Origin of the sequence: Bradyrhizobium sediminis (genome assembly GCF_018736085.1) — a bacterium.
GTDB lineage: Bacteria > Pseudomonadota > Alphaproteobacteria > Rhizobiales > Xanthobacteraceae > Bradyrhizobium > Bradyrhizobium sediminis.
On the sequence record NZ_CP076134.1, the window covers coordinates 3,478,181 to 3,533,567 of the forward strand.

Consider the following 55,387-nt stretch of genomic DNA (forward strand, 5'->3'; position numbering starts at 1 on the left):
AATTCGAACCGCCGCCGGCATTTACGAGTTGATCGACTCGCTGGGTATACACCTCGAGCACCTCGCGCGGATGGGTAGCTTCGGATTTTCCGGCGAGTTCTTCCTTCAAGCCCGCGGACGCACCGTGCTTGCCCACCGCCGCCCAGGCGGCATCGAACTTCTCCTCGTCTATCCAGATGCGAGCGAGTAGGTCGATCGGACTATTCCAGCCTAACCGCGCTCCGCTCGCTTGCTTGCCTTCCAGGAAAGACAAAGCGCGCTCCCGGGCGGCCTTGCCGCCGATGCCGCAAAGCCGTTTGTAGAGATCGAATGTGGGCGACTTCTCGAACAGCCGCCACAGATGCGCCTCCGCGTCAGCCTTTCGGCCAGCCTTCGACAACAGTTCCGCGGCGAACATCGTGAGCCCCACGTCCGGACGCCCGTCCTCGTACTTCCACAGGCCCTCCTCTGCCCACCGCAATGCCTCGTCCGCGCGGCCGTGCGACAGACAGAATTCGGCGAGTTGAAGATAATCCCACGAGGAGGACAGGTCCCTGACCCGCAGCGCGATGCGGGCATCGACGTCGCCGTCGCGCTCGGCGAAGAAATCGAGGATGCGCATCAGCTGATGGCGATCGACGCTGTCATCGTCCTGCTGCCCCTTGCGGCCCGCAGACGGCGCCGGTTTCTCCCATGCCTTCCTGGCGAGGCGACGATATTCGGCGAGCCCGGCCTCCCCGAGCACGTCGGCGTAGCGCCTCACCGCCCCATCGAAGGTTCCGTAGTCCTCCGCCATTTCCCGAGCGAACAGATCGCGGGCGAGTTCGACCGGTTCGGGCCTGATCTCCGAGACTGCGGCGAGATGGATGTCGCGCGCGCGCTCCAACAGCGCCATGCAATAGCCGTCGGAGTCATCGATCTCCTCGATCGCCTGCCCGATCCGGTCGACCGCGTGATCTGCAAGCTCGCATGCGAGGCCGGCGCGGGCGCCCGAGGCGAGACCGGCAACGGTGTCGAGCGCGGAATCGACATTGGCCGCCCAACGCGGAACCTCGTGATAATCCATAAAATCGCGAGTTTGCGTCGCCTGATCAATCGCCTTGCACAGGCGCTTGCCGAGAGTCTTGTCATCCTCATGCAGCGCTGCTGTGGCGGCATCGAGCTTGCGGAACAGGGCCAGATCCTGCTCGGCGAGGCCGACGATGATGTCGACGAGGGCATCGACGCCCTTTTCCTTCAGGTGATTGCGGATACGGACAAGCGCGCCGCTGCCGTCGGCCTCGTCCGCACCCAAATCGTTTGCCGCAAGCGCTGTGGCGACCATATGCTTGCAGAAGCCGTGATCCTCGAACGCGGGACAGGAGCATTCGCCGCCGATGGCCCGGCCGCGCCCTAAGAGTTCGGTCCGGTAATCCTCGCTGCCGGCGACTTGCGCCAGCACCCGTTCCGGATTGATGACGAGGATCTGAACCTGGCCGTCACGATGATAGGCCTCGCCGCGCGCGAATACCTTACCGCCGGCGAGTTCGCGCAAGGCGTCGGTGTCGAAACGGATTTTGCCCTTGGCTTTCATGGGGCCGACTGCAGCAATGGCTCGATGTCAATCAGGTCAGAGAATACCAGCTTGGGTTTATCTCCGACGAATGTCTAGCCGGCCTTCCCGTCGTCGAGACTGACAATGACAGCCGCATTGGCAATGATGATGCTATCACCGCCGCTCTCCGCCGGAACCTCGAGCCCGCCTTTGACCGCTGACACCGTCACCGTTCCATATGGCAGCTCTTTCGCGACAGCTGCGGTGTCGACCGTGCTCGGGTCCGGCACGCCGATGGTGACGTCGACGAACATATCGTTGGCGGTCTTGCCGAGCATCCGGAAGAACCCGAGGCTGGAGTGGCGTATGGCGTCGGAGACCGCGCGCTTGGCGGCCTTGGTAGCGTCTTTGCCGTGGACGTCAACGCCCATGCCCATTTCGGTGATACAGCGCACGCGTGCCATCGGTTTCCTGCTTTCGTTAGCGGACGGAGAAGCCAGCGATCTTCCCTGATTCTCGTGGTGCCGGCCACGGCTGGCGTTACCCCCGCTCGGTCACGCCATCAACCCGAAAAGGCAGCGCTGCGCAGGATGCGGCCTTGCCAATCCGCTCCTGCAGTTACAGCGGCGAGGTACTTGCAAATTGCAAGTACCTCGCCTAACCTTGCTTCATGCAGCCGCGGAAGAAGCCCCGTTCTGAATGTCCGGCCGCCCGGACCCTCGAGTCCGTTGGCGAATGGTGGAGCATTCTGATCCTGCGCGATGCGTTCCAGGGCTGTACCCGCTTCGACGAATTCCAGCGAAGTCTGGGAATCGCTCCGAATATCCTGGCTCGCCGCTTGAAGCATCTGACCGAGCGAGGCCTGTTCGAGCGCCGCCTCTATCACAGGAAGCCCAACTGGTACGAATACATACTCACCCAGAAAGGCCGCGACTTCTTTCCCGTCGTCGTGACGATGTTTGCCTGGGGCAACAAATACCTTTCGCCTCACGGAGAGGCTCTGCTGATGGCGGACCGGGCGTCTTCGCTCAGGGTTGATCCGGTCGTGGTCGCGGCCGGCACACTTGCGCCAATCACGCCGGACAATGTGGCTCTCGTTCCCGGCCCGAAGGCCAGCCGGGACATGCATCGGCGGCTAGCCGCGATGCGCGCGATGCGGCCAGACGTTTCTCCAGCATAGGTAATGACATGCGCCGAATTGTTGTGACTGGCATGGGGGCGGTGTCGCCGCTGGGCTGCGGTGTGGAATTGATCTGGTCGCGCCTGCTCTCCGGCCGATCGGGGCTGCGTTCCCTCCCCGCCACCATCGGCGCAGGTCTTGCCGCGCGGGTGGCTGGCCTCGTGCCTGACAAGGCCGACGACGCCGAGGGCGGGTTCGATCCCGATACCGTCGTGGCGCGCAAGGACCAGCGCAAGATGGACCGCTTCATCCTGTTCGCGATGGTGGCGGCGGCCGAGGCGATCGCGCAGGCCGGCTGGGCGCCTGCGGATGCGCAGTCGCTCGAACGGACCGCGACGGTCATCGCGTCCGGGATCGGCGGCTTCCCGGCCATCGTCGAGGCCGTGCGCACCACCGATCAGCGCGGCATCCGGCGCCTCTCCCCGTTCACCGTGCCGTCATTCCTGGCCAATCTGGCAGCCGGTCAGATCTCCATCCGCTACGGATACAAGGGTCCGATCGGCGCTCCGGTCACCGCCTGCGCCGCAAGCGTCCAGGCCATCGGCGATGCCGCGCGGCTGATCCGGGCCGGCGAAGCGGACATCGCGATTTGCGGTGGCGCGGAAGCCTGTATCGACCTGGTCAGTCTCGGCGGCTTTGCCGCTGCCCGCGCGCTCTCGACCGGCTTCAACGACATGCCGACGCAGGCGTCCCGTCCATTCGATCGCGACCGCGACGGCTTCGTCATGGGCGAAGGCGCGGGAATTCTCGTCATCGAGGAATTGCAGCACGCGCTGGCGCGAGGGGCCAATCCGATCGCCGAACTCATCGGCTATGGCACGAGCGCCGATGCCTACCACCTGACATCGGGACCCGAGGACGGCGAAGGCGCCCGCCGCGCGATGCAACTGGCGCTGCGACAGGCCGGGCTGGCGCCGGGCGACGTACAACATCTGAACGCGCATTCCACCTCCACGCCGGTCGGAGACAGCGGCGAATTGGCGGCCATCAAGGCCGTGTTCGGCGACGATCAAGGCATTGCGGTCAGCGCGACGAAATCAGCCACGGGTCATCTGCTCGGAGCCGCCGGCGGCCTGGAGGCGATTTTCACCATCCTTGCCCTTCGCGACCAGGTCGCTCCGCCCACGCTCAACCTTGAAAACCCGGACGTTCTCGCCGACGGCATTGATCTGGTCCGGGGCAACGCGAGAGGCATGCCGATCACGCATGCGATCTCGAACGGTTTCGGTTTCGGCGGCGTCAATGCCAGCATCGTACTGCGCCGTTGGTCGTGACAGACTGACGAGAGTCCGCAACGAACGCCACTCCCACTGGATCGTCCCCGTCCGTCTTGACGTCACGTCATAGACCCGGTCGACGCCCTTCGCCGGCTGGAGATCAGCCTCAGCCAGGGCGCCGAATGGAAGGCGCTCATCAGCAAGTACATCGGGACCATTCCGCTCAGCGGCGATGCACTCACGATCGAACACAGCGCATCCTGCGATCCGCCACCAAGGACGCCCGTCAGCAGCGCCATGATCGCGAAGGTTGGCGCGGCCGCGAGGTATAGAAAATCGGCTGCCCCAATCGCTGCTGCGTTGCCGTTTTCACCATCGGGCGCGCCGGAGCTGCATCTGCCGGTAAGCACCTCGCTCATGTTCTCTCTCCTGCAAAGAGCGCAATTGCGCCGCTGGCACCCATGTCACGGTGCGGAACGCTGAGGTTCTCCCAACGTCACCAAGGCGCTGTCCACCACCTCGCTCCACCTCGAGTCGCGCGAGGCGTCGGCGGCGTAACTGTCGTGCCAGTTCCACCACTTGTACGGTGGGGTCTGCGGATAGCCCTCCGGGGAGTCCTCCCACTCCTCCTGGCGCCCGAGCGGCGTCACGTCGAGGTAGCTCCAGGTGCTCCCCATCGCCTCGTCGCCGCGGTTGTTGATGAAGTAGGTACGGAAAAGTTTGTCGCCGTCGCGGAAAAACACGTTGGTGCCGTGCCACTCGTCCACGCCGAAGTCTGCGTCGAAGCCGTCCGTGATGGTGTACCAGGGTATCTCCCATCCCATTCGCGCCTTCAGGCTTGCGATGTCCGTCTGAGGCGCGCGCGAGACAAACGCGAGAGTGGTATCACGGGCGTACAGATGGGCGACGTGGGCGACCTGGTCGGCCACCATGGAGCAGCCGCGGCAGGCATGCTCGGGCCACCCGAACACCCCGGGCTCGAAGAAGGCGCGGTAGACGATCAGCTGACGGTGGCCGTCGAACAGGTCGAGCAAGCTCGCCTTGCCCGCAGGCCCGTCGAACGCATACTCTTTCTCCACGGCCAGCCACGGCATCCGCCGACGCTCGGCGGCCAGCGCGTCACGGGCGCGGGTCAAGGCCTTCTCCTTCACTAGCAGCTGCTCGCGCGCAGCCGCCCACTCCTGCGGCGACACGATCGGTGGGGTGTTCATTGCGGTCCGCCCTTTCCGGCCATTCTCGGGTGATGTCTGCATTGTTGATCTCCTCTCCACCATGTCCGGTTCCTTCTGCTGCAGTGTCCAGATGCAGCTAGAACGATTGAGGCAGGGAAAAGGAGTCACACACCGCTACCGGGGACCCGCGATCCTCCAGCCGCCGTTGGTCGATCCGGGGCGAGTTGACGCGAGGGATCGCTCCGCTCCGGGACGCGATGGCGGCATTTTCCCATTTAATTCCAGACAGCGTGAGGATATGGGTTCGCATTCTCGCGGCATGAGATGCCCGAGTCTTGCGTAGCTCCCGCGATTCCGATCGCGCTGCACTTACATCGGCGGCATCTTGTCGAATTTCGGCAGCGCTGGATCGATCTGGTCCCAGGCGTAACCGCTCACGCGATACGTCACAGCCTGCGGCTTGTATCGGCTGGGATCGTCGAGGCTAGCGGCGTGCACGGTGAACAGATCGGGCATCGCCGCAAACGTCATGTAGACCGGTGATCCGCAGGTAGGGCAGAAGGCACGCGTCTTCACATTGCCGCTATCGCCAACGATGTCCCAATGCGTCGCTTCGCCTTCGAGCTTCACGCCGCTCTTGCCCGGGAAAGTCAGGTAGGACCCGTGGCCGGTGCCGCTCTTGCGCTGACAGTCGCGACACTGGCAGTCATTCATGAAGACAGGTTCGCAAGAGATGCCATAACGGACCGCGCCGCAGGCGCATCCGCCGGTATAAGCCTCGCTCATGTGTTTTCCTCCCTAGTGCGGCTTTTTCGGGCGATCCTGTTCCGCAGCGATGACGCCGATGCTTGGCACGACCTTCTTCCAGCCCTCGCCCATATTCTTGAACGCCAGTTCATTCCTGGGCAGCACGAAGCCGGAGTGGACGAGGCGAAGGCGCGTACCGTTCTCCACTCTTGAAAGGGTAAAGGTGGCGACAGTGTCCAGCGGCGCGCCGTAGCCGACGTTGCCCTCGTGTCCGCCTTTCCAGGCAAAGGCGAGGCGCTGGTTCGGGATCGCCTCCAGCACCTCGCAATGAATGACGCCGTCCCAGGCGCCGGCGGGTGTGGTCTTCATCGTGAAGTGTTTGCCCTTGACCGGCTCGAACCCTGTCGGCGACATCTTCAGCCAGCGGCCGATCAGTTCGTTCGTCGTCAGCGCTTTCCAGATCGTCTCGGGCGCATGCGGAAGGACCTCGTCGACCACGATGGCCTGCGTGTCGGATTTCAATGCGGTGTCGTTCATGGATCGATCTCCTTCAGCAGGGTTTTCAGGTTGGCGAAGCGCTCGCGCCAGAACACGCCGTAATGGCTCATCCAATCGACGAGCGGCGCGAGGCCCTCGGGTTCGGCGCGATAGAAGACGTTGCGGCCCTCGGGCCGCTCGGCGACCAGGCCGGCGAGCTTCAACGATTTGAGATGCTGGGAGATGGCGCCCTGCGTCACCCCACTGCCCCGCGTCAGCTCGACCACCGTAATTTCGTCGGAGCCGACGATCCGTTCGAACACGGCGCGCCGGGTGGGGTCGGCAAGCGTGCGCAGCACGGTGTTGATGGCGGCGGCTTCGATCATGCCAATCAATTAGTACACACTAATGCATTAGTCAATACTAATTTCTTTTCCAACGCCGGGAACCAAGAGCCCGGTCGATGTCCGTGGGTGGCCGTCGCCGCACCCAGCGCGGGGATTCCAACACGGAACAGAGTTGAGCGCCGCGTTGCCCGCCGCCGTTCACCGGCCTACGAGAGGGATCATGACCATCCGCCCGATCATCCGATATCCCGACCCCCGGCTTGCGCTACCGGCGCAGCCCGTGACCGTGTTTGACGGCGCGCTGCGGGAGCTGGCGAGGGACCTGCTGGAGACGATGCACGCAGCACCCGGGATCGGGATCACCGCGCCGCATATCGGCATCTCCCTGCGGGTGGTGGTGCTCGACCTCGACCCGGTCGATGGCGCGCGGACCTATGTCAATCCCGAGATTATCTGGGCATCGCCCGAGATGATCCTGCATCAGGAAGGCAGCGTCTCGATGCCCGGCGTCAATGACGACATCCGGCGCCATGCCCGCGTCCGGCTCGGCTATCGCGACATCAACGGCAATGCGCAGACCGAGGAATCCGAGGGGCTGCGCGCCGTCTGCCACCAGCATGAGATCGATCAGCTGAACGGCGTGTTCTGGATCCAGCGGCTGTCCCGCCTCAAGCGCGAGCGGCTGGTCAAGCGCTTCGAGAAGATGTCGCGGGGCTGAGCTGAATGCTTCGGACGGCGCGCCGCAGGGGATGAAACTGGGAACCGCTATGATTGTCACACATATCAATTTGCGGTAGGCACCCACGCGGATCCCTAACGGAAATTTTCAGCCTGGCGCGGATCGGGACGTCAGATCATCGGTGGAAGAGAGAGTATGGCGCGCAACATTCTGATCCTTGGAGCCTCGTATGGCTCATTGCTGGCGACAAAGCTGCTGATGGCGGGTCACAACGTGACCCTGGTCTGCCGGGCAAAGACTGCGGAACTGATCAACCGCGACGGTACCGAAGTTCGCATCAAGCTGCGTGACGAGGCGGTGCACCGCGCGATCTTCTCGCGCGACCTGCCCGGGAAGCTGGACGCGACCACGCCCGCCGACGTCGACCTCTCCCGTTATGATCTGGTCGGTCTTGCGATGCAGGAACCGCAATACACCAACCATACGATCAGGGTTCTGATGATCAAGATCGCCGAGGCGAAGCTGCCTTGTCTTTCGATCATGAACATGCCGCCGTTACCCTATCTCAAGCGAATCCCGGCACTGGCGGAAATGCAGCTCGAGGAGGCCTATACCAATGCGCAAGTCTGGGAACGGTTCAAACCGGGACTGGTGACGCTGTGCTCGCCCGATCCGCAGGCCTTCCGTCCGCCGGAAGAGGCGGCGAACGTCCTTCATGTCGGCCTGCCGACAAACTTCAAGGCAGCGGCATTTGCGGACGAGAAACATAACCTGCTGCTTCGGGAGCTCGAAGCGGACATCGACGCGGTGAAGCTGGATGGCCACGACGTTCCGGTGAAGCTCAAGGTGTTCGATTCGCTGTTCGTCCCCCTGGCGAAATGGTCGATGCTGCTGACCGGGAATTACCGCTGCATCACGCTGCACGAGCCGCGGCCGATCCGCGACGCCGTGCACGGCGATTTGAAGCTCTCGCAGTCGATCTACGACCACGTCGACGCCATCGCCCGGCGTCTCGGAGCCGACCCTGCCGATCAGGTGCCGTTCGCAAAATACGCCAAAGCGGCGGAAAGCCTTCTCAAGCCCTCATCGGCGGCCCGGGCCGTCGCCGCCGGAGCGCCCTTCATTGAGCGGGTCGACCTCTTGGTGAAGTTGATCTCGCATCAGCTCGGCATGCCCAACGCCGAGATCGATCGCACGGTCGAGATCGTCGACCAGAAACTGAACGAGAAGATCGTGGCGGGCGGTTCCGGGTTGGCGTGAGGCGTTTCCATCCAGCGTGCGGATCGGCCATCGCGACGTCGACGGCAACATACAGACAGAGGAATCCGAGTGAAGGGCCCCGGTTGTTCCCACTGCTTGCACAGTGGGTGGTGCTCACATCGGCAGACCCAGGAACTTGAACGGTTCAGCCTCCTGAAAATTCACCGTCGCATCGCCGGAAAAGGTGCGCGACTGTTGAGGTCCCAGATCGAGCTTCTTCACCTTTCCCTTCTCAGGTGAGAAGTCGATCGCCTTGAGATCAACCCAGAATGTGTTCGGGGTCAGGACGGATTCAAAGAAGTAGAGCTTGCGCTGATGGTCGGCGACGGTGCGCCACCGCGTCGAGGAAATATTCGGCTGGTCCGGCGTCGAAATGCCGAATGGCACAGACACGTTGCGGATCACGCTGAAGACGCTGGCCAAGGCGCGGTCGGGATTTTCATCTTTCGGGATTGCGTTGACGTAGAAGGATGCCCGCGCGAACCGGTCCGCGGCGCGGTTCGTGCCCGGCAGCATCACCGTGCCGCCGATCTCCTTCCAGTATTCGTTCAGCGCCAATTGCTGTTCAAAGATGGGGGAATTGGTCATCACCTGGTACTTCCGGTCGTGATGGATGACCGGTTTGCCGTTGATGTATTCGACGATCGCGCTGTCACCCGTGGCATCCGAGATCGACAGGTGAAGCGTGGCGAGCAACTTCTGCCCGGGTACGTTGTCCGTGACGATCGTGAAAGGATTCTTCTCAAGTATCTCGACCGCCTCCCGAACGGTCGCGAAATTGTCGAGCACATATTGCGCCCAGGCGGCGATGGACAGGCCCGGCTTGCTGGAGTCGAACTTTGGATACTCGGATTCCGCGAGCCAGAGGACGTTGGCGACAAGTCCCGCCTCGTTCATGCCGTCCGACGTCGAAACCTCATAAGAGGAAGCAACTACGCTGCCATATCTGGATTTCCACTGCAGCGAGTTCGGCCCGACCTCTCCGCTGCGCGCCATGCCTCTCGGGAAAACCCAGAGACTGGTGGGCATCTCAAATCGCCAATCCATCGAGCGCGCAGTGATGACCTGACTCTTGGCGCCGAGATATACCAGCCGCGTACAGGCAAGCGAGAGCGAAGGTGCGGTGGCGATCACTGCCGCCAGACTGGTTGCGAAAACGCACGACAGAGCGGAACTTTTCATTCTCATCGACACCTACTGCAGCTACAAAAATTAGCTCATCAGGTTTCGATGATCATCATCATGACGTAGCTCAAACCGGACAAGTTTACGTAAAACTTCGTCGTGTTTTCTCGAACCGGTGCTGGCAGGACGCCAACGGCTGGCGGGCACCTTCTCCGTCGCCGACATCCTGTTGGCGGATGTGCTGCGCCTTGTCGACCGGTTCAAGCAGGAACGTACGTCAACCTGATCACCTCCTCGCCAATTCGATCGCTGGCCACCAGGCGGAGCGGCGGCCGGGGGCCGGCGAAGAACGGCTTGCCGCGACCCAACACGATCGGGTGGAGGTAGAGGCGATACTCGTCGATCAGGCCAAGATCGCTCAGGCTTCGCGCCAGCTCCGGTCCGGCGACGTCGATCTCGCCTGCGCGCTCGGCCTTCAGCTTCCGTATCACCGCCTCGAGGTCATCCCCGACCAGCGTGGCGTTGGGGCCGACTGACTTAAGGGAGCGCGACACCACCCACTTCGGCTGGCTCCGCCAGGCCGTCGCAAAATCGCGTTCATCGGAGTCCCACTCGGGCTGGTCGTCGTCCCAATAGCGCATCACCTCGTAGATGCGGCGACCGTACACGCTGCCCGCGAGGGCGCGCACTTGCCCGACGAAGTGACGAAACAGGGCGGGGTCCGGCCTGAATTCGGCGTGGTCGTGGTCGACATAGCCGTCCAGCGACTGGTTCATTCCAAATACGATTTTTGCCATGGCGATTTTTCCCGGTATGCTGCTCGAACCATCTGCGTAATGCGCCTGGCCTGGGCGTTGTTTTGCAGGACACCATAACCGCATCGTCTGTCTCTTGCTTGAGCCGGCCTCTTTGGCGTTCTCATCGGGATGACGAACGGAGTTTCCGGAAACCGACATCGTCCTGCAATTTTTTTTACGGTTGAGGCACAGAAGGCCAACCGCCGCGCAGGCCAGGGAGCACGATGGGCCGCCGTCAGCGCGGTAGGATGGGTGGAGCGAAGCGATACCCATCAATCAACATTTGTAAATGGGTGATGGGTTTCGCGAACGCTCAACCCATCCTACGTGCTACGTGCTGCGCCGACCGACTTGGACTTGCCGGAATACGCTTCGCTATTCCGCCCTACCGCCCTTAGTACCGTCGGGCGGTGTCAGCTTATCGAACAAATCAGGCGTCTCGTTGTCACGCCGCCGACCAAGCCCTTCACCCCGATGAAAGCAAGGGTGCTTGACGCGTCCAAGACCCTTGGCTCCCTCGAAGTGCGCCCAACCACCACGTGAACCTCCTCCGAATGAGTGGACACCTGTAGTAGGCTCGTTGAGCCCGGAGGTGTCGAATGGAACGTCAACGTCGGTCATTTACCGAAGAGTACAAGCGCCAAGCGGTCGAGCTGGTGGCGTCGAGCCGTCGCTCGGTCACGTCGGTGGCCAAGGAACTCGGTCTGCGCGACTCGGTGCTGCGGCGCTGGGTGGACAAGTTCCGGCAGGGGCCGACATCGGCGGCGTGGCGCCCCACCACGCAGGCGACGCCGATGTCGGCGGACCAGGCCTCGGAGATCGCCCGGTTGCGCCAGGAGAACGAACGGCTGCGTATGGAGCGCGACATTTTAAAAAAGTCGATCGCGATCTTTGCCGGAACCCGGACATGAGCTTCCGTTTCATCGAGGACCACCGCGACACCTATCCGGTGCGGTTGATGTGTGCCGTGCTCGAGGTCTCGCCAGCCGGCTATTACGCCTGGCGTGATCGCCCGGTGAGTGAGCGAACAAAATCCAATGCCACGCTCCTGGCTGCAATCCGGCAAGTCCATCAAGACAGCAGCGGGCGCTACGGCAGTCCCCGCGTCCATACCGTCCTGCGGAGGCAGGGCCGTGGCGCCAGCCGCGGCCGGATCGAGCGGATGATGCGTCGGCACGGTATCCGCGCCATCATGGCACCGCCGCGCCGTGTGCGCACCACCGACAGCCGTCACGACCTGCCGATCGCACCGAACCTGATCGCGCGCGACTTCACGGCCCCAGCCCCGAACCGGGTCTGGCTCGCCGATATCACCTATATCCCGACCGCGGAGGGGTGGCTGTACCTGGCGGCCGTCATGGATCTCTTCAGCCGAAAGATCGTCGGCTGGGCCATGCGGGATCATATGCAGGTCGAACTCGCTTCCGCGGCGCTGACGATGGCCATCCAGCAGCAACGCCCGCAGGCCGGATTGATCCACCACTCCGATCGCGGCGTGCAGTATGCCTCACACGCCTATCGCAACACTCTCACGGCCGCCGGCATCACCGCATCGATGAGCCGCAAGGCCGATTGCTACGACAATGCCCCGATGGAGAGCTTCTTCCATACCCTGAAGACCGAGCTCGTTCATCATCGCAACTACAAGACTCGCGCCGAGGCCCAGCGCGATATCTTCACCTTCATCGAGGGCTTCTACAACCGAACCCGGCTCCATTCCGCCATCGGGTATATCGCCCCGATCGAGATGGAGCTAAAAGCCGCTTAAACCCGTCCACTTTTTCGGGGGAAGATCAACGTTTCATATGCACGCTGATAACAACTGCGCCACAGTGAGGACAGGGATGACGATAGGTCTGAGCTCGTCGCTTGCTTCGTTCGGGACGTAGCTCCCAAGTCTCGCGAACGAAGGTCGTACCACCCGACTCTAAACGCCGCGGGTGCGACTGACGGTGAATCCAATGACTCCTCATTTAGATCGCTCCATCAAGGGTCAGGTGAGGCCGCGTGGCGGCGCTGGCAATGAAGCGCGGAAGTCTCTGGACTTCACCGGCTACTGGCAGCGCCACCTCGCCGACTAGGCCTTTCTGATCGGCTGCACGTCATCCTTGCGGAGCCTCACCAAGAAGCGGGCATACTGTTCGGTCGCATGTTCGTCCGCGCGCTGGCGATCAACACCGGACTTGTAGCCCTTAAACACCTCATAATCATTGACGGCGATCAGCTCATCCAGTTTCTTGCTAAGATCAACCATTGTCATAAGCTTATTGCGGACTGCTTTCGACTGGACGTAAAGCAAGAACTGCTCGGCCAAGATGTGAAGGGCAAAGAGTTCGCTTTCTTCGAGATAATTCTTTCCGACCTTGGCCTCCTGCACGGTCGGCAAATTCCCATCAAATGTCTGAAGACCCATATTGGAGTGTTTGTGATTGGCGCGATCAAGGATGATCTCTGCCGCCGTCATGGCGCTGACTGCATAGTGAAACTTATCCTTGAGCTGCTGCCGGTTTGATGGACACCAAGATTGGGTGTTTCATACAGCCGGAGGTGGGTCATGCAGAGACGAAGATTCAGTCGAGAGTTCAAGGTCGAGGCGGTCAAGCTTGTCAGGGAGCGCGGAGTATCGGTAGCGCAAGCCGGCCGAGACCTGGGCATTCATGAGAACGTGCTGCGCAAATGGGTCAAGGAGTTCGGCTCCGATCCCGTGCAGGCCTTCCCCGGCCACGGCCAGATGAAACCCGAGCAGCTGGAGATCGAGCGGCTGCGGCGCGAGGTCAACAAGCTGAAGGCGGAGCGGGATATCCTAAAAAAGGCCGCTGCCTACTTCGCGAAGGAAGCGACATGAAGTTCGGCTTCATCGTGAAGCACCGGAACATCTGGCCGGTGGCATGGCTATGCGAAGCAATGGGCGTGTCGCGGTCGGGCTTCCATGCCTGGCTGAATCGATCTCCCAGCGCCAGATCCCGAAGCGACGAAGCGGTCGGCCAGCAGGTGAAGGCCAGCTTCCTTGCCAGCGACCGGACCTACGGTGCACGGCGCGTCTGGCGAGACCTGCTGGCAGACGGCGTCGAATGCGGTCTTCACCGGATCGAGCGGCTGATGCGCCTGCAGGCCTTGCGGGCGCGGCCACGGCGCCGGCGTCTGCCGAAGGACGAAGGCGATCGCCAGGTTGCGAACGTGCCGGCGAACCTTCTCGATCGTCAGTTTGCGGCCGAGCGGCCGAACCAGAAGTGGATCGCCGACTTCACCTACATCTGGACCGCCGAGGGCTGGCTCTACGTGTCGGCTGTGATCGACCTGTTCTCGCGACGGGTGGTCGGCTGGTCGATGAGCGCCGGCATGACAGCCCAGCTGGTTGCGGACGCCCTGTTGATGGCCGTCTGGCGCCGGGGCAAGCCGGATGCCCTGATGCATCACTCGGATCGGGGCAGCCAATACGCCAGCGAACAGTTCCAGCGCCTGATGGCTGACAGCGGCATCGTCTGCAGCATGAGCCGATCCGGCAACGTCTGGGACAACGCGGCGATGGAGAGCTTCTTCTCGTCGCTAAAGACCGAACGCATCGAGCGCAAAACCTACCGTACCAGGAACGAGGCCAGAGCAGATGTGTTCGACTACATCGAGCGGTTCTACAATGCGACCCGACGTCATTCGACGATCGGATACCTCAGCCCTGTTGAGTTCGAGCGCAAGGTGGGATTAGCTTAACCGGGTGTCCATCAAACCGGCAGCAGCTCACCTGCACCACGGCATAGAATGATTTGCAGGTTGGGCTTAATGGATCGTAGTCAACCGATGCCTCCTTGAAGAAATCCCGGATGCTGGCGAACAGGTGCTTTTCTTCTGCCCTGATGGCGCGCAGCCTCTTGGCAAGGCTATCAGCAGCGGCAGGATCAGATCGAAGGCGCTTCTCGTTGAGCGCGTAACCATCTTGAAGGTAACCCTGCAGGATCTCGTTAGCCCAACGGCGAAATTCGACAGCTTCCGGAGATTTTATTCTAAACCCAACCGCTAAGATCAGAGGCAGGCTGTAATGGGCCACCTCGTAGGTTTTGCCGTCTGCCGCAGTTGAGAGGAATTTCCTCTCAACTGAAGAAGACACCAATTCTCCCTCCGAATAGAGGTTTTTGATGTGCTCTCGGATGGTAGCCTTGTCGCGACCATAGAGGTCCGCGATTTGGTTCTGCGTTGCCCACACCGTGGCTACCGTCAGGTCGATGTTGAACGGTATATCTCGGTTGCCGGTCTTGTAATGGACCGACTTCATTTCCATCAAGCGTGCCGTGGCATTGGTGAGGCGAACGGTCTGCTTGGTTTCTTGGACGAGTTTCGTAATCTTCGGCGATTTCATGGTCGCAATTCCTGTGCGGTCTGACCACGAATCGCTGGACATTCTGTCCTGCGGTTGTACAACGACTCTTGTTAAGGGAGGCCGCTGTCGCGAGGTTCGTGGCTTAGGTTTCAAATTTGAAGGACGGTGACCCGCTTGCCAGAGTGGGGCCGTCCTTCGGCTTGTTGGAGCCGATTCGAGACTCCACTGCTAATCTACCCCAATTCGGACCTATCCGGAACTTGTTCCCCTTCCGTTTTCCACTTTATCCTCACCGAAATTCAGGTAGCAGAAACCGCCGTTTGGCCGGTCGCGCCTCGCCGACGATCTGGACCACTTTCCCATCGGGCTATCGTCCCCAAGCAAAAACGGCTGATCAAGCGGTTCGGGAATCCGTCGCGGGGGGCGATAAACGCGGGTCGAAGCGATCGGTCTTCGGGTAGGATGGGCGGAGCGAAGCGATACCCATCAATCGCCATTCATGAATGCCTGATGGGTTTCGCGAAGGGCTCAACCCATCCTACATTTCATCGGTCCCCGACAATATCTTTCGGGGAGCCACCGCTTTAGGGCTCGCGCAGGCTCCTGCAAGGGGTACCCCTCACTCCCACTCAATCGTCCCCGGCGGCTTCGACGTCACGTCGTACACCACCCGGTTGACGCCCTTCACCTCATTGATGATGCGGGTCGCGGTCTCGCCCAAAAATTTCATGTCGAAGGGATAGAAGTCGGCGGTCATGCCGTCGGTGGAGGTCACCGCGCGCAGGCCGACGACGAAATCGTAGGTCCGGCCGTCGCCCATCACGCCGACGGTCTTGACCGGCAGCAGCACCGCGAAGGCCTGCCAGATCTGGTCGTAGAGGCCGGCCTTGCGGATCTGGTCGATATAGACGGCATCGGCATTGCGCAGGATGTCGAGCTTTTCCTTGGTGATGTCGCCGGGGCAGCGGATCGCGAGGCCCGGACCGGGGAACGGATGGCGGCCGACGAAGATCTCGGGCAGGCCGAGTTCGCGCCCCAACACGCGCACCTCGTCCTTGAACAGTTCGCGCAAGGGCTCGACCAGCTTCATCTTCATGCGATCCGGCAGGCCGCCGACATTGTGGTGCGACTTGATGGTGACCGAGGGGCCGCCGGTGAACGACACGCTCTCGATCACATCGGGATAGAGCGTGCCCTGCGCGAGAAAGTCCGCGCCGCCGATCTTCTTCGCTTCGGCGTCGAACACATCGATGAACAGGCGCCCGATGGTCTTGCGCTTCGCTTCGGGGTCGCTGACGCCGTGGAGCTCGCCGAGGAAAAGCTTCGACGCATCAACGTGTACCAGCGGGATGTTGTAGTGGTGGCGGAACAGGTCGACCACCGTCTCTGCCTCGTTGAGCCGCAGCAGGCCGTGATCGACGAACACGCAGGTGAGCTGGTCCCCGATCGCCTCGTGGATCAGCACCGCGGCCACCGCGGAATCGACGCCGCCGGAGAGGCCGCAGATCACCCTGCCCTTGCCGACCTGTGCCCTGATCTTCTCGATCGCCTCCTCGCGGAAGGCGCGCATGGTCCAGTCGCCGGTGAGGCCGGCGACCTTGCGGACGAAATTGCGGAGCAGCTTGGCGCCGTCGGGCGTGTGCACCACTTCGGGGTGGAACATCAGGCCGTAATATTTGCGCTTCTCGTCCTGGATCACCGCGAACGGCGCGTTCGGCGACACGCCGGCGACGACGAAGCCCGGCGGCATTTTGGTGATGCGGTCGCCGTGGCTCATCCAGACCGGATGCTTCTCGCCCATGGCCCAGGTGGAATCAAACAATTGGCTCGCGGCCTTGACCTCGACGTCGGCGCGGCCGAACTCGCGGTGGTGGCCGCCCTGAACCTCGCCGCCGAGTTGGGCGGCCATGGCCATCTGGCCGTAGCAGATGCCGAGCACGGGAACGCCGGAATCGAAGATCGCCTGCGGCGCCCGCGGCGAGCCCTCCTCGTGCACCGATTCCGGGCCGCCGGAGAGGATCACCGCCTTCGGCCTCATTTCCTTGAACGCCGCTTCGGCGTTCTGGAACGGCACGATCTCGGAATAGACGCCCTCCTCGCGCACCCGCCGCGCGATCAGTTGCGTCACCTGACTGCCGAAATCGACGATCAGAATCTTGTCATGCGCCGAGGCCACGGAGGGCGCCGACTCGCGGGCTTCTTGTGCTGCTGTCATGGATAGCAATTACGCGACGGGGGCGGCGCTCGCAACTGTGCAAAACGATGGCCCATATTCTTTAGGAGGCATGGACAGGGTCCATATAGGTCAGTATTGTTGACGTATTCTACCTTTGCATGGGCTCGTTTTCGCGTTTTTGCAGAATCGCAGGGGTCGTGGGGCCGGCAAGTTCGCGCAGGCCTCGGCCAATCATCTGGCGCACTAACAGGTAGCCGTCATTCCGGGGCGCGTCGCAGACGCGAACCCGGAATCTCGAGATTCCGGGTTCGATGCTGCGCATCGCCCCGGAATGACGACGCCACTTCACGCCTTCCTCAGCACCGACACGAAGAACCCGTCCGTGCCGGTCCGGCGCGGCGTCATCAGCCATCCCTCCGGCGACTGCAGCGCGGCTTTTGAAAATTCCTCCGCCTTGTCCCACAGCACCGTCACGGTCTGCTCGGGCGGCACCACCGCAAACTCCGGATGCCGCGCGACAAAGGCGCGGATCTGCTCGTTGTTCTCCTGCGGCAATACCGAGCAGGTGATGTAGGCGATCCGCCCGCCCGGCTTGACCAGCGCGGCGGCGCGGTCGAGCACGGCGACCTGGTCCTTCAGCCGCACCTCGAGCGCGCCGGGGCGCATCCGCCATTTGGCGTCGGGGTTGCGCCGCCAGGTGCCGGTGCCGGTGCAGGGCGCGTCGATCAGCACCAGGTCGGCGGAGGCGTGGATGTCGAGCAGCGTGTCGTTCGGCCCCTTCGGCGTGCGGACGTCGCAATTATGCACCCCTGCCCGCGACAGCCGCTCGTAGATCGGCGCCAGCTGCCGCTTGTCATGGTCGGTCGCGATCAGCCGGCCCTTGCCCTGCATCATCGCCGCCAGCACCAGGGTCTTGCCGCCGGCGCCGGCGCAGAGGTCGATCACCTGCTCGCCGGGTTTCGCCGCCGACAGCAGCGCCGCGAGCTGCGAGCCCTCATCCTGAACCTCGATCGCGCCCTTGATAAAATCCTCCTCGGCATGGATGCCGGGACTGCGCGCGTCGGCGGAAAGCTCGATGCGCAGCCCGATCGGCGACCACGGCGTCGGCTGCACCCCGAGATGGGCCAGCGAGGACAGCAGCTTCTCGCGCTTGGCCTTCAGCGTGTTGACGCGCAAATCGAGCGGCGCCCGGCTCGCCATCGCGGTCGCCTCCGCGACCCGGTCGTCGCCGAACACCTGCGCCAGATGGCCGTCGAGCCATTCCGGGTAGTCGCCGGCGATATGCGCCGGCGCGTCTTGCAGGGATCGCGAGGTCAGCGCCGCGCGCTCGCCCTCGGTCAGGGGCTCCGGCGCAAACCGGCCACCGTCGCAAAGGGCTGCGATGGCATCGGCGTCCATGCCGCGCTCCAGCCTGAGCATGCCGAGCACCCGCGCCCGCGGCGTGTCGGCGTCCATGATCCAGGCGCTGGAAGCGCGCCGGCGCAGCGCGTCCCAGACCAGGCCGGAGATCGCGGCGCGATCGCCGGAACCGGCATAGCGATGTGCTGTGCCCCACTCCTTCAGCGCCTTCGCCGCCGGAACGCGCTGCGCGTCGATGGTGCCGATCAGTTCGATGGCGGCGGAGAGGCGCGCTGCGGGGGTCATTCAAAACTTTCGGTTCGAGAAGGGGTTAGATCAACAACAGAATCTTCAGCGCGAAGTAGAGCCATGTCGCGACAGCACCGGCACGCCGGCCTCCCTCGGGGGGTGAAGCGCGAGCCCCCGCTATAGCGACCGCGCCCCCGCCTGACAATGAATCGCCGTCCGCCTGTTGAACCACATTCCCCGCTCCGGTGACCAACTGCGGATAGTTCCAGTGATTTCAGCGCCGAATTGGCCCCAAACTCTATCCTGCGGATACTGCGATGAACCGGACCTCTCCCGTCCTGAAAGGCGTTGCCGAGGCAGCCGAAGTGCCCGGCGACTCCGTGGCCTCGCTGCTCAAGATGGCCGACGACAGCCCGGACGGGGCGCTCGGCATGCTGATGTCGGGGCTGTCGGGCGTCGCGGCTGCGCTCGCCGTGGCAATCGTCCTCACCGTCTATTTCCGCAGCGGCTACCGGAGCGGCCACGATATCCTCCGCCACAGCCTCGCCGCCACCGTGGTGCTCGCGCTGCTCGCCTTCGTCGCCTACGACATGCGGCATGCAGCGCTGGCCTATCTCGGCATCAACCCGGCCAAACCTGCGGTCGAGTTCGAAATCCGCCTGCCCAGCGCCGCGCTCACCGCCGTCGGCGACAGCCAGGTCGAGCTGGTCACCAACCGGAACCAGAAGCTTGCCGACATCCAGGGTGCGCCGGCATCCGACAGCCACGGCCGCATCGTGCTGCGGGGCTCGGTGACGCTGGATTACCGGACCACCGACCGCGTCGTGGTCCTCAACCTGCCGGGTCAGCCGCAGCGCGAGTTCAGGCTGCGGCTGGCGGCAAGCCCGAGCCACTCCGATCAGTTCGGGCCATGGCATCTGGCCGATCGCGTCGCCTCGCCGGCCGGCGAGCCGGCGCGCGAACCGAATGACGCCTTCGCGATCCGCTACCGGGTGTTCTGAGCATCAAGCCGGGGTTTCATCATTCCGTCGCCGATCGATATATAGTCAGCGCCGGAAGGAATACTGCATGCCCGAATTTCGCCTGACCCAGATTTCCGACACCCACCTCGCACGCCGCCACCAGAAACTCACCGACAGTTTTCACCGGGTCAGCGAATACATCGACGCGACGCGGCCCGATCTCGTCGTCAACAGCGGCGACCTCGCCTGGGATGCCCCGACTAACCCGGACGATTTCGCATTTGCCCGCGAGCTGCACGCAGCGCTGCCCGTCGCCTGCCGTTACCTGCCCGGCAATCATGACGTCGGCGATAATCCGACCGAGTTCGGGCCGGCACCGGCTCAGCCGGCGACCGAACGGGATCGGCAGGCTTTTCTCTCCTGCTTCGGCGAAGACCGCTGGCGTTTCGAGGCCGCCGGCTGGTGCTTCATCGGCCTCAATTCGCTGATCATGAACACCGGCCTTGCCAGCGAGGCCGAACAGCTCGACTGGCTGGCGTCGCAGCTCGCGGGCGCCAACGGCAAACCGGTGGCGCTGTTCCTGCACAAGCCGCTGTATCTGAATTCACCGGATGATCCCGAGCTGGCGGCAACCGCGATACGCTACGTGCCGCCGTCGGCGCGGAACCGGCTGGTCGAGATGCTCGGCGCGGTCGACCTGCGGCTGGTCGCCAGCGGCCATGTCCACCAGCGCCGGGATTTCACATGCGGCCATGTCCGGCACGTCTGGGCGCCGTCCACGGGCTTCGTCATCCCGGACCGCAAGCAGGAAGTGATCGGCACCAAGGAGGTCGGACTGGTGGAGTATCGCTTCCGGCCCGACGGCTTCGAGGTCCGGCATATCAGGGCGCAGGGCCAGGTCGACGTCGATCTGGATTCGCTGCTCGGCGCCACCGCCAAGAGTTAGCTAGCTGCCCATCCGATGCATTGCCACGCGGCTACCGCGTCCCGGCCGTTTTGATGCGGAGCAGATCGCAATCGGGCTCGGCATATCTGGTGCGGCGGAGCCCTTCCCGGTCCACGACCACGGTCGGCCGGCAACGCGCCTGCCAGGCGGCGTGGGCCTCTGCGTCCGCCTTCTGCTGCTCCGGCGTCCGCGGCGGCGGCGCCGGGATGGTGCCGCCGGCATTGACGTGAAAATCGGTAAATTCGCTGGGGCTGCGCGGAGCTCCGGCGGCGCCGGCGGCCGCCCGGTTCGATGCGGCGGCAGCTGCGTTGTTTGACGCAGCCGCATCCCCGTCGCTTGACGCTGCCGCGTCTCCATCCGCGCGCTCGTTATCCGCAGAGGCTTGCTGCGCGGATGCCGCCGAGATGCCGGCGGCGGCGATCAGCAATAGGACTGGAATGATGCGCATTGTCAGAAGCCCGCAAAAAAACTCGCAACGCTTCTCGTTGCTAGTCGGCAAAGCTTGCGGGCGCGTAAAGCGGGCTGGTTAGCGTACCGTCAACAGGATGCGTCGCATTGTAATGACAGCCGATATCCCTGCGGCGTCCGCTCCGGGGTCGAGAGCGGACGCCCGCGTTCGGCGGCTTACGCCTTGTCAGGCCCGACCCGCACCAGCTGCTTGCCGAAATTGGCGCCCTTCAGAAGCCCCATGAATGCGGCGGGCGCGCTGTCCAACCCTTCGGTGACGAATTCCCTGTGCTTGACCTTGCCCTCGCGCACCCACTGCGACATGTCGCGCAGGAAGTCGCCATGGCGCGCGGCGAAATCGCTGACGATGAAGCCCCGGATGGTCAGCCGCTTGGTCAGCACCGCGCGCATCAACTTGCCGGCCCATTTCGGCGATGTCTCGCCGAAATTATTGTATTCCGCGATCAGGCCGCAGACCGGAATGCGCGCGAAGGCGTTGAGCAGCGGAAACACCGCCTCGAACACCGCACCGCCGACATTCTCGAAATAGACGTCGATGCCCTTCGGGCAGGCTTCTTTCAGCTTGGCTGCCAGATTGGGATCGCGGTGGTCGAGGCACTCGTCGAAGCCGAGCTCCTTTTTCACATAGTCGCATTTGTCCTTGCCGCCGGCGATGCCGACCGCGCGCGCGCCCTTGATCTTCGCAATTTGTCCGACCGCCGAACCGACCGCGCCGGAGGCCGCCGCAACCACCACGGTCTCGCCGGCCTGCGGCTTGCCGATATCGAGCAGGCCGGTATAGGCGGTCATGCCGGGCATGCCGAGCACGCCCACCGCGGTCGAGATCGGCGCGAGTTTCGGATCGATCTTCGCCAGTCCCTTGCCGTCGGAGAGCGCGTGGGTCTGCCAGCCGGCTCGCGACAGCACGATGTCGCCCTTGGCGAAGCCGGGATTGTTGGAGGCGACCACCTCGCTGACCGTGCCGCCCTCCATCACGCCGCCGATCGGCACCGGCGCCGCATAGGACGGGCTATCGCTCATGCGGCCGCGCATATAGGGATCGAGCGACAGCCAGATGGTGCGCAACAGGACCTCACCCTCGCCCGGCGCCGGTATCGCGCAGTCCTCGATGCGGAAGTCCGACGCCTTGGGCTCGCCGACCGGACGGGAGACGAGAACGACGCGCTTTGCAGATTGGGCCATTGTTGTTTCCTCTGGTTTTTTTGATGATCCACCCTCGTCATTGCGAGGCGCGGAGCGACGAAGATTCCATGGGGAGTGGATAGCGGCCGGGTCTGGAGCCAGACTGAGGTTGCTGAAACCACTCAACCTGGAGACGACGATGTTGCTCGATCATCCTTCCGACGAACCGACCGCTATCCGCACGCATATTGGCGCAATTTTTGTGTCGTTGGAACTGAGCCGTTCGAATTGGCTGGTGACGTCGCTGTCGCCGGGCAAAGGCGAAAAGATGTCCAAGCGCAGCGTCGCAGCTGGCCATGTGGCCGAGCTTTTGGCGCTGTTTGCGGAGCTCAAGCGCAAGGCGGAGGTCCGGACCGGCCAAAGCTATCCGATCATCACGATCCAGGAGGCCGGGCTGGATGGGTTCTGGCTCCACCGCGTTCTGCAACAGGAGGGGATCGAGAGCCACGTGGTCGATCCCGCTTCGATCGCGACGCCGCGGCGGCGCAGGCGGGCCAAGACGGACAGGCTCGACGGCGAGACGCTGCTGCGGGCGCTTCTGGCCTACAAGCGCGGCGAGCCGCGGGTCTGCGCGATGGTGGTTGCGCCCTCGCCCGAGGAGGAGGATCGCCGGAGGCTCTGCCGCGAACGGCGGACATTGATCGAGGAGCGCGTCACGCATGTGAACCGGATCAAGGGGCTTCTGTTCGCGCAGGGGATATCCGACTACGGACCGCTGCGGCGCGACCGGCGGGCGCGGCTTGAAGCGTTGCGCACCGGAGATGGACGGGAGCTGCCGTCGCATCTGAAGGCTCAGATCGGCCGCGAGCTCGATCGGATCGAGCTGCTTCTGGACCAGATCAAGTCGGTCGAGGCCGCGCAGGAAGCCCTGCTGGCGGCGGCGAGAATGCCTGCAAGCGAGAAGGCCGCGCCGGACCCGGTCACGATGCTGCTCGCCTTGAAGGGAGTGGGCGCCAACTTCGCCGCCGTGCTCTGGTCGGAGGCGTTCTATCGGCAGTTCGCCAACCGCCGCCAGGTCGCCGCCTATGCGGGCCTTGCGGCAACGCCCTGGCAAAGCGGACGCATCCGACACGAGCAAGGCGTGTCGAAGGCCGGCAATCCCAGGCTGCGGACCACGATGATCCAGCTCGCCTGGCTGTGGGTACGTCACCAGCCGCAGTCGGCCCTGACGCGCTGGTTCAAGGAGCGAAGCCCGCAAGGCCGCAAGCGCGCGATCGTGGCGCTGGCGCGCAAGCTTCTCGTGGCGTTGTGGAAGTATGTCACCCAGGGCGTCATCCTCGAGGAGGCCGTGATGAAGCCCGCCGCCTGATCCGGGACCGAGCCCAACAGCAAGCCGCCCGGACGCAACGAAACAACCATAACCCATCTGCCGAGGCCCGATCAGCCTCGGAAGATCCGGGTGGACGAACCGATGGATTGCATGGCTTCAAATGCCGCAACGAAGAATGGCCTCGTCCTCTCGAGCCTGCCCGCCGCAAGCGGAATCCTGGTGCAGTCGCATCAAGCGACGACCGAATGTGAGTTTGATCTGGCAAGCAACCCAGATCGCCGAACCGGCTCGAACCCTGGATCGTAACTGCGAGGATTGCAGATGCCCTGACGGAACCGCCAACACCAGGAGCTCCTGTCGTGCCCGACGCACCAAGCATGATGACGTGCTCGCTCAACTCAAGGCCAAGCCGCTGCGCGGCGGCCCTAACGGGCCGGCCTTGACTTGATCTGCGCGCGTCATCCTGCACAGCCCACGGTCGGGACGGAAAGGTGGCCGCAGTCGAACAAAAAGGTGACTGCTCATCCTTGACACACACATTCCCCATGTGAGCAATCCAGCTTTCTTTCCGTGGCGACGATGGATTGCTTCGCTGCGCTCGCAATGACAGGAAATGTAATGACGGTGAGTGTCAAGCCGTGATCTTCGCCAGCGCCGCGTCGAACGCGGCGGCTGCGCTCGGCAGATCCTTGAAGGCGAGCCCGCTGTCGGCGGACTGCTTCTGCGCTTCGGTCGCGGTGGGACGGATCTCGGCCACCGGCCTTGCGCCATCGAGCAGGGCCTTTGGCGCGATCACGTGAAACTCGTGGGCCTCGATCGGCTGGTCCTTGAGCAGAAACACGTTCAGCGAAACGACGTCCGTGCCACGCCGGTATGAAATGTAGCGGTCGATCGCCACCGAACCGTCGCGCTGCATGCCGCCGAGTTTGGCGTAGCCCTTGGCGTCCAGCAGCTTGTGCGCCCTGAAACCCTTGACGTCGGCCGATTTCGCCTTCGCGGTCTCCTCCGACAGATCGTATTTGGCGGCCATCTCCCGGCCGACCGCGGCGAGCTGACCGGCCATCTCGTGCTCGAATTCCTTCAGCTCGGTGCGCGGTTTCGATGCCTTGCGGGGTTTCAGGGCATCGCGCTTTTCCATCTCGGCCTTGCACTGTGCAATGACCTCGGCGACGGATTTGCGCTCTGCATTGACCAGGAGGTTCTTCAGATCCTGATCCGAAAGCGCGGCAATCCTGTCGTCCGTCCAATCGACCATCGTGTCCAACTTCTCTTCTGAATGCGTTGAGATCAATCGCTCAAGACCGCACCGCGATCCGCGCGTCTATTCCGGGACGGCGCGACGATCCGCAGGCAGCGAACTGTACCGCGTTTCATCGGCCTTGTGGCAGTCTATTTGGGGCCCTAGAAGCTGGCTCCGCCGGGGTAATTCGGGCTTTCGCGCGTGATGGTGACGTCGTGGACATGGCTTTCGCGCAGGCCCGCGCCGGTGATGCGCACGAACCGCGCCTTCTCGTGGAATTCGGCGAGGTTCCTGGCGCCGACATATCCCATCGCCGCGCGCAAGCCGCCGGCGAGCTGGTGCATGACATTGCCGACCGGGCCCTTATAGGGCACCTGGCCCTCGATGCCCTCCGGCACCAGCTTGAGCGTGTCCTTGATGTCCTGCTGGAAATAGCGATCGGCCGAGCCGCGCGCCATCGCACCCACCGAGCCCATGCCGCGATAGGCCTTGTAGGAGCGGCCCTGCCACAGGAACACTTCGCCCGGCGTCTCGTCAGTGCCGGCCAAGAGCGAGCCGACCATGGCGATGTCGGCGCCGGCGGCGAGCGCCTTGGCGAGATCGCCGGAATATTTGATGCCGCCGTCGGCGATCACGGGCACGCTGGCTTTCTTGGCGGCTTCGACTGCATCCATGATCGCGGTCAGTTGCGGCACACCGACGCCGGCGACGATACGGGTGGTGCAAATCGAACCCGGCCCGATCCCGACCTTGATCGCGTCAGCCCCGGCATCGATCAGCGCCTGCGCGCCTTCCTGGGTGGCGATGTTGCCGGCGATCACCTGCACGGCGTTCGACAGCCGCTTGATGCGGTTGACGGCTTCCAGCACCCGCGAGGAATGGCCGTGCGCGGTGTCGACCACGATCAGGTCGACACCGGCGTCGATCAGCCGCTCGGTGCGCTCGAAACCGCCCTCGCCGACCGTGGTCGCGGCAGCGACGCGCAAGCGGCCCTGCGCATCCTTGCAGGCCAGGGGATGGGCGACCGCCTTTTCCATGTCCTTGACGGTGATGAGACCGACGCAGCGATACTGCTCGTCGACGACAAGCAATTTTTCGATGCGGTGCTTGTGCAACATCCGCTTCGCCTCGTCCTGGCTGACGCCTTCGCGCACCGTGACGAGGTTTTCATGCGTCATCAGTTCTGAGACTTTTTGCCGGGGGTCGGTGGCGAACCGCACGTCGCGGTTGGTGAGAATGCCGACCAGCTTGCCCGGGGTGCCCTTGGTGGCGCCGGTGACCACCGGAATGCCGGAAAAACCGTGATCGTTCATCAGCGTCATCGCGTCCGACAGCATCGCATCGGGACCGATGGTCAGCGGATTGACCACCATTCCCGATTCATACTTCTTGACCTGCCGCACTTGGGCGGCCTGGCCGTCGACGTCGAAATTGCGGTGAATGACGCCGACGCCGCCGGCCTGCGCCATCGCGATCGCCATGCGCGCTTCGGTGACGGTATCCATCGCCGAGGCAATGATCGGAATATTGAGCGGGATGGCGCGGGTGACGTGGGAGCGGATATCGGCCTCCGAGGGCAGGATATCCGAAAGGCCCGGTTTCAGAAGCACGTCGTCGAACGTATAGGCTTCGCGAATCCCCTGAAGTCCCTGCACAACAGCCATTACCAACTCCTTCGGCGGCTCGTTTGCCGCGGTACGATCTAGGGATGAACAGGACCTTCGGCGACGCAGATGGCGTTACCGTCGAATCGAAGCCCATCGGTAGGGTTGGCGGTGGTCGATAGCATGGCGGGCCGCCGAATCAAAGCGTTTGCCAGCCATGCACAGGCTTTTCGTCGGCGGCGGCCGGCCTCTTGCCCGGTCAGCGCGGATAGCCCGGTTTCCGCCGCGTCAGCGCGGATAACCCGGCGGCGGGCCGTGCCGGCGGATCGCCTCCACCACCTCCCGATGCCGGCGATCCTCCGGGGGCAGATCACGCGGGATTTGGGTGGTCTGCCGGGTTCCGCAATGGCCCAACCGGCCGTGCGATGATACAGCCAGTTTGCCCGCCGCTTTCCCGGCCCTCCGCGGATCCCGATGACCAAAGAACGCCTGATCCCGCTCATCGTGGCCACCGCCCTGTTCATGGAGAACATGGATTCGACCGTGATTGCGACCTCGCTTCCGGCGATCGCGGCCGACATCGGCACCAGTCCGCTGACGCTCAAGCTCGCCATCACCTCGTACCTGCTGTCGCTCGCGGTGTTCATCCCGGCGAGCGGCTGGACCGCCGACCGCTTCGGGGCGCGCATGGTGTTCTCGGTCGCCATCGGCATCTTCATGGTCGGCTCGATCGGCTGTGCCCTGTCCTCTTCCGTCACCCATTTCGTGATCGCGCGCATCCTGCAGGGCATCGGCGGCGCGATGATGACGCCGGTCGGGCGGCTCGTGCTGCTGCGCTCGATCGACAAGAGCGCGCTGGTCAACGCGATGGCCTGGGTCACGGTGCCGGCGCTGATCGGCCCGGTGATCGGGCCGCCGCTCGGCGGCTTCATCACCACCTATTTCTCCTGGCATTGGATCTTCCTGATCAACATTCCAATCGGCCTCGTCGGCATCTTCATGGCGATCAAGTACATCGATCCGATCCGAAGCGAGGATCCCGAGCGCTTCGACCTCTACGGCCTGGTGCTGGCCGGGATCGGCCTTGCCGGCATCGCGTTCGGCCTGTCGGTCGCCGGCCTCAATTTGCTGCCGTGGACCGTCGTCGTGGCCCTGGTGGCGATCGGCTCGATCTCGATGACGCTCTACGTGATTCACGCGAGGCGCACCGGGTCGCCGGTGCTGGACTTTTCGCTGATGCGGCTGCCGACCTTGCGCGCCAGCATCGTCGGCGGCTTCCTGTTCCGCCTCGGCATCGGCGCGCTGCCGTTTCTTCTGCCGCTGTTGATGCAGGTGGGCTTCGGCCTGTCGCCGTTCCGCTCCGGGCTGGTGACGTTCGCCTCCGCCGTCGGCGCCATGGGCATGAAGACTCTGGCCGCGCGGATCATCCGCACCTTCGGCTTCCGCAACTTGATGACCATCAACGCCGTCATCAGTTCGGTCTTTCTGGCCGCCTGCGCGCTGTTCACGGCGACGACGCCGCTGCTGCTGATCATGATCGTTCTGGTGGTCGGCGGCTTCTTCCGCTCGCTGCAATTCACCGCCATCAGCACCGTCGCCTATGCCGAGGTCGAGCCGGCCCAGATGAGCCGGGCCACCACGTTGGTCAGTGTCAATCAGCAACTGGCAATTTCCGCCGGCGTCGCCGTCGGCGCCTTTTCGGTAGAATCCACCATGCTGATGCGCCACGTCAGCGAACTCGGCGCCGCTGACTTCGCCCCGGCATTCCTCGTGGTAGCGGCCATCTCCGCAGTCTCGGCCTGGTTCTTCTGGCAGATGCCCGACGATGCCGGTCACGAAATCTCCGGCCGCCAGGCGATCGAGATTTCCAGCCGCAAGGGTGCTGCGAAAGCGGCGGCCAAAGCGGCCGGCGAAACCACCGAAGACGCCCGGGATCAGCGGCTCGGGTAGATCGCCACGTCATCGCAGCTACATTTGAAGAGAGTTTTAGCGACCCTTCGAACACGCCCTTAAACCCCGGCCAGCAGATTGCTGCCTCAGAGTCTCAAGGGGTATTTCATGATCGACGAAAAAGTGAGAATCAAATGCACGAAATGCACGCAGGTATTCCGGGAGCGGGCGCAAAGAATTCGTGACGGCTTTCAGACCAATTGCCAGCACTGCAACCGGCTGATTACGTTCGATACCACTTCGGAAGACAAGAATATCCGGCGGGCTCTGATGAGCGCCAGGGAAGTGCGAATGGCGATCGAAGCCCGGCCCAGGAGCAGCGGCGTGGCGCAAGGCTAGATCGGCGCGGCGTCGTTGCGCCGGCCTGCTCTTTCGGACGACGTCCTAGCTGCGAAAATCGATGCTTCGCAGGATGATGCCGGGCGGGGTCCCCTCGAACTCCCCCGCGAGAAACTTGCGGGACGCGCATTGTTCGATCCGGTCGCGCAATCGCAGAAATTGCTCCTCGCGCTGTTCCGGCCTGGTCCGGGCCACGTGTTCCAGATCGTCCATCGCCGAGCTGCTGATGGCGCAACCGACCTCCCTGCTGCCGTCCATCATGGAAAACAGCATGACCATCCGATTATGTTCGAAAGCTCCGGCACTGCCGCGTGCAAGGGTCATCTGAACCCCCTCATTTTCGCTTTTTCAGCGGGGGATCGATCTCGGAAATCCTGCGAAGACAATCGGCCTCGGACTCATGCGGTCCCGAGACGAATGTTCCGCTGACCTTGGTCGAGTACCAGCCGGATACGACGCCGAGGCGAAGCGATTCTTCCGTCTTGACGTGACGTGGCGATAGGTTCTGCATCGGATACTTTCAATTCGGACGTTCGCTTCCGCAGCGAACGAAGGGGTGAAGTTTCAGTTGATCCGGGGATAACCCCGCGTCGTTCAGCTCTCACCGGAGAGCCGGGCAAAGTCGGCAAGTACCGCCGCGACCAGGTCGCGATGATGCGTATCGGCCGGAGCAAGATCGGCCGCATACAGGTTCAGGACATAGCGCGCCTTTGCGGCCGCCTCGGGCCACGAGGTGGCCGGCACGGCGAGAAGCTCGATTTCCACCTCGCCCTGCCGGTCGCGCAGCAGCTTTGCATTGGCCTCGACATCGGCCAACACACGGCGGATGTCGGTCGCCTTTTGTGCCGCCATGCCGCGATGCTTGTCGAGGTCGACCGGGATGTCACTCATCCCGAGCACTGGCATCGTTACGCTGCGCATCCAACAGATCGACCGAACCGATCGCGATCATCTCCATCGAGGACTTCCGCGGCGCGACGCCGGGCACCGTGATCATCGTGGCGACGCGCCGAAAGCTCGGAAACGAAAGACCCTCGATCATCTCCTCGTCGGTGACGATCTCGTAAGCGCCGGGCGACAACAAGCGATCGACACCCTTGAGCCGGAAGGGATGCTTGAAATGAACCGTTTCCCGTCGCGAGCGCGTGGTCATAGACCAGCGCTTCTGCGCGTGAGGACGTCGACATATTCGGACATCTGCGCACCCTGCGCGCTTTCAAGGAAATTAGCTATGGCTTTCTCGCCGCATGCGTGCATTTGACCGAATAAGGTAGTCCGCGCCTTGTATTCGAGGGCTCGATAGCCATCTCAATGGTTGTATTTAACGAAAGTGTTTCGAATGAAAATTCGTGTCGGATTCGAAATGCTGTACGATTTTCCGCAGCCGACGCCGATGATCATGGTGCTGGGGACGCACTTCACGCGCGCGTCCGACGTCATCGTTCCCGATTTCCTGACCATCAGCCCTTCCGTGCCGATCACGCCCTATCGCGATCTCTTCGGCAACTGGTGCAGCCGCATCGTCGCACCGGCCGGCCGGGTGCGCCTGGCTGCCGACGGTGTGGTTCGCGACAGCGGCTTGCCTGACCCGGTTGTTCTCTCGGCCCAACAATATGCGGTCGAGGATCTGCCGACCGATACACTGGTCTACCTGCTCGGCAGCCGCTACTGCGAGACCGACCGGCTCTCGGACATCGCATGGAAGCTGTTCGAGAAGACGCACCCGGGCTGGGCGCGGGTCCAGGCCATCTGTGATTTCGTGCATCGCCACATCGTTTTCGGTTACGCGCACGCCCGCGCAACCAGGACCGCCTGGGACGCCTACACCGAGGGCAAGGGCGTATGCCGCGACTATGCCCATCTCGCCATTACATTTTGCCGCTGCATGAATATTCCGGCGCGCTACTGCACCGGATATCTCGGCGACATGGGAACGCTGCCGCCTTACGGGCCGGGTGACTTCGCCGGGTGGTTCGAGGCCTATCTCGGCGGACGCTGGCATACGTTCGACCCGCGCAACAACGTGCCGCGGATCGGCCGCGTTCTGATTGCGCAGGGGCGCGATGCTTCCGATGTCCCGATCACCCAGACGTTCGGGCCGAATACGCTGGTCAGCTTCAAGGTCTGGACCGACGAGGTCGCGTGAAGACAGATAATTCCCCTGCCCTCAGTCCGGATGAATTTGCCTCGTTGCTCGAGGTCAGCAAGGGCGACGCGCAGCGCGAGATTCCTCAATTGCACTGGGAGCGCCTGGTCGGACTGGGCTACGCCGTCAGACGGCTCGGAGAGCTCGGGCTGACTGCATCCGGCGTTCGGCGGCTGGCGACGGGCCAATAGCCGATCGGCGCGCTTAGGTGCGCTCGCCCGGCGGCTTTGCCTGCCCGCCCCGAAATCCCATCGCCAGCACGTAGCGCTCGGAAGAATCCTTGCGGCTTGACGCCGGCTTGACGTGCTTGACGGTGGCAAAGTCACGCTTGAGTTGCGTCATCAGTTCGGCATCCGCGCCGCTCTGGAACACTTTTGCGACGAACGTGCCGCCGGGATTGAGTACCTCGGCGGCGAACGCTGCAGCGGCTTCGACGAGGCCGACGATACGGAGCTGATCGGTCTTGCGATGGCCGGTCGTATTGGGCGCCATGTCGGAAAGCACCACGTCGGCGCGGCCGCCCATCATCTCCAGTAACTTCTCCGGCGCGTCTTCGCTGAGGAAATCGAGCTGCGCAAAGCTGACGCCGGGGATCTCCGGCATCTCCAGAAGATCGATCGCGATCACCTTGCCCTTGCCGCCGACCGAACCGACGCGTTTGGCGGCGATCTGGCTCCAGCCGCCGGGCGCTGCGCCGAGATCGACCACCGTCATGCCCGGCTTGAGAAAATGGTGCTTGTCGTCGATCTCGATCAGCTTGAAGGCCGCGCGCGAGCGCAGGCCCTCCCGCTTGGCCTGCGCCACATAGGGATCATTGAGCTGCCGCTCCAGCCAGAGCTTGGAGGACAGCTTGCGTTTGCCGCCAGTCTTGACGGTAACGTGCAGCCGGCCGGTGGTGTCTTTCGCCATGATTTGAGGGCTCTAGCACATTGCCGGCGCAAACGCCTATCGGCATCCGCCGAGCGCGCCGTCCTCGCGCATCATTTCGACCAGCATGCCCTCGCGCAGGCCGCGATCGGCGACCCGCAGCCGCGGCAGCGGAAAAGCGTCGCGGATGGCATCGAGAATGGCGCAGCCCGCCAGCACCAGGTCGGCGCGCTCGACGCTGATGCAATTGTTGCCGGCGCGCTCCTGATAGCTCATGCCGAGCAGGCGCGCGATGGTGGCGGAAAGATCCGCATCGCTCATCCAGACGCCGTCGATCCGGCGGCGATCGTATCGCGCCAGGTTGAGATGGACCCCGGCCAGCGTCGTCACCGTGCCCGAGGTTCCGAGCAGATGCATCTCCGCCAGGTCCTCGCCGTACTGGACCGCGAACGGCGCGATATGCTGGGCGACCTCCTCGACCATATCGGCGTAGGATTGCGGCGTGACGTCCTTGCCGCCGAAATGTTCGGCCAGCGAGACGACGCCGAGCGGGATCGACATCCATCCCTTGATGCGAGGCGCCGCATCCTGCTCATCGGGATCGCGCTCGATCCGGACCAGTTCCGTGGATCCGCCGCCGATGTCGAACAGAATGGCGCCGCGGCCCTTCGGATCGAGCAGCGGCGAACAGCCGATCACGGCCAGCGTCGCTTCGGTCTCGCGATCGATCACCTCGAGCCGGATCCCGGTCTCGGCTTCGACCCGGTGCCGGAAGCCGTCGGCGTTGGAGGCCGCGCGGCAGGCCTCCGTTGCGATCAGCCGCAGGCGTCCGGCCTTCCTGGAATGGATCTTGTCGCGGCAAATGCTCAGGGCGGCGATGGCGCGGTCGATCGCGGCGTCGCTAATGCAGCCGGTCGCCGAGATGCCTTCCCCCAACCGGATGATCCGCGAGAACGAGTCGACCACGCGAAAGCCGTCGCCGGTGGGACAGGCGATCAAGAGCCGGCAATTGTTGGTGCCAAGGTCCAGCGCGGCGTAGACGCCGGTTCCGGCGGCCGGCGAATGGGCCGCCCCGGGCACGCCATTACGCAGCCTTGGGCCGTCGTCTTCGCGCGGCGCAAGGCCATCGCGAAGCCGGGTGTCCTGGTTCATCCAAAAGTCTTTCCGCGGCCTTCGGGAGCCGGCGTGGAATTTCCTGTTCACGGAAACTTTAGCAGCGCGCTAGCGCCGCGCAACAGCCGTTCACATGGCAGCATGCCCAATCAGGCGTTGTCGTACCGGTATCGGTGCGTTATCTCACGGGAACCCGCGAAATCGCGCAAAAACCAAGCCTTTCAGGTACCTGCCAATGCAAGATCGCTCGTCTTCATCCTCTCTGGAAAACGCTATCGCACTGCAAAAATACGGTGTCGGGCAACCGGTGCGCCGCAAGGAGGACGACACGCTGGTCCGCGGCAAGGGCAAATACACCGACGATTTCAACCTGCCCGGCCAGGCCTACGCCTGGATCGTACGCTCCAGCCACGCCCACGGGATCATCCGCGGCATCGACACCAAGGCCGCCAAGAGCATGCCCGGCGTGCTCGGGGTCTATACGGCCAAGGACCTCGCACCGGCGAATTACGGGCCCTTCACCTGCGGCCTGCCGCTGAAGAGCCGTGACGGTACGCCACTGCTGCAGACCAACCGCACCGCGCTGGTGAGCGACAAGGTGCGCTTCGTCGGCGATCCCGTCGCCTTCGTCGTGGCCGAGACGCTGGCGCAGGCGCGCGATGCCGCCGAAGCCGTCGAGGTCGATATCGACCCGCTCCCCGCCGTCACCGACGCCGCCGAAGCGGCCAGGCCCGGCGCCCCCCAGCTCTACGACCACATCCCCAACAATGTCGCGCTCGATTATCACTACGGCGACACCGCCAGGATCGAGGCCGCCTTCGCCGGCGCGGCGCATGTGACGAAGCTCGACATCGTCAATACCCGCGTCGCCGTGGTGTCAATGGAACCGCGCGTGGCGCTGGCGGCCTACGACAAGACAAGCGAGCGCTACACGCTGCAGGTTCCGACCCAGGGCGTGTCCGGCAACAAGGTGACGCTGGCGAAGATCCTCAACGTGCCAAACGACAAGGTCCGCATCCTGACCGCCAATGTCGGCGGTTCCTTTGGCATGAAGAACGTCAGCTATCCCGAATATACCTGCATCCTGCATGCGGCGAGAGCGCTGGGACGGCCGGTGAAATGGACCGATGAACGGTCCACCAGCTTCCTATCCGACAGCCACGGCCGCGCCCAGCTCATCCATGCCGAACTCGCGCTCGACGCCGAGGGCAAGTTCCTCGCGGTCCGCCTCTCCGGCTACGGCAACCTCGGGGCCTACATCACTGGCGTGGCGCCGGGACCGTTGTCGCTCAACACGGGAAAAAATCTCGCCAGCGTCTATCGCACCCCGCTGCTCGGCGTCGACATCAAGACGGTCCTGACCAACACCACGCTGATGGGCGCCTATCGCGGCGCCGGCCGGCCCGAGGCCAATTACTACATGGAACGCCTGATCGACCGCGCCGCCGACGAGATGGGAATCAACCGGCTGACGCTGCGCAAGCGCAACTTCATCAAGCCGGCGCAGATGCCGTTCGCGGCAGCTAGCGGCGTCACCTATGACAGCGGCGACTTCCAGGGCGTGTTCAACAAGGCGCTGGAAATTTCCGATCATGCCAATTTCGCCAAACGCAAGAAGGAGAGCCGCAAGAAAGGCAAGCTGCGCGGCATCGCGATCGGCTCCTATCTCGAAGTCACCGCCCCACCCTCCGGCGAACTCGGCAAGATCACCTTCGAACCGGACGGTTCGGTGAAGCTGACGACCGGCACGCTCGATTATGGCCAGGGCCACGCCACGCCGTTCGCGCAGGTGCTCTCCGCCCAGCTCGGCGTACCCTTCGAAAGGATCACGCTGGAGCAGAACGACAGCGATCTGGTGCGCTTCGGCAACGGCACCGGCGGTTCACGCTCGATCACCGCGACGGGCGCCGCGATCGTCGAGGCCGCAGCACTCGTCGTCGCCAAGGGCAAGCAGGCGGCGGCGCATCTGCTGGAAGCGTCGGAAGGCGACATCGAATTCGGCAATGGCCGCTTCACCATCGCCGGCACCGACCGCAGCATCGGCATCATGGAACTGGCGCAGCGCATGCGCGAGGGCAAGATGCCGGAGGGCGCGCCTGATACACTCGACGTCGACCACGCCACCAAGGACACGCCGTCGACCTTCCCCAATGGCTGCCATGTCGCGGAAGTCGAGATCGATCCCGAGACCGGCGTGACGCGCATCGTGCGCTACACCGGCGTCAACGACTTCGGCACCATCGTCAATCCGATGATCGTCGCCGGCCAGTTGCATGGCGGCGTCGCCCAGGGCATCGGCCAGGCGCTGATGGAGCAGGTCAGCTACGACTCCAGCGGCCAGCCGATCACCGGCTCGTTCATGGATTACGCGATGCCGCGCGCCGAGGACGTGCCGCTGATGGAGGTCGGCGATCATCCGGTGCCCGCCAAATCCAATCCGCTGGGCACCAAGGGCTGTGGCGAAGCCGGCTGCGCCGGAAGTCTGGCGTCGATCGTCAACGCGGTGCTCGACGCGCTCTCCGAATACGGCATCACCCACATCGACATGCCGCTGACGCCGGAGCGGGTCTGGCGTGCGATCCAGGATGCCAAGGCCAAGCAGGCGGCGTGAGCCGCCACATCCACAGTCGTCATCGCCCGGCTTGACCGGCAACCAAGTACTCCGGGACACCTGTGATAGACCGAGAAGCCGTGGCGTACTGGATCCTCCGCTTTCGCGGGGGATGATGACTGAGAGTGAAACGGAGCGAGTTACGTGCAGGCGGCAATCATCGGCGAACTTCGCGCGGCGTTCGATGCGACGACGGTCCTGACCGGCGGCGGCATCGGCGCCCGCTATCACACCGACATGGCCGGTATTGCGGTCGCACCCCCGCTTGCGGTGGTGCGGCCGCGCACGACGGAAGAGGTCTCGCAATTCCTCAAGCTTTGCCATCGGGCGCGCGTGCCGGTCACGACACAGGGCGGCATGACCGGGCTGGTGCGCGCCACGATGCCGGCGCCGGGCGAAATCGTGCTGTCGACCGAGCGCATGAACGCGATCGAAGAAGTCGATACCGGCGGCGGAGTCGTCATCACCCAAACCGGCGTGCCGCTGCAACGGTTGCAGGAGCGCGTCGAACAGGACGGCTTCATGTTCCCGCTCGATCTCGGCGCGCGGGGCAGTTGCACCATCGGCGGCAACATCTCCACCAATGCCGGCGGCAACCGGGTGATCCGCTATGGCATGACGCGCGACCTCGTGCTCGGGCTCGAAGCTGTGCTTGCGGACGGAACCGTCCTCAAGGGGGTGCGCAAATACATCAAGAACAACACCGGCATCGATCTCAAGCAGTTGTTCGTCGGCACCGAGGGCACGCTCGGCGTGGTCACGCGCGCCGCGCTGCGGATCTTCCCGGCGCCGGCGGAGCAGCAGGTAGCGCTGTGCGCGCTTTCGAGCTTCGACAAGGTCCGCGCCTTGCTGACGCTTTCGCGCTCGCGGCTTGGCGGCGACCTCACCGCCTTTGAGGTGATGTGGAACAACTATTATCGCCTCACCACCGAACTGGTGAAAGGCGTCGCCGCGCCGCTTCCGACCAATCATCCCTTCTACGTCCTGCTCGAATCCTCCGGCAGCGACGCCGGACGTATCCGCGCCGACCTCGAGAAATTGCTGGAGCAGACGCTGGGGGACGACATCATCCTCGATGCCACGATTGCGAGCTCTGGGGCGGCGGCCGCGGCGATCTGGCGGATTCGCGATTCCTCGGTCGAGCTCGGCCGCGCGCTCGGCCCCGGCGTCGGCTTCGACATCAGCCTTGCCATCGACAGAATGGAGGCGTTCGCGGACGCCGTCGACAAGGGACTGAAGACGATCCACAGCGATGCCTACGCGATCGTGTTCGGCCATGCCGGCGACGGCAATCTGCACGTCAGCGCAAAGTACCCGCCGCCGGCCGACAAGCACGACGAGGTTTCGAAGCTCGTGTACGGCATCACAGGCGAATTCGCAGGCTCGGTCTCTGCCGAGCACGGCATCGGCATCCTGAAGCGGCCCTATCTCAAGCTCAGCCGCACCGCGGAGGAGATCGAGACCATGCGCACGCTGAAGCGCGCGCTCGACCCGCATCAGATTCTCAATCCCGGGCGCATCTTCACGATGTGAAGGGATCGCCAGCGTACGAAGCGCTCCGGCTACGCCAGCTGCTTCAAGGCGCGTTCCAGCAGCTCCAGCCGGTCCTGGCCCCAGAAGATCTCGCCGGAAGGCAGCACGTAGCTCGGCGCCCCGAACACGCCGGCCGCAAGAGCCTCATTTGTGTACTGCTCGTGCAGTGCGTCGAGTTCGGCGTCGGAAGGACCGCCGGCGCGCAGCGCCGCGGCATCGAGGCCGGCCCGCCGCGCGGCTGATGCAACGTGATCCGGATCGTTGAGCGTTTCCTCGCGTTCCCACAGCGCGCGCCCGAGTTCCTGCGACAGCTTGAGGGCATCCTTGCCTTGCAGCTTGGCAGCGATCACCAGCCGCGTCGCCATGGTGTCGTCGCAGGGGAAAGATTTTGGCTCGAGGTTCAGCGGAACGCCGCGCACCTCGCGCCAGCGCTTCAACTCCATCATCCGGTAGGCGCGCCGCTGCGGCGAGCGCTTCGGCAGCGGCAGCCCGCCGGTCTGCTCGAAGATCGGTCCGAACTTGCAGGGCTTGATATTGACGGTCACCTTGTTTCGCCTAGCGATCTCGGCGAACGGCGCGCTGCCGAGATAGGTCCAGGGCGAAGTCAGTGTCATGTAGTAGTCGACGGTGACGGTCATGGTCCGCTAATCCTCAAATTGTCTCGTGTGAGCGCCTCATCCCCCAGCCGTCATCGCCCGGCCTTTGATGTCCCCGGGCTGAACACCTTTGACCGGGCGACCCAGTATTCCAGAGGCCGGAGATAGAATCGAGAAGCCGCGGCGTACTGGGTCCCCCGCTTTCGCGGAGGACGACAACTGAAGATGTTGCAGGCGGCGTGCGCGCCTACGCCGCCGCCTGCTCGCGCGGCTGGGTGATCGCGACGTGCTGGCAATGCGCCAAAGGCGTCTTGCCGTTGGCGACCACCAGCGCGTCGAGTTCGACGAAGCGGTGGCCCTTCTTGTCGTAATTGCCGGTGACCCTGGCCCGCGCGGTGATCTCGTCGCCGGCCTTGGCGGCCGAGAGCAGCTGCATCGTGCTGCCGACATGGATCCACGGCCCCAGGATGGCGTTGTCGACCAGCACCCTGTTCATCACCCGCTGCAGCAGGCCGGGATGGGCGAGGCCTTCCCGAGCATAGATCGGATGGGATTCGCGGACATCGGCGAGATATTCCCTGCCCGCCTCGCCGGCCCAGTCGCGCGGCACGGTGCCGAGCCATTTGCCAAGCTCATAGGAGGCGGCATTGACCGGCATGCGCTCGGCCACCGCGGCGACCGCCTCGTAATCCGCGATCGAAATTGTCGGTGCGGCGGCGGGCAACGAGGCGGTTCCGGTGGCGCAAAGCTGGTCCCGGCTTTTGACCTCGATCGAAAGCACGCCATTGTTTTCCGCAGCCGTCACGTCGGCGGTCTCGCCGTCATAGACCGGCTTGACGAAGCGCGCGTCGATCAATCCGCGTTCGAGAAAGGCCCGGCCCCACTTCGCGACCGGCATGTGCATCATATAGGCCATCACGTCGACGCCGGGGACGAGGCCGCCCGAAAATCCGAACCGCTTGGCCACGGTGTCGTCGTGCATCTTGTTTTCGGAGAGTTTGGCGGTGTTGAAGGCCTGGACGCGGTAGGTTTCGAGCCGGCTCGGCATATCCTGGGTTTCCTCGGTTTCTGGTTGGCTTTTCTGGCCACGATGGTACGCGAAGAAAATGCCGAGGCAAGCGTGTTCCACGCTCCGTTTTCCTCGCAATTCCGCCCGTGATGGGGTACCACGCGCATTCAGGAGTGCAGTTGCGCTCCAGGGAGGGCGCGGCTTGCGCCCCCGACCTAAATCTCCAGCCGATGACAGCCGTTTTGAACACCACCCGCATCTATGTCGACGCCGACGCCTGTCCGGTCAAAGACGAAATCTACCGCGTCGCCATCCGGCACGGCCTGCCCGTCAGCGTGGTCGCCGGCAGCTTCATCCGAGTGCCCCAGGACCCGCTGATCGAGCGCATCGCGGCAGGCTCCGGGATGGACGCCGCCGACGACTGGATTGCGGAACGCGCGGGAAAGGGCGATATCGTCATCACCTCGGATATCCCGCTGGCGAGCCGTTGCGTGAAGACCGGCGCCGAGGTGATCGCGCCGAACGGCAAGCCATTCACGGAGCAATCGATCGGGATGACGCTGGCGGTTCGCAATCTGATGACCGACCTGCGGTCCTCGGGCGAAATCACCGGCGGTCCGCGGTCGTTCGCGCCGCGCGACCGCTCGGCGTTCCTGTCGGCGCTCGACCAGACCATCCGCCGCATCCAGCGCCAACGCGCCGATCAAACCGCGCAAGAACAGAGTTGAATTAAAGAGCCATGGCGCCTCCGCTGATCCAGTTGAAAGACATCAAGCTGACCTTCGGCGGTACGCCGCTGTTGTCGGGCGTCGAACTGTCGGTGTCGGCAGGCGAGCGCGTCTGCCTGATCGGCCGCAACGGCTCCGGTAAGTCGACGCTGCTCAAGATCGCCGCCGGCCTGGTCGAGCCCGACAGCGGCAGCCGTTTCGTGCAGCCTGGCGCCACCGTCCGCTATCTGCCGCAGGAGCCGGATTTCGACGGTTTTGCGACCACGCTGGCCTATGTGGAGGCGGGCCTTGGCCCCGGCGACGATCACTATCAGGCCCGCTATGTGCTGGAGCAGCTCGGCCTGCACGGCGACGAAGACCCCGCACATCTCTCCGGCGGCGAAGCCCGCCGCGCCGCGCTGGCGCGGGTGCTGGCGCCCTCGCCCGACATCCTGCTGCTGGACGAACCCACCAACCATCTCGACCTCACCACCATCGAATGGCTGGAGAGCGAACTCGGCGGCCGGCGTAGCGCGCTGGTCATCATCAGCCATGATCGCCGCTTCCTTTCCAACCTGTCGCGCTCGACCGCCTGGCTCGATCGCGGCCAGATCAAGCAGATCGACCGCGGTTTCAGCGCCTTCGAGGAATGGCGCGACGAGGTGCTGGCCGAGGAAGAGCGCGACCAGCACAAGCTCGACCGCAAGATCGTCAATGAAGAGCACTGGCTGCGCTACGGCGTCTCCGGCCGCCGCAAGCGCAACGTCAAGCGGCTCGGCAATCTCTACACGCTGCGCCAGCAGCGGCGCGACTACCGCGGCGCCACCGGGAATGCCAACCTCGCCGCCGCCGAAGCCGACAAATCCGGCAAGCTCGTCATCGAAGCCAAGAACATCTCCAGGACCTATGGCGACCGCAAGATCGTCGACGGCTTCTCGATCCGGGTGCAGCGCGGCGACCGTATCGGCATCGTCGGTCCGAACGGCGCCGGCAAGACCACGCTGATCGAGATGCTGACCGGCGCCAAGCCGCCGGACAGCGGCACCATCCGCTTCGGCGCCAACATCGAGATGGCGACGCTGGACCAGCACCGCGAAAGCCTCGATCCCAAATCGACGCTGGCCGAAGCCCTGACCGGCGGCCGCGGCGACCATGTCATGGTCGGCGGCAAGCCGAAACACGTGGTCAGCTACATGAAGGACTTTCTGTTTGGACAGGAGCAGATGCGCACGCCGCTCGAGGTGCTTTCCGGCGGCGAACGCGGCCGGCTGATGCTGGCCCGCGCGCTGGCGAAGCCCTCCAACCTCCTGGTGCTGGACGAGCCGACCAACGACCTCGATCTCGAAACCCTCGACGTGCTGGAGGAAATGCTCGGCGACTACGAGGGCACCGTGATCCTGATCAGCCATGACCGCGACTTCCTCGATCGCGTCGTGACCTCGGTGATCGCGCCGGAAGGCGACGGCCGCTGGATCGAGTATGCCGGCGGCTATACCGACATGCTGTCGCAGCGGGGCGCGGATCTGAGGCGCGAGGCAGTGAAGGCGGCGGCAACCGCCGCCGAAGAGAAACGGGAATCGAAAACCGGCACGCCATCAGGCACATCGAAGCGCCGGCTCAATTTCAACGAAAAGCACGCGCTGGAAACGCTGCCCAAGACCATCGCCAGGCTGCAGGCCGAAATCGCCAAGCAGCAGCGGCACCTTGACGATCCCAATTTGTTCCAGAAGGATCGCAAGAAGTTCGACCAAGCCTCTGATGCACTTACCAAAGCGCAAAAGGAACTGCAGGAAGCCGAGGACCGATGGCTGGAACTTGAAGTGCTGCGCGAAGAAATCGAACAGGCCTAAGCCGTCGGATATTTTCTACCGTCATTGCGAGGAGCGAAGCGACGAAGCAATCCAGCTTTCTTTAATCAAGCAATAAGCTGGATTGCTTCGCTTCGCTCGCAATGACGAGGACGCGAAACCGGAGTCGCCTCGATGACCACGCCGCTTGCCGCCAAGATCGCCCGCGAATACGGCACGCCTTGCGCCGTCATCGACATGGAGCGCGTGGAGCGCAACATCGCGCGGATCCAGGCCGCCTGCGATGCGGCCGGGGTCGCCAACCGGCCGCATATCAAGACCCACAAGAGCCCTGTCCTGGCGCGGCTGCAGATCGCGGCCGGCGCCAAGGGCATCACCTGCCAGAAGCTCGGCGAGGCCGAGGTAATGGCGAACGCCGGGATCGACGACATCCTGATCAGCTACAATCTGATCGGCGAGGAGAAAATGACCCGGCTCGGCGCACTGCAGGCCAAGGCCAATATGACGGTCGCCGCCGATAATTCGACCGTGATTGCCGGCCTGCCGCAGGCGGCAACCGCTTCCGGCCGGCCGCTCTCGGTCGTGGTCGAGTGCGACACCGGGCGCAAGCGCGCCGGGGTCGAAACCCCAGCCGAAGCTATCGCACTGGCGCGCGAGATCGCAGCGTCGAAGGGATTGCTGTTCGCGGGCTTCATGCTGTACCCGACCGAAACCGGCTGGGCGGAAGCGCAGAAGTTCTACGACGAGGCGCTGGCCGGGGTGCGCGCGCACGGGCTCGACGCGGCAATCGTCTCCACCGGCGGCACGCCGAACCTGAAAAATGTCGGCAAGCTCAAGGGCGCCACCGAGCACCGGCCCGGCACCTATATCTATAACGACCGCATGCAGGTCGCCGCCGGCGTCGCCAGCTGGGACGATTGCGCGCTGAATATCTATTCGACCGTGGTCAGCCGCGCCGGCCCGGACCGCGGCATTCTCGACGCCGGCTCGAAGACGCTGACCTCGGACACCGGCGGCCTTGAGGGCCACGGCCTGATCCTCGAACATCCCGAGGCCAAGATCGCCCGTTTCGCCGAGGAACACGGATTCCTCGACCTGACCCGCAGCAACACCCGCCCCAATGTCGGCGATGTCGTGCGGATCGTGCCCAATCATGTGTGCGTCGTCGTCAACATGATGGACGAGGTGGTGATGGTGCGCGGCGAGGAAATCGTCGGCACGCTGCCGGTGGCGGCAAGGGGGAAGCTGCGGTAGGCACTATCGCATCCCACCGTCATTGCGAGGAGCGCAGCGACGAAGCAATCCATATTTCCGTACGCGGCACTATGGATTGCTTCGCGGAGTTTATCATCGGGCGGCGCTTCGCGCCGACCCGTTGGCTCGCAATGACGAGGTCAGATTTTTCGGTCAAGCCACCTCAACACACCCTTCCCCGCCGCCGCCCCCGTCGCGAACGAGGCCTGCAGCAGATAGCCGCCGGTCGGCGCTTCCCAGTCGAGCATTTCACCAGCAGCGAACACGCCGGGCAAACGGCGGATCATGAAATCGGCATCGAGTTGATCGAACGCGATCCCGCCCGCGGTCGAGATCGCACGCGCGATCGCGGCAATGCCGGTGAGCCTGATCGGCACCGCATTGATCAATCCAGCGAGTTTTTCCGTCGGCAGCGACGAAAGCGACGCTCCGGATACCGCCGCCGCCTCCTGCAGCAGGCCAATGGCGACAGGCGACAGATGCGCCGCCTTGCGCAGCCAGTTTGAAAGGGATTGCTTGCCGCGGGGGGCAGACAGCCGGGCAACCAGATCGGAGATTTCCAGATCGGGCCGCAAGGCGACATGCAGGGTTGCCAGCCCCGAACCGGCGATGGCCTCGCGCAACACAGCCGACAGCGCATAGACCGCGCCGCCCTCGATGCCGGTCCGTGTGACCATGGCCTCGCCGCGAACGCTATGTTCGCCGAACGACAGCGCTACGCCCTTGAGCGGATGGCCTTCGAAGCGATTGCGAAAGACATCGGACCAGGCGACGGTGAAGCCGCAATTGGCTGGTCTGAGCGGCGATATCGTCACGCCCTCGGCCGCGAGTATTTTTACCCATGCGCCGGTCGCCCCAAGCCGCGGCCAGCTGGCGCCGCCGAGCGCGAGCACGGTGGCGTGCGCACCGACAACGCGCGGTCCGTCGGGCGTTTCAAACAGCAATCGGCCCTGCTCGTCCCAGCCGGCCCAGCGGTGGCGCAGCGCGAATTTCACGCCCATGGAGTCCAGCTTCCGCAGCCAGGCGCGCAGCAGCGGCGAGGCCTTCAACGCTTCAGGGAATACGCGGCCGCTGGAGCCGACGAAGGTCGGCTGCCCCAGCGCCTCGCTCCATTTGCGCAGAGCATCCGGCGGAAACGCCTTGATCGCGTCGGCCAGCAGCGGCTGCGCCTCGCCATAACGCGCGAGAAACGCCGGCAGCTTCTCGCTGTGGGTCAGATTGAGCCCGCCGCGCCCCGCCATCAGGAACTTGCGGCCTGCCGACGGCATCGCGTCATAGACGGTGACGCGCGCGCCACCCTGCGCCAGCACCTCGGCGGCCATCAGGCCGGCGGGACCGGCGCCGATGACGGCGACGTGGTTCTTTGGAATTGAAGACATGAAGAGACTGTAGGCGTTATCGGCTGAACACAACACAGTCGTCATGCCCGGGCTTGACCCGGGCATGACGAAGGGGGTTTTCGTCATTCCGGGGCGATGCGCAGCATCGAACCCGGAATCTCGAAATTCCCCGATGTGCAATTGCACATCTGAGGTTCGCGCTGAGGCGCGCCCCGGAATGACGCTTTGAAACAATCGCTACAGCTTGATCCCCGCCCGCGCCGCGGCCTGGGCGACATATTTCTGGGTCTGCTGGAACGCGCCTTCCAGCGCCTTCGCCTTCGACATGTCGGCGATCTCGGAAAAATGCGCGGCGACCGCATCGGGAGTCCAGTCGGATTGGGCCAGGTTGATGCCCTCGGTTTCCATGACCTTGATCACCGCGAACGAGCCCGCGCCGGCGCCCATGATGGTGCGGGTCGGCGCGTCCTCGCTGAGCAGGTACTCCACCGCAGGCGTAATCGCCTCCGGCTTCAACAGCGCCTGCGCCTGCGGCGGCAGCAGTTCTTCCGTCATGCGCGTCGCTGCGGTCGGCGAGATCGTGTTGACGCGGATGTTGTTCTTGCGGCCCTCTTCCGCCAGCACGTTCATCAGTCCGACCATGCCGGCTTTCGCAGCACCGTAATTGGCCTGGCCGAAATTGCCGAACAGGCCGGACGACGAGGTGGTGATGACGATGCGGCCGTAGTTGCGCTCGCGCATGCCGTCCCACACCGCCTTGCAACAATAGAAGGTGCCGGTGAGATGCACGTCGAGCACCTTGGCGAAGTCGGCCACCTCCATCTTGGCAAACGACTTGTCGCGTAAAATGCCGGCGTTGGCGCAGAGCAGGTCGACGCTGCCCCACTCGCTGGTGGCGCGAGCCACCATCGCCTTGACCTGCTCGAAATTCGAGACGTCGGCGCCGTCGGCCATCGCCGTGCCACCTGCCTTGCGGATTTCCTCGACCACGGTTTCGGCCGGGGTCAGCGACCCGCCGGTGCCGTCGCGGGCGCCGCCGAAGTCGTTGACCACGACCTTGGCGCCGCGGCTCGCCAATCCCAGCGCGTGCGCCCGTCCAAGACCATTGCCCGCGCCGGTAACGATGGCGACGCGCCCGTCAAACCTGATTGCCATGAGTAAGATTCCCGAATTTATGAAGTCAATCGATGACGTCTTCTTCCTTCTCCCCTTGTGGGAGAAGGTGGCGCGGACGAAGTCCGTGCCGGATGAGGGGTCGTTCACCGCGGAGAGAAACCCCTCACCCGGCTTCATCTCGCTTCGCTCGATTACGCCACCCCCTCCCACAAGGGGAGAGGGTGCGGCGAGCATCCGTCAAGAGAGTGACGGTTTTTGAGCAGCGATGGGTGGCTAGGTCAAGCCCGGCGATGACGATTGAGGCCTATGCGAAATAGATCAGGCCGAGCCAGTCGGCCACCAGCGCGGGTTTTTCCTCGCCCTCGATCTCGACGGTGACATTGGTGCGCGACAGCAGTTCGGTCGGCTTGCGCAGCTTGGCTTCCGCGAGCGTAAAGCGGCCGCGGACGCGCTTGCCGGAACGCACCGGCGAAAGGAAGCGCAGTTTATCGAAGCCGTAATTGACGCCCATGGTGGTGCCCGCGATCACGGGCATCACCTCGTAGGACATGATGCTCAGCAGCGACATGGTCAGGAAGCCATGCGCCACCGTGCCGCCGAACGCGGTCTCGCGTTTGGCGCGCTCGGGATCGACATGGATGAACTGATGATCCTCGATCACATCGGCATAGACGTCGATCCGGTTCTGATCGAGCAGATGCCATGATGACACCCCGACTTCGTGGCCGACCATGTTCTGATAGGCTTGAAGCGAGATCGGGGGCTTCTTCCAGACTTCATTCATTCCTTAGTTCTCCGACGATCCGGCCGCCCGCACCTTTTGCAGCTCCGGGAAATCCTCTTCGCGGAATTCGTCGCCCCTCAAGGGATCGCCGCGATCATTGTCATGCTCCAGCCGGCGCAACTGCACGCGGCGGATTTTTCCGGAAATCGTCTTCGGCAATTCCGTCACCAGTTCGATGCGCCGGATGCGCTTGAACGGCGCCAGCCGCGTGTGCAGATGCTGGAAGATCGATAACGCGGTTTCCGCCGAGCGCTCCGCGCCCGATACCAGTAGCACATAGGCTTTCGGGATCGCCAGCCGGATCGGATCCGGACTGGGCACGACCGCGGCCTCCGCCACCTTCTCATGCTCCAGCAAAATGCTTTCGAGTTCGAACGGGCTGATCCGGTAATCCGACGACTTGAAGACATCGTCGGAACGGCCGACGAAGGTCAAATAGCCCTCCTCGTCGGCAAACACCACGTCACCGCTGCGGTAGAGATTGCCGTCGGCGCCGGAGAGTTTGCCGTCGTCGCCCTGATAGCCCTGCATCAGGCCGGCGGGCCTGACGTCCCCGAGCAACAGGGTGACCTCGCCCTCCTTGGTGATGTGCCCGTCGATATCGCTGATCTGGACGCGGTAACCCGGCAGCGGGCGGCCCATCGATCCGACCTTGACCTTCTGCCCCGGCGAATTGCCGGCCAGCGCGGTGGTCTCGGTCTGGCCGTAGCCGTCGCGGATTGTCAGCCCCCAGGCGGCGCGCACCTGATCGATCACTTCAGGATTGAGCGGCTCGCCGGCGCCGCAGACTTCGCGCAACGACACCTTGAAGGTGTCGAGCTTCTCCTGGATGAACAGCCGCCACACCGTCGGCGGCGCGCACAGCGTGGTGACGCCGCAGCGGCCGATGGTCGCGAGCAGTCCCTTGGCGTCGAAGCGCGGCTGGTTGACCACGAACACGGTGGCGCCGGCGTTCCACGGCGCGAAGAAGCAGCTCCAGGCGTGTTTGGCCCAGCCGGGGGAGGAAATGTTCAGATGCACGTCGCCCGGCTGCAGGCCGAGCCAGAACATGGTCGAGAGCGCGCCGACCGGATAGCTGCGCTGGCTGTGGCGCACCAGTTTCGGTTTGGCGGTCGTGCCGGAAGTGAAATACAGCAGCATCGGATCGTCGGCGCCGGTCGGTCCGTCAGGCACAAAACCTTCCGCAAACTCCGCGACCTGCTCGTAAGCCAGCCAGCCGTCCTGCTTCGAGGATGCACCGACCACGATCCGAACAAGCCGTTCGGCGCCGAGACCTGAGAATTTCGCGACCTGATCCTGCGTCGCCACCACGACCTTGGCGCGGCCGCGATCCAGCCGGTCGCGCAATTCGTCCGGCGTCAGCAACGTGGTGGCGGGGATCACCACCACCCCGAGCTTCATCGCCGCCAGCATGGTCTCCCACAGCGGCACGACATTGCCGAGCAGCAAGAGCAGATGATCGCCGCGCTTCAAGCCCTGCGCGCGCAGGAAATTGGCGACTTGATTGGAACGGCGGGACAGCGCCTCAAAGGAGAGTTTGGTTTCGCGGTTGCTGCCGGCATCGACGATCCACAGCGCCGCGCGATCCCTGCTGTCGGGGTTGCGCGCCAGCTCCGCGTCGAACCAGTCCAGCGCCCAGTTGAACGGCGCCGGATCCGGCCAGCGGAAATCCGCAACCGCCTTGTCGTAATCGGTCCGATGCCTGAGGAGGAATGCGCGCGCTTCTTGGAATGTCGTCATCGATTGCCTGTCATTTGCCGGCCAGACTCCGCACGTGCTGGATGATCCCCGAGAAATCCACCCCGCCATGCCCGGCGGCGTCGAATGCCTTGTAGATTTCCTGCGCATGCTTGCCAAGCGGCGTCGCAGCACCCGTCGCCTTGGCGGCGTCCTGCGCCAGCGTGAGGTCCTTCACCATCAGGGTCGAGGCAAAGCCGGGCTTGTAGTCGTTGTTCGCGGGCGAGGTCGGCACCGGGCCCGGCACCGGGCAATAGGATGTCAGCGCCCAGCATTGTCCCGATGAGGTCGAGGCGACGTCGAACAGCGCCTGATGCGACAACCCCAGTTTTTCGGCGAGCGCAAAGGCCTCGCCGACCGCGATCATGGAAACGGCCAGGATCATGTTGTTGCAGATTTTCGCCGCCTGCCCGGCACCGGCGCCGCCGCAATGCACGATCTTCTTGCCCATCTTCTCCAACACAGGCTTGGCCGCCGCGAACGCCTTGTCGTCGCCGCCGCACATGAAGGTCAGCGTCGCACCCTTGGCGCCGCCGGTGCCGCCGGACACCGGCGCGTCGACCGAGGCGACGCCATTTTTCGCCGCCAGCGCATGGGCCTGCTTGGCGCTTTCGACGTCGATGGTTGAGCAGTCGATGATCAGGGTTCCCTTGGTCATCACCGGTACGACTTCAGTCCAGACCGACAGCACGTGCTTGCCCGCGGGCAGCATCGTGATCACGGTGTCGGCGCCCTGCACCGCGGCCGTCGCGCTGTCGGCGATCGCAGCGCCGTCCGCCTTGGCCTGATTGCGCGACGCTTCCACGAGGTCGAACGCGATCACCTTGTGGCCGCCCTTGACCAGATTGGCCGCCATCGGCCCACCCATATTGCCGAGACCGATGAATGCGATCGTTGCCATGGTATTTCCTCCGCTTGGGTCGTTGCTGTTCTTGTTGGCTAAAGCTTGAGTTCGTCGGCGCCGATCTCGGCGAAGTAAGGCGCCACCATTTCGGGCGTCACGTCATCGATCCGAGCCGGCGACCATTTCGGGCTACGGTCCTTGTCGATCACCGCGGCGCGCACGCCTTCGCGAAAATCGTCGCTGGCGAATACTTCCAGCGCGGCGCGATATTCCCGCACCAGGCATTGTTCCAGCGAGGACGCCGTCCGCGCCAGCCGCAGCAGTTTCAGCGCCACCACCATGCCGCGCGGCGACTTCTCGTTCAATGTCTTCAGCGTCGATTGCGCCAGTTCCGAGCTATCCGCCTGCAGCGCGGCGACGATATCCTGCATCCGATCAAAGCCAAACCAGCGGTCGATCTGCGGCTCGATCGCGGCAACCGGCCCCGCGGTCTCGCCGCTCGCGAAACCATCGATCACGCCCTTGACCTCCGCCGCCGTCGCGCCGGGACGAAGCTTCGTCAGCGCCTCGCGCAGGGCAGCCAGTTTGCCTGACGGCACCACCGCATCGGCGAACCCGGCATATACCGCGTCGGGACCGTTCATGGTCTGGCCGGTGAGCCCAAAATAGGTGCCGACCTCGCCCGGCGAGCGCGCCAGCAGCCATGTGCCGCCGACATCCGGGAAGAAGCCGAGGCCGACTTCCGGCATCGCGAGCTTGGTCCGCTCGGTGACGACGCGATGACTGCTGTGCGCGGACAGCCCGACGCCGCCGCCCATCACGATGCCGTCCATGAAGGACACATAGGGTTTTGCGAACCTGGCGATGCGGGCGTTGAGAATGTACTCCTCGCGCCACAGGATCTTGCCGAGATCGCCTTTGACCTTCGAGCTCTCCCAGAGCGCGCGGATGTCGCCGCCGGCGCAGAGGCCGCGCTCGCCGGCGCCTTCCAGCAGGATCACGCCGACCGCGGGATCTGCCTCGAATAGGTCGAGCGCCTTGTCGACGTCGCGAAACATCTCCAGCGTCACCGCGTTGATCGCCTTCGGCCGGTTGAGCCGGATCACGCCGACGGCGCCCTCGCGCCGTGCGATCAGGTCGGGCTCCGGCGCCCCGGCAGCGGCAGTCGCCGCCGTCATCGCGCGCCCTCGATCAATTTCCGCGATACGATCAGCCGCATGATTTCATTGGTGCCTTCGAGGATCTGGTGCACGCGCAGGTCGCGCACGATCTTTTCGATGCCGTATTCGCTGAGGTAGCCGTAACCGCCGTGCAGTTGCAGCGCCTGGTTGGCGACTTCGAAGCCGACATCGGTGCCGAAGCGTTTGGCCATGGCGCACAGCATGGTGGCGTCCGCATCCTTGCGGTCGAGCGCCGCCGCCGCGCGCCAGACAAAGGTCCGCGCCGCCTCCAGTTCGGTCGCCATGTCGGCGAGGCGAAACTGCAGCGCCTGGAATTCGTCGAGGCGTTTGCCGAAGGCTTTCCGCTCTTTCATATAGGCGAGCGACTTGTCGAGCGCCGATTGCGCGCCGCCGAGCGAACAGGCCGCGATATTGATGCGGCCGCCATCGAGCCCGGCCATCGCGATCTTGAAACCGATGTCCTCGTCGCCGAGCCGGTTCTCGGCCGGCACCCGCGCGTTCTCGAAAATCACCGCGCGGGTCGGCTGCGCGTTCCAGCCCATCTTGCGTTCGTTGGCGCCGAACGACAGCCCCGGCGTGTCGCCCTCGATCACCAGCGTCGAGATGCCGCCGGGCCCGTCGCCGCCGGTCCGTACCATCACCACATAGAGATCGCCCTTGCCGGCGCCGGAGATGAACTGCTTCTGGCCGTTCAGCACATAATGGTCGCCGTCGCGCACCGCGCGGGTGCGCAGCGCCGCGGCATCCGATCCGGAGCCCGGCTCGGTCAGGCAGTAGCTCGCCAGCAATTCCATGGTGCAGAGCTTCGGCAACCATTTCCGGCGCTGCGCGTCGTTGCCATAGGCGTCGATCATCCACGAGGCCATGTTGTGGATCGAGATGAAGGCCGACACCGTCGGACAGCCCTGTGCCAGCGCCTCGAAGATCAGCGCGGCGTCGAACCGCGTCATGTCAGAGCCGCCGACGTCGTCCCGGATATAGACGCCGCCGATGCCGAGGCCGGCGGCCTCGCGCATCACGTCGACCGGAAAATGCTTCTCCTCGTCCCAGCGGATCGCATGCGGCGCGATTTTTTCCGCGGCAAAATCCCGCGCCATATCGCGAACCGCAATCTGGTCCTCGTTGAGAGCGAACTGCATCTGCTACCGGGGCGTCTACTTCATGGTCGGAATCGAGAACTCCGCGCCTTCCTTGACGCCGGACGGCCAGCGCGAAGTCACCGTCTTGGTCTTGGTGTAGAAGCGCACGGAATCCGGGCCATATTGATTGAGATCGCCGAAACCGGAACGCTTCCAGCCGCCGAAGGTGTAGTAGGCGACCGGCACCGGGATCGGCACGTTGATCCCGACCATGCCGACATTGACCCTGGCCGCGAAGTCGCGCGCGGCGTCGCCATCGCGCGTGAAGATCGCCACGCCGTTGCCGTAGTCGTGTTCGGACGGCAGTCTCAGCGCCTCATCGTAATCATGGGCGCGCACGACCGACAGCACAGGACCGAAAATCTCTTCCTTGTAGATTCGCATGTCCTTGGTGACGTTGTCGAACAGACAACCACCCATGTAAAAGCCGTTCTCATAGCCCTGCATCTTGAAGCCGCGGCCGTCGACGGCGAGTTTGGCGCCCTCCTTGATGCCGATCTCGACGTAGTTCCTGACGCGATTGAGTGCCTCCTTGGTCACAAGCGGACCGAAATCGGCAGTTGGATCGATCGAGGGCCCGATCTTCAGATTCTCGACGCGCGGAATCAGCTTTTCCATCAGCCGGTCGGCCGTGGTCTTGCCAACGGGAACCGCCACCGATACGGCCATGCAGCGCTCGCCCGCAGCGCCGTATCCGGCGCCGACCAGCGCGTCCACGGTCTGATCCATGTCGGCGTCAGGCATGATGATGGCGTGGTTCTTGGCGCCGCCAAAGCATTGTGCGCGCTTGCCGGTCGCCGCTGCCCGTTCATAGATATACTGCGCAATCGGCGAAGAGCCGACGAAGCCGACGGCACGGATGTCGGGATCGTCGAGGATGGCGTCGACCGCTTCCTTGTCGCCGTTGACCACGTTGAGGATGCCCGGCGGGAGCCCCGCCTCCAGCATCAGTTCTGCGAGCCTCATCGGCACGCCGGGGTCTCGTTCCGATGGCTTCAGGATGAAGGCATTGCCGCAGGCGATCGCGGGCGCGAATTTCCACATCGGAATCATCGCCGGAAAATTGAACGGTGTAATGCCGGCGACGACTCCCAAAGGCTGGCGCATCGAATAGATATCAATGCCCGGGCCAGCGCCTTCGGTATATTCACCCTTCATCAATTGCGGAATGCCGAGAGCGAACTCCACCACCTCGACGCCGCGCAGAATGTCGCCCTTCGCGTCGGGAAGGGTCTTGCCATGTTCGCGGGCGAGCAATTCGGCCAGGGCATCATTGTCACGCGCCACCAGCTCGAGGAATTTCATGAGAACGCGAACCCGGCGCTGCGGGTTGGTGGCGCCCCATTCCGGCTGCGCGGCCTTGGCGTTCTCGACGGCGGCGCGCAGCTCGGCCTTGGTGGCCAGATCGACCTTGGCCTGGACCATACCGGTCATCGGCTCGAAAACGTCGGCCGTCCGCCCCGATGTGCCCTTGACCTCGCGGCCGCCGATGAAATGTCCGATTAAGCGCATTGAATGATCTCCCTGGTCCCGGCTGGATCGCTTTCAGACCCTTTGGACCCGCATTTTGTAGTATTCAAGTCCGAGATGTTGCACCATAGATGTGCGGAAATGCAGGATCAAGGCGGCACGATCGATTGGGATGACTTCCGCTTCGTGCTGGCCATCGTGCGCGGCGGATCGGTCTCCGCGGCTGCCAAACAACTCGGCGTCGATCATGCCACAGTGATCCGGCGCGTCGACCGGCTGGAACGCCACCTTTCGGCAAAGCTGTTCGACCGCCGCAAGAGCGGATACCTCTTGACCGAAGCCGGCCAGCGCGTCGCCGACAGCGCGGAGGCGATGGAATCGACCATCGTCGCCAACCAGGAGGCGGTCGGCGGGTCGCGCGCCCACCTGACCGGCGCCGTGCGGATCGGCGCGCCCGACGGCTTCGGCAGCCACTTCCTGGCCTCGCGGCTGGTGCGGTTCACCGAGCGCTACCCGGATCTCGACCTGCAACTCGTCGCCACGGCCCGGCTGTTCAGCCTGTCGAAACGCGAGGCCGACATCGCGATCAGCCTGTCGATGCCGAAGGAAGGCCGGATCGTCGGGCGCAAGCTGCTCGACTACAGCCTCGGGCTCTATGCCGCGCCGGCCTATCTCGATCGTTTCCCTGAAATCGCAACGCGCAGCGATCTGCCCCGGCACCGCTTCGTCGGCTACATCGAGGACTTGCTGTTCACGCCCGAGCTGGACTATCTGCCGCAGGTCTCGCCGAAGATTTCGGCCAAATTCCGCAGCGCCAATCTGATCGCGCAGCTCAACGCCACCATCGCCGGATTCGGGATTGCGGTGCTGCCGCACTTCATGGCGACCACGCATCCCGAACTACGGCCGGTGTTGCCGGACGAAATCTCGATCTCGCGCACCTTCTGGCTTCTGATGCACGCCGACAGCAAGGACCTGGCGCGGATTCGCGCCGTCGCCGATTACATTTACGAGACGGTGGAGAGCGAGCGGTCGCTGTTCAACCGGCCAACCTAATTCGACCGGGATTTCCTCGCCGCAGGCTTCGCCGGCGCCGCGCGGCCCAGCGTGGCCTCGCGCCCGGCGCCCAGAATTTCATTGGAGAACTCCCCGGTGCCGGCGATGCGGGCCAGCACCAGCGTGCCCACCATGGTCGCTAGCGCTGATATCGCCTGCTTGCGCGCGGCCTTGCGCGTCAGTTCCGGAAGCTGCGCCGCCAGCATGTCGATCATCTCCTCCAGTTTGGCCGCGAACGCCTTGCGGGCCTTCGGGCTCTCACGGGCGATTTCCGCGCCCAGCGCTGTCAGCGAGCAGCCATGGCCGGGATCGTCGCGATGCAGCGAGGTCAGATAGGAATCCACGATCGCCGCCAGCCGCTTTTCCGGCGCCGTCGCTGCGGCAAGCTTGCGCCAGTGCTCGGTCGAGCGGTCCATCGCATAGCCGAAGGCCTCGATCACCAGCGCTTCCCGGGAATCGAAGTGGGCGTAGAACCCGCCATGGGTCAGCCCGGCCTCTTTCATCAGGTCGGCGACGCCGATGCCGTGCGCACCCTTTTCGCGAAGCCGCACCGAGGCTTTCTTCACGATCCGGGCGTGGGTCTCGAGCTTGTGTTCCCTGGAATAGCGCATCGGCGGTCCCATAAGATGTTTGCAGTCATATAAAGGCACCTGATAGCATTTGGCGCCGAACAATGCTGCATCTTATTTGGTTCGAGAGGCTTCGCCGACCATCGAGAACGTCGCTGTCGCGTGCACTGCTAGATTGCCGCTGCCGTCGCGGACCGAGCCTTCGGCATAGCTGGTCTGGCGGCCGAGCTTGATAAGCCTTCCCTCAGCGGAAATCGTACCCGACTTGACCGACAGCGGCCGCAGATAGCTGAGCTTCAGGTCGAGGGTGACCGCGCCCTGCCCGGCCGGCAGCATGGTGGAGATCGCGCAGCCCATGGCGGTGTCGAGCAAGGCCGCTGCGGTCGCCCCATGCAGCAACCCGATGGTGTTTTCGAGCGCCTCGTGCGGCTCCAGTTCCATCACGATCCAGCCGGGCTCGGCGACGCGCAGCCGAAAATCGATCAGCCGGGCCATCGGCGGCTCCGGCAGGATGCCGTCGCGGATCGCCCGCATCGTCTCCAGCCCCGACATCCCGGCGGCCGCCTTCGCCACCGGCCCCGGCGTCTGCCAGTCCACCACCCGTTCCCGCCTCCGCGCCGCCGTGAAAAGGTCGGTGGATTCCGCCGTATCAATGCTGTCGGCCACGGTCATGGGCTCCCCCTGGTTATAGATGACGATCATCATATTATAGCAGCGGCCGCCGCTTCGCAACGGGTGGGCGGTCCCGGCGGCGATCGGCCGGGCGCACTACTTGACAAGGCGACGTTTTGCCGGGAAGTGGCACCAACCGCGCACTTCACGAACTGCGAGACCGTCCATGGAAATGCTCAATCCCCATTGCGGCGTCGACCGAGACCCGCGCGGCGTCGTCCGCCTGACCATCTGCAATGCCGGCTCGCTCAACATCCTGGGCACCCCGGCCATCAACGGCGTTCGCGAAGGGCTGGAGGCACTTGCCGACGACAAGCAGATCCGCGTGCTGGTCATCGCCGGGCAAAGCGAAAAGAGCATGATCGGCGGCGCCGACATCAAGGAAATGGCGAAGCTCGATCAGGCCTCGGCGGAGAAATTCATCACCGGCCTGCGCGATCTCTGCGAGGCCGCGCGCGCGTTTCCGGCGCCGGTCATTGCGCGGATGCCGGGCTGGTGCCTCGGCGGCGGGCTCGAATTCGCCGCCGCCTGCGACTTCCGGATCGCCTCGCACGATGCCCATTTCGGCATGCCCGAAGTTCGCGTCGGCATCCCCTCGGTCATCCACGCAGCGCTGTTGCCGCGGCTGATCGGCTGGGGCCGCGCCCGCTGGCTGGTCATGACGGCGGAGAATATCGACGCACCCACCGCGCTGGCCTGGGGACTGATCGATGTGGTCGCGCCATCAGGCGGGCTTGATGCCGCGGTGGAGACGACGGTAGTGGCGCTGCTGGAATGCGGCCCCGAGGCGCTGCGCGCGCAGAAGGCGCTGCTCCGGCAATGGGAAGAACTGCCGCTGAAAGAATCCGTCGATCTCTCGATCGGCGTGTTCGGGCAATCCTTCCTGACCGGCGAGCCGCAGCGGTTGATGCAGGGTTTTATCAATCGCAAGCGGTAGGCGTTCAGCGGCCCTCGAATTTCGGCTCGCGTTTCTCCATGAAGGCTTTGATGCCTTCGTGCATGTCCTGCGTCTTGAACAGCGGCAGGAGCTGCAGATAGACGTGATGCACATGGTCCGGAAAGGTCTCGTTGAGCCCCATTCGCATCATCCGCTTGGCGGCCTGCACCGCCAACGGCGCATTGGCCGCGATCTCGCGCGCCACGGCGCGCGCCCGCCTCATCAGTTCCGCGTCCGGCACCACCTCGTTGGCGAGGCCCCAATCGAGGCATTCGCGCGCGCTGAGCGTGCGTCCGGTGAAGATCAGTTCGGAAGCCTTGGCCCAGCCGATCATCCGCGGCAGGAACC

55 protein-coding genes and 1 pseudogene (2 of these 56 cut by a window edge) are annotated in these 55,387 nt (G+C 64.1%); 21 read left to right on the forward strand and 35 right to left on the reverse strand.

What is annotated here, in order from left to right; genetic code table 11:
- A protein-coding gene (locus KMZ29_RS16875; protein WP_249779716.1) for an SWIM zinc finger family protein crosses the window boundary here: on the reverse strand, positions 1–1,552 show its 5' portion. 128 nt of this gene lie to the left of the window's left edge; the window shows 1,552 of its 1,680 coding nt (coding positions 1–1,552); its start codon is at positions 1,550–1,552; the stop codon falls past the left edge of the window.
- Between the two features lie 74 nt (positions 1,553–1,626).
- On the reverse strand, positions 1,627–1,977 hold the full coding sequence (locus KMZ29_RS16880; protein ID WP_215620286.1) for a Lin0512 family protein: 351 nt from the start codon (positions 1,975–1,977) through the stop codon (positions 1,627–1,629).
- A 206-nt stretch (positions 1,978–2,183) separates the two neighbouring features.
- Here KMZ29_RS16880 and KMZ29_RS16885 point away from each other — a divergent pair, with 206 nt between their 5' ends.
- Positions 2,184–2,693: a winged helix-turn-helix transcriptional regulator gene (locus tag KMZ29_RS16885; RefSeq protein ID WP_215620287.1), complete on the forward strand. Its 510-nt coding sequence runs from the start codon at positions 2,184–2,186 to the stop codon at positions 2,691–2,693.
- Positions 2,694–2,701: 8 nt separating this feature from the next.
- Positions 2,702–3,967, forward strand: a complete 1,266-nt coding sequence (fabF, locus tag KMZ29_RS16890; protein ID WP_215620288.1) for a beta-ketoacyl-ACP synthase II — start codon at positions 2,702–2,704, stop codon at positions 3,965–3,967.
- 62 nt (positions 3,968–4,029) lie between these two features.
- On the opposite strand, the gene KMZ29_RS16895 is transcribed toward fabF, so the two are convergent.
- The 5 genes from KMZ29_RS16895 to KMZ29_RS16915 all read right to left on the reverse strand — a co-directional run bounded on the left by KMZ29_RS16895 (position 4,030) and on the right by KMZ29_RS16915 (position 6,692).
- Entirely contained in the window at positions 4,030–4,329 is a 300-nt protein-coding gene (locus tag KMZ29_RS16895; RefSeq protein WP_215620289.1) for a hypothetical protein, read from the reverse strand.
- A gap of 45 nt (positions 4,330–4,374) precedes the next feature.
- A complete protein-coding gene (locus tag KMZ29_RS16900) occupies positions 4,375–5,163 on the reverse strand; it encodes a DUF899 domain-containing protein (protein WP_215620290.1) in 789 nt (262 codons plus the stop codon).
- A 288-nt stretch (positions 5,164–5,451) separates the two neighbouring features.
- Positions 5,452–5,868, reverse strand: a complete 417-nt coding sequence (locus tag KMZ29_RS16905; protein ID WP_215620291.1) for a GFA family protein — start codon at positions 5,866–5,868, stop codon at positions 5,452–5,454.
- A gap of 12 nt (positions 5,869–5,880) precedes the next feature.
- On the reverse strand, positions 5,881–6,366 hold the full coding sequence (locus KMZ29_RS16910; protein WP_215620292.1) for an SRPBCC family protein: 486 nt from the start codon (positions 6,364–6,366) through the stop codon (positions 5,881–5,883).
- The gene (locus KMZ29_RS16915; RefSeq protein WP_215620293.1) at positions 6,363–6,692 is read right to left on the reverse strand and encodes an ArsR/SmtB family transcription factor; all 330 of its coding nucleotides are present in this window, start codon (positions 6,690–6,692) and stop codon (positions 6,363–6,365) included. Before KMZ29_RS16915 ends, KMZ29_RS16910 begins: the two co-directional genes overlap by 4 nt.
- Positions 6,693–6,873: 181 nt before the next feature.
- On the opposite strand from KMZ29_RS16915, the gene KMZ29_RS16920 reads away from it, so the two are divergent.
- Positions 6,874–7,371: a peptide deformylase gene (locus tag KMZ29_RS16920; RefSeq protein ID WP_215620294.1), complete on the forward strand. Its 498-nt coding sequence runs from the start codon at positions 6,874–6,876 to the stop codon at positions 7,369–7,371.
- Between the two features lie 156 nt (positions 7,372–7,527).
- Positions 7,528–8,592, forward strand: a complete 1,065-nt coding sequence (locus KMZ29_RS16925; protein WP_215620295.1) for a ketopantoate reductase family protein — start codon at positions 7,528–7,530, stop codon at positions 8,590–8,592.
- A gap of 114 nt (positions 8,593–8,706) precedes the next feature.
- Here the strand turns inward: KMZ29_RS16925 and KMZ29_RS16930 are convergent, their stop codons facing one another.
- Positions 8,707–9,774 (reverse strand): linear amide C-N hydrolase, encoded by a 1,068-nt coding sequence (locus tag KMZ29_RS16930; protein ID WP_369810026.1) that lies wholly within the window; start codon positions 9,772–9,774, stop codon positions 8,707–8,709.
- Between the two features lie 109 nt (positions 9,775–9,883).
- Here KMZ29_RS16930 and KMZ29_RS26760 point away from each other — a divergent pair.
- A pseudogene (locus tag KMZ29_RS26760) lies at positions 9,884–9,979 on the forward strand (glutathione S-transferase family protein); the annotation flags it as partial.
- Here the strand turns inward: KMZ29_RS26760 and KMZ29_RS16935 are convergent.
- On the reverse strand, positions 9,978–10,514 hold the full coding sequence (locus tag KMZ29_RS16935) for a dihydrofolate reductase family protein (RefSeq protein ID WP_215620297.1): 537 nt from the start codon (positions 10,512–10,514) through the stop codon (positions 9,978–9,980). The pseudogene KMZ29_RS26760 and the gene KMZ29_RS16935 overlap by 2 nt on opposite strands.
- 599 nt (positions 10,515–11,113) lie before the next feature.
- Between KMZ29_RS16935 and KMZ29_RS16940 the strand changes: the two genes are divergently transcribed.
- Positions 11,114–12,282, forward strand: a protein-coding gene (locus KMZ29_RS16940) for an IS3 family transposase (protein ID WP_215620298.1) whose coding sequence is annotated in 2 segments (ribosomal slippage) — positions 11,114–11,402 and positions 11,402–12,282 — 1,170 coding nt in all. Because the reading frame shifts where the segments join, the coding sequence is not laid out codon by codon here.
- A 309-nt stretch (positions 12,283–12,591) separates the two neighbouring features.
- Here KMZ29_RS16940 and rhuM (KMZ29_RS16945) read toward each other — a convergent pair.
- Entirely contained in the window at positions 12,592–12,978 is a 387-nt protein-coding gene (rhuM, locus tag KMZ29_RS16945) for a RhuM family protein (RefSeq protein ID WP_215620299.1), read from the reverse strand.
- A 90-nt stretch (positions 12,979–13,068) separates the two neighbouring features.
- Here rhuM (KMZ29_RS16945) and KMZ29_RS16950 point away from each other — a divergent pair.
- A protein-coding gene (locus tag KMZ29_RS16950) for an IS3 family transposase (RefSeq protein WP_215620300.1) occupies positions 13,069–14,222 on the forward strand; the annotation gives its coding sequence in 2 pieces (ribosomal slippage) (positions 13,069–13,318 and positions 13,318–14,222; 1,155 coding nt in all).
- Here the strand turns inward: KMZ29_RS16950 and rhuM (KMZ29_RS16955) are convergent.
- From rhuM (KMZ29_RS16955) to KMZ29_RS16965, 3 genes are all read right to left on the reverse strand, one after another.
- Positions 14,182–14,865, reverse strand: coding sequence for a RhuM family protein (gene rhuM / locus KMZ29_RS16955; protein WP_215620301.1), 684 nt, complete (start codon positions 14,863–14,865; stop codon positions 14,182–14,184). The genes KMZ29_RS16950 and rhuM (KMZ29_RS16955) overlap by 41 nt on opposite strands.
- 580 nt (positions 14,866–15,445) lie before the next feature.
- Positions 15,446–17,041: a glutamine-hydrolyzing GMP synthase gene (guaA, locus tag KMZ29_RS16960; RefSeq protein WP_215620302.1), complete on the reverse strand. Its 1,596-nt coding sequence runs from the start codon at positions 17,039–17,041 to the stop codon at positions 15,446–15,448.
- 306 nt (positions 17,042–17,347) lie between these two features.
- A complete protein-coding gene (locus tag KMZ29_RS16965; protein WP_215620303.1) occupies positions 17,348–18,646 on the reverse strand; it encodes an RsmB/NOP family class I SAM-dependent RNA methyltransferase in 1,299 nt (432 codons plus the stop codon).
- A gap of 260 nt (positions 18,647–18,906) precedes the next feature.
- Here KMZ29_RS16965 and KMZ29_RS16970 point away from each other — a divergent pair, with 260 nt between their 5' ends.
- Together KMZ29_RS16970 and KMZ29_RS16975 are read left to right on the forward strand one after the other, a co-directional pair.
- The gene (locus tag KMZ29_RS16970) at positions 18,907–19,590 is read left to right on the forward strand and encodes an acriflavin resistance protein (protein WP_369810027.1); all 684 of its coding nucleotides are present in this window, start codon (positions 18,907–18,909) and stop codon (positions 19,588–19,590) included.
- A gap of 67 nt (positions 19,591–19,657) precedes the next feature.
- A complete protein-coding gene (locus KMZ29_RS16975; RefSeq protein ID WP_215620304.1) occupies positions 19,658–20,497 on the forward strand; it encodes a metallophosphoesterase family protein in 840 nt (279 codons plus the stop codon).
- A 31-nt stretch (positions 20,498–20,528) separates the two neighbouring features.
- Here KMZ29_RS16975 and KMZ29_RS16980 read toward each other — a convergent pair whose 3' ends face one another.
- Positions 20,529–20,924, reverse strand: a complete 396-nt coding sequence (locus KMZ29_RS16980; RefSeq protein ID WP_215620305.1) for a hypothetical protein — start codon at positions 20,922–20,924, stop codon at positions 20,529–20,531.
- 197 nt (positions 20,925–21,121) lie between these two features.
- Positions 21,122–22,147 (reverse strand): NADPH-dependent curcumin/dihydrocurcumin reductase, encoded by a 1,026-nt coding sequence (curA, locus tag KMZ29_RS16985; RefSeq protein ID WP_215620306.1) that lies wholly within the window; start codon positions 22,145–22,147, stop codon positions 21,122–21,124.
- A gap of 139 nt (positions 22,148–22,286) precedes the next feature.
- Here curA and KMZ29_RS16990 point away from each other — a divergent pair, with 139 nt between their 5' ends.
- Positions 22,287–23,456: an IS110 family RNA-guided transposase gene (locus KMZ29_RS16990; RefSeq protein WP_215620307.1), complete on the forward strand. Its 1,170-nt coding sequence runs from the start codon at positions 22,287–22,289 to the stop codon at positions 23,454–23,456.
- 592 nt (positions 23,457–24,048) lie between these two features.
- On the opposite strand, the gene KMZ29_RS16995 is transcribed toward KMZ29_RS16990, so the two are convergent.
- Positions 24,049–24,672 (reverse strand): hypothetical protein, encoded by a 624-nt coding sequence (locus KMZ29_RS16995; protein WP_215620308.1) that lies wholly within the window; start codon positions 24,670–24,672, stop codon positions 24,049–24,051.
- Positions 24,673–24,818: 146 nt separating this feature from the next.
- Positions 24,819–26,321, reverse strand: a complete 1,503-nt coding sequence (gene guaB, locus KMZ29_RS17000; RefSeq protein WP_215620309.1) for an IMP dehydrogenase — start codon at positions 26,319–26,321, stop codon at positions 24,819–24,821.
- A gap of 414 nt (positions 26,322–26,735) precedes the next feature.
- Between guaB and KMZ29_RS17005 the strand changes: the two genes are divergently transcribed.
- Both KMZ29_RS17005 and KMZ29_RS17010 read left to right on the forward strand, forming a co-directional pair.
- Positions 26,736–28,211, forward strand: coding sequence for a DHA2 family efflux MFS transporter permease subunit (locus KMZ29_RS17005; RefSeq protein WP_215620310.1), 1,476 nt, complete (start codon positions 26,736–26,738; stop codon positions 28,209–28,211).
- Positions 28,212–28,319: 108 nt separating this feature from the next.
- Entirely contained in the window at positions 28,320–28,550 is a 231-nt protein-coding gene (locus KMZ29_RS17010; RefSeq protein ID WP_249779717.1) for a hypothetical protein, read from the forward strand.
- A 45-nt stretch (positions 28,551–28,595) separates the two neighbouring features.
- Here KMZ29_RS17010 and KMZ29_RS17015 read toward each other — a convergent pair whose 3' ends face one another.
- The 3 genes from KMZ29_RS17015 to KMZ29_RS17025 form a co-directional block, all read right to left on the reverse strand.
- Positions 28,596–28,874 (reverse strand): DUF1488 family protein, encoded by a 279-nt coding sequence (locus KMZ29_RS17015; RefSeq protein WP_215620311.1) that lies wholly within the window; start codon positions 28,872–28,874, stop codon positions 28,596–28,598.
- 270 nt (positions 28,875–29,144) lie between these two features.
- On the reverse strand, positions 29,145–29,441 hold the full coding sequence (locus KMZ29_RS17020; RefSeq protein ID WP_215624314.1) for a hypothetical protein: 297 nt from the start codon (positions 29,439–29,441) through the stop codon (positions 29,145–29,147).
- Positions 29,434–29,703 (reverse strand): hypothetical protein, encoded by a 270-nt coding sequence (locus tag KMZ29_RS17025; protein WP_215620312.1) that lies wholly within the window; start codon positions 29,701–29,703, stop codon positions 29,434–29,436. Before KMZ29_RS17025 ends, KMZ29_RS17020 begins: the two co-directional genes overlap by 8 nt.
- 186 nt (positions 29,704–29,889) lie before the next feature.
- Here KMZ29_RS17025 and KMZ29_RS17030 point away from each other — a divergent pair, with 186 nt between their 5' ends.
- Both KMZ29_RS17030 and KMZ29_RS17035 read left to right on the forward strand, forming a co-directional pair.
- Entirely contained in the window at positions 29,890–30,696 is an 807-nt protein-coding gene (locus tag KMZ29_RS17030) for a transglutaminase-like domain-containing protein (RefSeq protein ID WP_215620313.1), read from the forward strand.
- Positions 30,693–30,887 (forward strand): hypothetical protein, encoded by a 195-nt coding sequence (locus KMZ29_RS17035; protein WP_215620314.1) that lies wholly within the window; start codon positions 30,693–30,695, stop codon positions 30,885–30,887. The genes KMZ29_RS17030 and KMZ29_RS17035 overlap by 4 nt, the downstream gene beginning before the upstream one ends.
- A gap of 13 nt (positions 30,888–30,900) precedes the next feature.
- On the opposite strand, the gene KMZ29_RS17040 is transcribed toward KMZ29_RS17035, so the two are convergent.
- Both KMZ29_RS17040 and KMZ29_RS17045 read right to left on the reverse strand, forming a co-directional pair.
- Complete coding sequence (locus KMZ29_RS17040; RefSeq protein ID WP_215620315.1) at positions 30,901–31,605, reverse strand: RlmE family RNA methyltransferase; 705 nt, start codon at positions 31,603–31,605, stop codon at positions 30,901–30,903.
- Positions 31,606–31,641: 36 nt separating this feature from the next.
- Positions 31,642–32,715, reverse strand: coding sequence for a Ppx/GppA phosphatase family protein (locus KMZ29_RS17045; RefSeq protein WP_215620316.1), 1,074 nt, complete (start codon positions 32,713–32,715; stop codon positions 31,642–31,644).
- Between the two features lie 196 nt (positions 32,716–32,911).
- On the opposite strand from KMZ29_RS17045, the gene KMZ29_RS17050 reads away from it, so the two are divergent.
- Together KMZ29_RS17050 and KMZ29_RS17055 are read left to right on the forward strand one after the other, a co-directional pair.
- Positions 32,912–35,287 carry a xanthine dehydrogenase family protein molybdopterin-binding subunit gene (locus KMZ29_RS17050; protein WP_215620317.1) on the forward strand — a complete coding sequence of 792 codons (2,376 nt, stop codon included), beginning with the start codon at positions 32,912–32,914 and terminating at the stop codon, positions 35,285–35,287.
- Positions 35,288–35,431: 144 nt separating this feature from the next.
- Entirely contained in the window at positions 35,432–36,820 is a 1,389-nt protein-coding gene (locus KMZ29_RS17055) for an FAD-binding oxidoreductase (protein ID WP_215620318.1), read from the forward strand.
- Between the two features lie 29 nt (positions 36,821–36,849).
- On the opposite strand, the gene KMZ29_RS17060 is transcribed toward KMZ29_RS17055, so the two are convergent.
- The gene (locus tag KMZ29_RS17060) at positions 36,850–37,458 is read right to left on the reverse strand and encodes a 2-hydroxychromene-2-carboxylate isomerase (RefSeq protein WP_215620319.1); all 609 of its coding nucleotides are present in this window, start codon (positions 37,456–37,458) and stop codon (positions 36,850–36,852) included.
- 205 nt (positions 37,459–37,663) lie between these two features.
- On the reverse strand, positions 37,664–38,464 hold the full coding sequence (locus KMZ29_RS17065; protein WP_215620320.1) for a hypothetical protein: 801 nt from the start codon (positions 38,462–38,464) through the stop codon (positions 37,664–37,666).
- A gap of 191 nt (positions 38,465–38,655) precedes the next feature.
- Between KMZ29_RS17065 and KMZ29_RS17070 the strand changes: the two genes are divergently transcribed.
- From KMZ29_RS17070 to KMZ29_RS17080, 3 genes are all read left to right on the forward strand, one after another.
- Positions 38,656–39,153 carry a YaiI/YqxD family protein gene (locus KMZ29_RS17070; RefSeq protein ID WP_215620321.1) on the forward strand — a complete coding sequence of 166 codons (498 nt, stop codon included), beginning with the start codon at positions 38,656–38,658 and terminating at the stop codon, positions 39,151–39,153.
- Between the two features lie 11 nt (positions 39,154–39,164).
- On the forward strand, positions 39,165–40,982 hold the full coding sequence (locus tag KMZ29_RS17075; RefSeq protein ID WP_215620322.1) for an ABC-F family ATP-binding cassette domain-containing protein: 1,818 nt from the start codon (positions 39,165–39,167) through the stop codon (positions 40,980–40,982).
- Between the two features lie 132 nt (positions 40,983–41,114).
- Entirely contained in the window at positions 41,115–42,194 is a 1,080-nt protein-coding gene (locus KMZ29_RS17080) for a D-TA family PLP-dependent enzyme (protein WP_215620323.1), read from the forward strand.
- Between the two features lie 140 nt (positions 42,195–42,334).
- Here KMZ29_RS17080 and KMZ29_RS17085 read toward each other — a convergent pair whose 3' ends face one another.
- From KMZ29_RS17085 to KMZ29_RS17120, 8 genes are all read right to left on the reverse strand, one after another.
- Positions 42,335–43,573: a BaiN/RdsA family NAD(P)/FAD-dependent oxidoreductase gene (locus KMZ29_RS17085; protein WP_215620324.1), complete on the reverse strand. Its 1,239-nt coding sequence runs from the start codon at positions 43,571–43,573 to the stop codon at positions 42,335–42,337.
- 198 nt (positions 43,574–43,771) lie between these two features.
- Positions 43,772–44,689, reverse strand: a complete 918-nt coding sequence (locus KMZ29_RS17090; protein WP_215620325.1) for an SDR family NAD(P)-dependent oxidoreductase — start codon at positions 44,687–44,689, stop codon at positions 43,772–43,774.
- 265 nt (positions 44,690–44,954) lie between these two features.
- Positions 44,955–45,434, reverse strand: a complete 480-nt coding sequence (locus KMZ29_RS17095) for a MaoC family dehydratase (RefSeq protein WP_215620326.1) — start codon at positions 45,432–45,434, stop codon at positions 44,955–44,957.
- A gap of 3 nt (positions 45,435–45,437) precedes the next feature.
- Positions 45,438–47,174 carry an AMP-binding protein gene (locus tag KMZ29_RS17100; protein WP_215620327.1) on the reverse strand — a complete coding sequence of 579 codons (1,737 nt, stop codon included), beginning with the start codon at positions 47,172–47,174 and terminating at the stop codon, positions 45,438–45,440.
- Positions 47,175–47,184: 10 nt separating this feature from the next.
- A complete protein-coding gene (gene mmsB, locus KMZ29_RS17105; protein ID WP_215620328.1) occupies positions 47,185–48,072 on the reverse strand; it encodes a 3-hydroxyisobutyrate dehydrogenase in 888 nt (295 codons plus the stop codon).
- Positions 48,073–48,110: 38 nt separating this feature from the next.
- A complete protein-coding gene (locus KMZ29_RS17110; protein ID WP_215620329.1) occupies positions 48,111–49,193 on the reverse strand; it encodes an enoyl-CoA hydratase/isomerase family protein in 1,083 nt (360 codons plus the stop codon).
- Entirely contained in the window at positions 49,190–50,335 is a 1,146-nt protein-coding gene (locus KMZ29_RS17115) for an isobutyryl-CoA dehydrogenase (RefSeq protein ID WP_215620330.1), read from the reverse strand. The genes KMZ29_RS17110 and KMZ29_RS17115 overlap by 4 nt, the downstream gene beginning before the upstream one ends.
- 15 nt (positions 50,336–50,350) lie before the next feature.
- Complete coding sequence (locus KMZ29_RS17120; RefSeq protein ID WP_215620331.1) at positions 50,351–51,847, reverse strand: CoA-acylating methylmalonate-semialdehyde dehydrogenase; 1,497 nt, start codon at positions 51,845–51,847, stop codon at positions 50,351–50,353.
- A 99-nt stretch (positions 51,848–51,946) separates the two neighbouring features.
- Between KMZ29_RS17120 and KMZ29_RS17125 the strand changes: the two genes are divergently transcribed.
- A complete protein-coding gene (locus KMZ29_RS17125) occupies positions 51,947–52,861 on the forward strand; it encodes a LysR family transcriptional regulator (RefSeq protein ID WP_215624315.1) in 915 nt (304 codons plus the stop codon).
- Here KMZ29_RS17125 and KMZ29_RS17130 read toward each other — a convergent pair.
- Positions 52,858–53,472: a TetR/AcrR family transcriptional regulator gene (locus tag KMZ29_RS17130; RefSeq protein WP_215620332.1), complete on the reverse strand. Its 615-nt coding sequence runs from the start codon at positions 53,470–53,472 to the stop codon at positions 52,858–52,860. The genes KMZ29_RS17125 and KMZ29_RS17130 overlap by 4 nt on opposite strands.
- A gap of 72 nt (positions 53,473–53,544) precedes the next feature.
- Positions 53,545–54,132, reverse strand: coding sequence for a PaaI family thioesterase (locus KMZ29_RS17135; RefSeq protein WP_369810135.1), 588 nt, complete (start codon positions 54,130–54,132; stop codon positions 53,545–53,547).
- A 136-nt stretch (positions 54,133–54,268) separates the two neighbouring features.
- On the opposite strand from KMZ29_RS17135, the gene KMZ29_RS17140 reads away from it, so the two are divergent.
- Positions 54,269–55,039 carry an enoyl-CoA hydratase gene (locus KMZ29_RS17140; RefSeq protein WP_215620333.1) on the forward strand — a complete coding sequence of 257 codons (771 nt, stop codon included), beginning with the start codon at positions 54,269–54,271 and terminating at the stop codon, positions 55,037–55,039.
- Positions 55,040–55,043: 4 nt separating this feature from the next.
- Here the strand turns inward: KMZ29_RS17140 and KMZ29_RS17145 are convergent, their stop codons facing one another.
- Positions 55,044–55,387: the final stretch of an enoyl-CoA hydratase/isomerase family protein gene (locus tag KMZ29_RS17145; RefSeq protein WP_215620334.1), read on the reverse strand. Its footprint extends 472 nt past the window's final position; only the last 344 of its 816 coding nucleotides appear in the window; the start codon falls outside the window, past its right edge — the gene reads right to left on this strand; its stop codon occupies positions 55,044–55,046.

Bases quoted from the DNA above. Each gene is read 5' to 3' on its own strand.
- KMZ29_RS16970 (WP_369810027.1), top strand. From the start codon at position 18,907: ATGAACCGGACCTCTCCCGTCCTGAAAGGCGTTGCCGAGGCAGCCGAA.
- KMZ29_RS16900 (WP_215620290.1), bottom strand. From the start codon at position 5,163: ATGCAGACATCACCCGAGAATGGCCGGAAAGGGCGGACCGCAATGAAC.
- rhuM (WP_215620301.1), bottom strand. From the start codon at position 14,865: ATGAAATCGCCGAAGATTACGAAACTCGTCCAAGAAACCAAGCAGACC.
- KMZ29_RS17020 (WP_215624314.1), bottom strand. From the start codon at position 29,441: ATGAGTGACATCCCGGTCGACCTCGACAAGCATCGCGGCATGGCGGCA.
- KMZ29_RS17110 (WP_215620329.1), bottom strand. From the start codon at position 49,193: ATGACGGCGGCGACTGCCGCTGCCGGGGCGCCGGAGCCCGACCTGATC.
- KMZ29_RS16990 (WP_215620307.1), top strand. From the start codon at position 22,287: ATGTTGCTCGATCATCCTTCCGACGAACCGACCGCTATCCGCACGCAT.
- KMZ29_RS16885 (WP_215620287.1), top strand. From the start codon at position 2,184: ATGCAGCCGCGGAAGAAGCCCCGTTCTGAATGTCCGGCCGCCCGGACC.
- mmsB (WP_215620328.1), bottom strand. From the start codon at position 48,072: ATGGCAACGATCGCATTCATCGGTCTCGGCAATATGGGTGGGCCGATG.
- KMZ29_RS17090 (WP_215620325.1), bottom strand. From the start codon at position 44,689: ATGGCAATCAGGTTTGACGGGCGCGTCGCCATCGTTACCGGCGCGGGC.
- KMZ29_RS17085 (WP_215620324.1), bottom strand. From the start codon at position 43,573: ATGTCTTCAATTCCAAAGAACCACGTCGCCGTCATCGGCGCCGGTCCC.
- KMZ29_RS16925 (WP_215620295.1), top strand. From the start codon at position 7,528: ATGGCGCGCAACATTCTGATCCTTGGAGCCTCGTATGGCTCATTGCTG.
- KMZ29_RS16965 (WP_215620303.1), bottom strand. From the start codon at position 18,646: ATGACCCCCGCAGCGCGCCTCTCCGCCGCCATCGAACTGATCGGCACC.
- KMZ29_RS17045 (WP_215620316.1), bottom strand. From the start codon at position 32,715: ATGAACCAGGACACCCGGCTTCGCGATGGCCTTGCGCCGCGCGAAGAC.
- fabF (WP_215620288.1), top strand. From the start codon at position 2,702: ATGCGCCGAATTGTTGTGACTGGCATGGGGGCGGTGTCGCCGCTGGGC.
- KMZ29_RS16995 (WP_215620308.1), bottom strand. From the start codon at position 24,672: ATGGTCGATTGGACGGACGACAGGATTGCCGCGCTTTCGGATCAGGAT.
- KMZ29_RS17060 (WP_215620319.1), bottom strand. From the start codon at position 37,458: ATGACCGTCACCGTCGACTACTACATGACACTGACTTCGCCCTGGACC.
- KMZ29_RS17140 (WP_215620333.1), top strand. From the start codon at position 54,269: ATGGAAATGCTCAATCCCCATTGCGGCGTCGACCGAGACCCGCGCGGC.
- KMZ29_RS16880 (WP_215620286.1), bottom strand. From the start codon at position 1,977: ATGGCACGCGTGCGCTGTATCACCGAAATGGGCATGGGCGTTGACGTC.
- guaB (WP_215620309.1), bottom strand. From the start codon at position 26,321: ATGGCTGTTGTGCAGGGACTTCAGGGGATTCGCGAAGCCTATACGTTC.
- KMZ29_RS17030 (WP_215620313.1), top strand. From the start codon at position 29,890: ATGAAAATTCGTGTCGGATTCGAAATGCTGTACGATTTTCCGCAGCCG.
- rhuM (WP_215620299.1), bottom strand. From the start codon at position 12,978: ATGACGGCGGCAGAGATCATCCTTGATCGCGCCAATCACAAACACTCC.
- KMZ29_RS17095 (WP_215620326.1), bottom strand. From the start codon at position 45,434: ATGAATGAAGTCTGGAAGAAGCCCCCGATCTCGCTTCAAGCCTATCAG.
- KMZ29_RS17120 (WP_215620331.1), bottom strand. From the start codon at position 51,847: ATGCGCTTAATCGGACATTTCATCGGCGGCCGCGAGGTCAAGGGCACA.
- KMZ29_RS17080 (WP_215620323.1), top strand. From the start codon at position 41,115: ATGACCACGCCGCTTGCCGCCAAGATCGCCCGCGAATACGGCACGCCT.
- KMZ29_RS17040 (WP_215620315.1), bottom strand. From the start codon at position 31,605: ATGGCGAAAGACACCACCGGCCGGCTGCACGTTACCGTCAAGACTGGC.
- KMZ29_RS16910 (WP_215620292.1), bottom strand. From the start codon at position 6,366: ATGAACGACACCGCATTGAAATCCGACACGCAGGCCATCGTGGTCGAC.
- KMZ29_RS17010 (WP_249779717.1), top strand. From the start codon at position 28,320: ATGATCGACGAAAAAGTGAGAATCAAATGCACGAAATGCACGCAGGTA.
- KMZ29_RS17070 (WP_215620321.1), top strand. From the start codon at position 38,656: ATGACAGCCGTTTTGAACACCACCCGCATCTATGTCGACGCCGACGCC.
- KMZ29_RS17125 (WP_215624315.1), top strand. From the start codon at position 51,947: ATGCAGGATCAAGGCGGCACGATCGATTGGGATGACTTCCGCTTCGTG.
- KMZ29_RS17065 (WP_215620320.1), bottom strand. From the start codon at position 38,464: ATGCCGAGCCGGCTCGAAACCTACCGCGTCCAGGCCTTCAACACCGCC.
- curA (WP_215620306.1), bottom strand. From the start codon at position 22,147: ATGGCCCAATCTGCAAAGCGCGTCGTTCTCGTCTCCCGTCCGGTCGGC.
- KMZ29_RS16915 (WP_215620293.1), bottom strand. From the start codon at position 6,692: ATGATCGAAGCCGCCGCCATCAACACCGTGCTGCGCACGCTTGCCGAC.
- KMZ29_RS16895 (WP_215620289.1), bottom strand. From the start codon at position 4,329: ATGAGCGAGGTGCTTACCGGCAGATGCAGCTCCGGCGCGCCCGATGGT.
- KMZ29_RS17025 (WP_215620312.1), bottom strand. From the start codon at position 29,703: ATGACCACGCGCTCGCGACGGGAAACGGTTCATTTCAAGCATCCCTTC.
- KMZ29_RS16930 (WP_369810026.1), bottom strand. From the start codon at position 9,774: ATGAAAAGTTCCGCTCTGTCGTGCGTTTTCGCAACCAGTCTGGCGGCA.
- KMZ29_RS16935 (WP_215620297.1), bottom strand. From the start codon at position 10,514: ATGGCAAAAATCGTATTTGGAATGAACCAGTCGCTGGACGGCTATGTC.
- KMZ29_RS17130 (WP_215620332.1), bottom strand. From the start codon at position 53,472: ATGCGCTATTCCAGGGAACACAAGCTCGAGACCCACGCCCGGATCGTG.
- KMZ29_RS17075 (WP_215620322.1), top strand. From the start codon at position 39,165: ATGGCGCCTCCGCTGATCCAGTTGAAAGACATCAAGCTGACCTTCGGC.
- KMZ29_RS17100 (WP_215620327.1), bottom strand. From the start codon at position 47,174: ATGACGACATTCCAAGAAGCGCGCGCATTCCTCCTCAGGCATCGGACC.
- KMZ29_RS16920 (WP_215620294.1), top strand. From the start codon at position 6,874: ATGACCATCCGCCCGATCATCCGATATCCCGACCCCCGGCTTGCGCTA.
- KMZ29_RS17005 (WP_215620310.1), top strand. From the start codon at position 26,736: ATGACCAAAGAACGCCTGATCCCGCTCATCGTGGCCACCGCCCTGTTC.
- KMZ29_RS17135 (WP_369810135.1), bottom strand. From the start codon at position 54,132: ATGATCGTCATCTATAACCAGGGGGAGCCCATGACCGTGGCCGACAGC.
- KMZ29_RS17015 (WP_215620311.1), bottom strand. From the start codon at position 28,874: ATGACCCTTGCACGCGGCAGTGCCGGAGCTTTCGAACATAATCGGATG.
- KMZ29_RS17115 (WP_215620330.1), bottom strand. From the start codon at position 50,335: ATGCAGTTCGCTCTCAACGAGGACCAGATTGCGGTTCGCGATATGGCG.
- KMZ29_RS16905 (WP_215620291.1), bottom strand. From the start codon at position 5,868: ATGAGCGAGGCTTATACCGGCGGATGCGCCTGCGGCGCGGTCCGTTAT.
- KMZ29_RS16975 (WP_215620304.1), top strand. From the start codon at position 19,658: ATGCCCGAATTTCGCCTGACCCAGATTTCCGACACCCACCTCGCACGC.
- KMZ29_RS17050 (WP_215620317.1), top strand. From the start codon at position 32,912: ATGCAAGATCGCTCGTCTTCATCCTCTCTGGAAAACGCTATCGCACTG.
- guaA (WP_215620302.1), bottom strand. From the start codon at position 17,041: ATGACAGCAGCACAAGAAGCCCGCGAGTCGGCGCCCTCCGTGGCCTCG.